Origin of the sequence: Dactylosporangium sp. NPDC000555 (assembly GCF_040300025.1) — a bacterium.
Classification (GTDB): Bacteria; Actinomycetota; Actinomycetes; order Mycobacteriales; family Micromonosporaceae; genus Dactylosporangium.
Window position 1 is genome coordinate 103,712 of sequence record NZ_JBEPDB010000010.1, and the last position, 44,728, is coordinate 148,439.

42 protein-coding genes (1 of these 42 only partly in view) are annotated in these 44,728 nt (G+C 68.6%); 34 read left to right on the forward strand and 8 right to left on the reverse strand.

Going from position 1 to position 44,728, the window contains the following annotated elements; translation table 11 throughout:
* Nucleotides 1-783 carry the 3' portion of an amidohydrolase family protein gene (locus ABT297_RS09430; protein ID WP_350546667.1) on the forward strand. Its footprint begins 60 nt before the window's first position, so only the last 783 of its 843 coding nucleotides appear in the window; its start codon lies beyond the left edge, outside the window; the stop codon is at nt 781-783.
* 61 nt (nt 784-844) lie between these two features.
* Here ABT297_RS09430 and ABT297_RS09435 read toward each other — a convergent pair whose 3' ends face one another.
* Together ABT297_RS09435 and ABT297_RS09440 are read right to left on the reverse strand one after the other, a co-directional pair.
* Complete coding sequence (locus ABT297_RS09435) at nt 845-1,651, reverse strand: LppX_LprAFG lipoprotein (protein ID WP_350546670.1); 807 nt, start codon at nt 1,649-1,651, stop codon at nt 845-847.
* 47 nt (nt 1,652-1,698) lie between these two features.
* Nucleotides 1,699-2,976, reverse strand: coding sequence for a cobalamin-dependent protein (locus ABT297_RS09440; protein WP_350546673.1), 1,278 nt, complete (start codon nt 2,974-2,976; stop codon nt 1,699-1,701).
* A 106-nt stretch (nt 2,977-3,082) separates the two neighbouring features.
* On the opposite strand from ABT297_RS09440, the gene ABT297_RS09445 reads away from it, so the two are divergent.
* The 8 genes from ABT297_RS09445 to ABT297_RS09480 all read left to right on the forward strand — a co-directional run bounded on the left by ABT297_RS09445 (nt 3,083) and on the right by ABT297_RS09480 (nt 11,056).
* Entirely contained in the window at nt 3,083-3,838 is a 756-nt protein-coding gene (locus tag ABT297_RS09445; RefSeq protein WP_350546675.1) for a helical backbone metal receptor, read from the forward strand.
* 165 nt (nt 3,839-4,003) lie between these two features.
* Nucleotides 4,004-4,861, forward strand: a complete 858-nt coding sequence (locus ABT297_RS09450) for an enoyl-CoA hydratase/isomerase family protein (protein WP_350546678.1) — start codon at nt 4,004-4,006, stop codon at nt 4,859-4,861.
* A 22-nt stretch (nt 4,862-4,883) separates the two neighbouring features.
* Nucleotides 4,884-5,669: an enoyl-CoA hydratase-related protein gene (locus ABT297_RS09455; protein WP_350546680.1), complete on the forward strand. Its 786-nt coding sequence runs from the start codon at nt 4,884-4,886 to the stop codon at nt 5,667-5,669.
* Nucleotides 5,670-5,700: 31 nt separating this feature from the next.
* Nucleotides 5,701-6,885, forward strand: coding sequence for an NAD(P)/FAD-dependent oxidoreductase (locus ABT297_RS09460; protein ID WP_350546682.1), 1,185 nt, complete (start codon nt 5,701-5,703; stop codon nt 6,883-6,885).
* A gap of 152 nt (nt 6,886-7,037) precedes the next feature.
* Nucleotides 7,038-8,258 (forward strand): cytochrome P450, encoded by a 1,221-nt coding sequence (locus ABT297_RS09465; protein WP_350546684.1) that lies wholly within the window; start codon nt 7,038-7,040, stop codon nt 8,256-8,258.
* Between the two features lie 34 nt (nt 8,259-8,292).
* The gene (locus tag ABT297_RS09470) at nt 8,293-9,117 is read left to right on the forward strand and encodes an SDR family NAD(P)-dependent oxidoreductase (RefSeq protein WP_350546685.1); all 825 of its coding nucleotides are present in this window, start codon (nt 8,293-8,295) and stop codon (nt 9,115-9,117) included.
* Nucleotides 9,118-9,123: 6 nt separating this feature from the next.
* Complete coding sequence (locus ABT297_RS09475) at nt 9,124-9,900, forward strand: 2-keto-4-pentenoate hydratase (RefSeq protein WP_350546686.1); 777 nt, start codon at nt 9,124-9,126, stop codon at nt 9,898-9,900.
* A gap of 13 nt (nt 9,901-9,913) precedes the next feature.
* Nucleotides 9,914-11,056 carry an alpha-hydroxy acid oxidase gene (locus ABT297_RS09480; RefSeq protein ID WP_350546687.1) on the forward strand — a complete coding sequence of 381 codons (1,143 nt, stop codon included), beginning with the start codon at nt 9,914-9,916 and terminating at the stop codon, nt 11,054-11,056.
* A 22-nt stretch (nt 11,057-11,078) separates the two neighbouring features.
* Here the strand turns inward: ABT297_RS09480 and ABT297_RS09485 are convergent, their stop codons facing one another.
* Nucleotides 11,079-11,774, reverse strand: a complete 696-nt coding sequence (locus ABT297_RS09485) for a GntR family transcriptional regulator (RefSeq protein ID WP_350546688.1) — start codon at nt 11,772-11,774, stop codon at nt 11,079-11,081.
* Nucleotides 11,775-11,858: 84 nt separating this feature from the next.
* A complete protein-coding gene (locus ABT297_RS09490) occupies nt 11,859-13,238 on the reverse strand; it encodes a CaiB/BaiF CoA transferase family protein (protein WP_350546691.1) in 1,380 nt (459 codons plus the stop codon).
* A 17-nt stretch (nt 13,239-13,255) separates the two neighbouring features.
* Between ABT297_RS09490 and ABT297_RS09495 the strand changes: the two genes are divergently transcribed.
* From ABT297_RS09495 to ABT297_RS09570, 16 genes are all read left to right on the forward strand, one after another.
* Nucleotides 13,256-14,389 carry a serine hydrolase domain-containing protein gene (locus ABT297_RS09495; RefSeq protein ID WP_350546693.1) on the forward strand — a complete coding sequence of 378 codons (1,134 nt, stop codon included), beginning with the start codon at nt 13,256-13,258 and terminating at the stop codon, nt 14,387-14,389.
* Nucleotides 14,389-14,712 carry a 2Fe-2S iron-sulfur cluster-binding protein gene (locus tag ABT297_RS09500; RefSeq protein WP_350546696.1) on the forward strand — a complete coding sequence of 108 codons (324 nt, stop codon included), beginning with the start codon at nt 14,389-14,391 and terminating at the stop codon, nt 14,710-14,712. The genes ABT297_RS09495 and ABT297_RS09500 overlap by 1 nt, the downstream gene beginning before the upstream one ends.
* A 15-nt stretch (nt 14,713-14,727) precedes the next feature.
* A complete protein-coding gene (locus tag ABT297_RS09505; RefSeq protein ID WP_350546699.1) occupies nt 14,728-18,186 on the forward strand; it encodes an indolepyruvate ferredoxin oxidoreductase family protein in 3,459 nt (1,152 codons plus the stop codon).
* A 31-nt stretch (nt 18,187-18,217) separates the two neighbouring features.
* Nucleotides 18,218-18,511, forward strand: a complete 294-nt coding sequence (locus ABT297_RS09510) for a Dabb family protein (RefSeq protein WP_350546701.1) — start codon at nt 18,218-18,220, stop codon at nt 18,509-18,511.
* Nucleotides 18,512-18,553: 42 nt separating this feature from the next.
* Nucleotides 18,554-18,880 carry a 2Fe-2S iron-sulfur cluster-binding protein gene (locus ABT297_RS09515; protein ID WP_350546704.1) on the forward strand — a complete coding sequence of 109 codons (327 nt, stop codon included), beginning with the start codon at nt 18,554-18,556 and terminating at the stop codon, nt 18,878-18,880.
* A gap of 526 nt (nt 18,881-19,406) precedes the next feature.
* Entirely contained in the window at nt 19,407-21,011 is a 1,605-nt protein-coding gene (locus ABT297_RS09520; protein WP_350546706.1) for a thiamine pyrophosphate-binding protein, read from the forward strand.
* A gap of 58 nt (nt 21,012-21,069) precedes the next feature.
* On the forward strand, nt 21,070-22,149 hold the full coding sequence (locus tag ABT297_RS09525) for an ABC transporter substrate-binding protein (protein WP_350546709.1): 1,080 nt from the start codon (nt 21,070-21,072) through the stop codon (nt 22,147-22,149).
* Between the two features lie 21 nt (nt 22,150-22,170).
* Nucleotides 22,171-22,989: an ABC transporter ATP-binding protein gene (locus tag ABT297_RS09530; protein WP_350546711.1), complete on the forward strand. Its 819-nt coding sequence runs from the start codon at nt 22,171-22,173 to the stop codon at nt 22,987-22,989.
* Entirely contained in the window at nt 22,973-23,809 is an 837-nt protein-coding gene (locus tag ABT297_RS09535; RefSeq protein ID WP_350546714.1) for an ABC transporter permease, read from the forward strand. Before ABT297_RS09530 ends, ABT297_RS09535 begins: the two co-directional genes overlap by 17 nt.
* A complete protein-coding gene (locus ABT297_RS09540; protein WP_350546716.1) occupies nt 23,794-24,570 on the forward strand; it encodes an ABC transporter permease in 777 nt (258 codons plus the stop codon). Before ABT297_RS09535 ends, ABT297_RS09540 begins: the two co-directional genes overlap by 16 nt.
* A 54-nt stretch (nt 24,571-24,624) precedes the next feature.
* Complete coding sequence (locus ABT297_RS09545; RefSeq protein ID WP_350546718.1) at nt 24,625-25,410, forward strand: HpcH/HpaI aldolase family protein; 786 nt, start codon at nt 24,625-24,627, stop codon at nt 25,408-25,410.
* A 1-nt stretch (nt 25,411) separates the two neighbouring features.
* Complete coding sequence (locus ABT297_RS09550; protein ID WP_350546720.1) at nt 25,412-26,245, forward strand: hypothetical protein; 834 nt, start codon at nt 25,412-25,414, stop codon at nt 26,243-26,245.
* Nucleotides 26,246-26,526: 281 nt separating this feature from the next.
* Nucleotides 26,527-27,339, forward strand: coding sequence for an SDR family NAD(P)-dependent oxidoreductase (locus ABT297_RS09555; RefSeq protein ID WP_350546722.1), 813 nt, complete (start codon nt 26,527-26,529; stop codon nt 27,337-27,339).
* A gap of 113 nt (nt 27,340-27,452) precedes the next feature.
* Nucleotides 27,453-28,259 (forward strand): hydroxypyruvate isomerase family protein, encoded by an 807-nt coding sequence (locus ABT297_RS09560; protein ID WP_350546724.1) that lies wholly within the window; start codon nt 27,453-27,455, stop codon nt 28,257-28,259.
* Nucleotides 28,256-29,149, forward strand: coding sequence for a 2-hydroxy-3-oxopropionate reductase (locus ABT297_RS09565; RefSeq protein WP_350546726.1), 894 nt, complete (start codon nt 28,256-28,258; stop codon nt 29,147-29,149). The genes ABT297_RS09560 and ABT297_RS09565 overlap by 4 nt, the downstream gene beginning before the upstream one ends.
* A 346-nt stretch (nt 29,150-29,495) precedes the next feature.
* On the forward strand, nt 29,496-29,666 hold the full coding sequence (locus ABT297_RS09570; RefSeq protein WP_350546728.1) for a hypothetical protein: 171 nt from the start codon (nt 29,496-29,498) through the stop codon (nt 29,664-29,666).
* Nucleotides 29,667-30,056: 390 nt separating this feature from the next.
* Here the strand turns inward: ABT297_RS09570 and ABT297_RS09575 are convergent, their stop codons facing one another.
* Both ABT297_RS09575 and ABT297_RS09580 read right to left on the reverse strand, forming a co-directional pair.
* Nucleotides 30,057-31,094 carry an ABC transporter substrate-binding protein gene (locus ABT297_RS09575; protein ID WP_350546729.1) on the reverse strand — a complete coding sequence of 346 codons (1,038 nt, stop codon included), beginning with the start codon at nt 31,092-31,094 and terminating at the stop codon, nt 30,057-30,059.
* A gap of 1,123 nt (nt 31,095-32,217) precedes the next feature.
* Complete coding sequence (locus ABT297_RS09580; RefSeq protein ID WP_350546731.1) at nt 32,218-32,958, reverse strand: GntR family transcriptional regulator; 741 nt, start codon at nt 32,956-32,958, stop codon at nt 32,218-32,220.
* A gap of 528 nt (nt 32,959-33,486) precedes the next feature.
* Here ABT297_RS09580 and ABT297_RS09585 point away from each other — a divergent pair.
* The 3 genes from ABT297_RS09585 (at nt 33,487) to folE (ending at nt 35,637) form a co-directional block, all read left to right on the forward strand.
* On the forward strand, nt 33,487-34,671 hold the full coding sequence (locus ABT297_RS09585; RefSeq protein ID WP_350546733.1) for an amidohydrolase family protein: 1,185 nt from the start codon (nt 33,487-33,489) through the stop codon (nt 34,669-34,671).
* Nucleotides 34,672-34,807: 136 nt separating this feature from the next.
* A complete protein-coding gene (locus ABT297_RS09590) occupies nt 34,808-35,011 on the forward strand; it encodes a hypothetical protein (protein WP_350546735.1) in 204 nt (67 codons plus the stop codon).
* Nucleotides 35,008-35,637: a GTP cyclohydrolase I FolE gene (gene folE / locus ABT297_RS09595; protein ID WP_502885542.1), complete on the forward strand. Its 630-nt coding sequence runs from the start codon at nt 35,008-35,010 to the stop codon at nt 35,635-35,637. The genes ABT297_RS09590 and folE overlap by 4 nt, the downstream gene beginning before the upstream one ends.
* 85 nt (nt 35,638-35,722) lie before the next feature.
* Here the strand turns inward: folE and ABT297_RS09600 are convergent, their stop codons facing one another.
* Nucleotides 35,723-36,562, reverse strand: coding sequence for a hypothetical protein (locus tag ABT297_RS09600; protein ID WP_350546737.1), 840 nt, complete (start codon nt 36,560-36,562; stop codon nt 35,723-35,725).
* A gap of 178 nt (nt 36,563-36,740) precedes the next feature.
* On the opposite strand from ABT297_RS09600, the gene ABT297_RS09605 reads away from it, so the two are divergent.
* The 5 genes from ABT297_RS09605 to ABT297_RS09625 are packed head-to-tail and all read left to right on the forward strand — an operon-like array spanning nt 36,741 to nt 41,996.
* A complete protein-coding gene (locus ABT297_RS09605) occupies nt 36,741-37,922 on the forward strand; it encodes a thiolase family protein (protein ID WP_350546739.1) in 1,182 nt (393 codons plus the stop codon).
* The gene (locus ABT297_RS09610) at nt 37,919-38,323 is read left to right on the forward strand and encodes a Zn-ribbon domain-containing OB-fold protein (RefSeq protein WP_350546741.1); all 405 of its coding nucleotides are present in this window, start codon (nt 37,919-37,921) and stop codon (nt 38,321-38,323) included. The genes ABT297_RS09605 and ABT297_RS09610 overlap by 4 nt, the downstream gene beginning before the upstream one ends.
* Nucleotides 38,313-39,476, forward strand: a complete 1,164-nt coding sequence (locus ABT297_RS09615) for an acyl-CoA dehydrogenase family protein (RefSeq protein ID WP_350546744.1) — start codon at nt 38,313-38,315, stop codon at nt 39,474-39,476. The genes ABT297_RS09610 and ABT297_RS09615 overlap by 11 nt, the downstream gene beginning before the upstream one ends.
* Before the next feature lie 22 nt (nt 39,477-39,498).
* Nucleotides 39,499-40,248 (forward strand): SDR family NAD(P)-dependent oxidoreductase, encoded by a 750-nt coding sequence (locus tag ABT297_RS09620; RefSeq protein ID WP_350546746.1) that lies wholly within the window; start codon nt 39,499-39,501, stop codon nt 40,246-40,248.
* A complete protein-coding gene (locus ABT297_RS09625) occupies nt 40,245-41,996 on the forward strand; it encodes a CoA-transferase (protein ID WP_350546748.1) in 1,752 nt (583 codons plus the stop codon). The genes ABT297_RS09620 and ABT297_RS09625 overlap by 4 nt, the downstream gene beginning before the upstream one ends.
* Before the next feature lie 213 nt (nt 41,997-42,209).
* On the opposite strand, the gene ABT297_RS09630 is transcribed toward ABT297_RS09625, so the two are convergent.
* Nucleotides 42,210-42,362: a hypothetical protein gene (locus ABT297_RS09630; protein ID WP_350546750.1), complete on the reverse strand. Its 153-nt coding sequence runs from the start codon at nt 42,360-42,362 to the stop codon at nt 42,210-42,212.
* 284 nt (nt 42,363-42,646) lie between these two features.
* Here ABT297_RS09630 and ABT297_RS09635 point away from each other — a divergent pair, with 284 nt between their 5' ends.
* The gene (locus ABT297_RS09635; RefSeq protein WP_350546752.1) at nt 42,647-44,401 is read left to right on the forward strand and encodes an ABC transporter ATP-binding protein; all 1,755 of its coding nucleotides are present in this window, start codon (nt 42,647-42,649) and stop codon (nt 44,399-44,401) included.
* Nucleotides 44,402-44,728 lie beyond the last annotated feature (327 nt).

The following is a 44,728-nucleotide window of genomic DNA, read 5'->3' on the forward strand; positions in this document are numbered from 1 at the left end:
ATGGCGGGCGACGCCATGGATCCCGTGCGCCGCGCGTTCGGTCCGGACGACCTCCTGCCCAGTCTGCGCGCCGCCGGCATCGACGCGACGATCCTCGTGCAGACCCTGTCCAGTCCCGCCGAGACCCGCGAGTTCCTGAAGCTGGCGGCGGATACGGACGCCGTGCGCGGGGTGGTGGGCTGGGTCGATCTGACCTCCCCGTCCGTCGGCGACGATCTCGACGAGCTGCTCGACGGACCGTCCGGCCGCCGGCTGGTCGGCGTACGCCATCAAGTCCACGACGAACCGGACCCGGACTGGCTGCGGCGCGACGACGTCCGGCGCGGCCTGTCCGCCGTGCAGCGCCGGGGTCTCACGTACGACCTGCTGATCCGGGCCCGGGAGATTCCGGCGGCGACCGACGCGGTCAGGCGCTTCCCGGAGCTGCGCTACGTGCTCGATCACATCGCGAAGCCGCGCATCGCGGCGGGCCGGGACGACCCCTGGATGCGGGGCATGCCGGCGCTCGCCGCCGAGCCGAACGTGTCGGTCAAGCTGTCGGGGATGGTCACCGAGGCCGACTGGGCGTCGTGGACGCCCGGCGACCTGCGCCCGTTCGTCGGCCGGGTCGTGGAATGGTTCACGCCGCGACGCCTCCTGTTCGGCTCGGACTGGCCCGTCTGCCTGCTCGCCGGCTCGTACGAGGACATGCTGGCGGGCCTCACCGCCGCCCTGCCCGCGATGAGCCCGAACGAGCTCGAGCAGGTTTTCGGCGGCAACGCGGAGCGCATCTACCGCATCTGAGGCGACGGGAAAGCCAGAGGCCCGCCACCGCGACGGGCGGTAGCGGGCCTCTGGCCGCGAATCAGGCGAACTGGGACAGCAGTGCCGCGGGTGCGGGCTGCACGTCCGCGGCGGCCGGCTTGCTGATCGAGACCGGCTTGCCGAAGTCGCTGAACGTCGTCGTCGCCGTCGTCGCCGGAACCTGGCCGGCGGCGGGCGTCGTCAACGTCAGCGAGGTGATGTAGCCCTCGGCGCCGACCGTCGCCTCGAACGGTACCGACTTCGCCGCGTCGCCCATCTGCTGGATCACATCGGCGCTGGACGCCGGGAGGTTGCGCTTGGTGATGTCGATCGTGCCCTTGAACGCGCCCGCGCCGGTCTGCTCGACCGTCACGATCGCGTCGGCGAACCCTTTGATGTTGGCCGGGTCGTCCGGGTTGCCGAGGCCCAGCTTGCCCAGCGACGCCTTGGAGCCGTCGATGTACATCCACTTCTTCGGGTCGACGCCCGGAACGGGCAGACCCAGCTTCAGGTACAGGTCGGTGCCGACGATGATGACCTCAGCGGTGATCTGCTGCCCCTGCGTGGTGATGGTCAACGAGCCGCTGTTGGTCTGCTTGGCGGGGTCGCTGGAGCCCGTCAGCTTGGTAACGGCCGCGGGACCCACTTCGGTGGTCGTCGAATATGCCACAGTGACGCCGGCGAGCTTGTTGAACGCCTTGGCCAGGTCCGCGCGCGCGTCGGCCTTCGGTGACGCAGCTGCGCTGGCCGATCCGCCGGCCGCCGGCGCGGCGTCGCCGCCGTTGTCGTTCTTGTCGCCGCAGGCCGTGGTGACGGTGAGCGCTCCGGACAACACCAAAGCGAGCAGGACACTCCTGCTGGACTTCATCAGTTTTCCTCCAGTTGGGCGGCACCGTGCCGCCTCGGCGAGGATAGCTATGCCATGCCAGCGGGAATCAGCCCGGTGGACATCTGTCCCTCCACTGTGGGCAGCATGCCGGGGAAGCGTGGCAGACCGTAGTCGACGAGCAGCCCCTTCAGGTGGTGGTAGAGGGCGGTCACGCCGTCATCGTCGAGCCTGGCCGCGCTCGTACCGAACACCGGCATCCGTTGCCACGGCGTGCCGAACTGCTCCCGGTTGCGGACCAGTTGCCGCGCCACGTCGCGGCGGGCCTCCTCGGCGCCGAGGCGCTCGAACTTGTTGATCGCGACCGCGTCGGCCAGGTCCAGCATGTCGATCTTCTCCAGCTGGCCGGCGGTGCCGTAGTCCGGCGTCATCACGTACAGCGACACCGCGGCGTAGGACGCGATCGACGTATCACCCTGGCCGATGCCTGGCGTCTCCACGATGACCAGGTCGTAGCCGGCGGCCTTGCAGGCGGCGATGATGTCCACCATGTGGGCCGGCGCGGTGCCGTCGCACCGGCGCGTCGCCAGCGAGCGGAAGAACACCACACCCGGCGCGGCACTGTTCATCCGGATCCGGTCGCCCAGCAGTGCCCCTCCACCGCGGCGCCGGCTCGGGTCGATGGCGATCACCGCCACCCGCAGCTTGTCCTCGCTGTCGCGGCGCAAATGGCGGACCAGCTCATCGGTGAGCGACGACTTGCCCGACCCGCCCGTGCCGGTGATGCCCAGCACCGGCACCGCCCGCGACCGCGCCGCGTCCCGGACCGCCGCCGCCAACCGGTCGTCGGCACCCGCCTGCAGAAGCGTGATCGCGCGGGCGAGCGCCATCTCGTCGCCGGCCCGCAACGTCTCCGCGTCCACCGGCGGCCGGCGCCGGGCCAGGTCCACGTGGCAGTCCCGGATCAGCTCGCTGATCATTCCGGGCGAGCCGAGCCGCCGGCCGTCCCGAGGGCTGAGGATGCGCACCCCACGTGCGGCCAGCAGCGCGATCTCGTCCGGCACGATCGTGCCGCCGCCACCGTAGACCCGCACATCGGCCGCGCCCCGCTCGGCGAGCCGGTCGATCAGTCGGCTGAAGTACTCGACATGGCCGCCCTGACCGGGGGAGACGGCCACCCCCTGCACGTCCTCCTGTACGGCGGCGGTGACCACCTCCTCGACGCCGCGGTCATGGCCCAGGTCCACGACCTCCGCGCCCTGAGCCTGCAGCAGGCGGCGCATGACGTCGATGCCGTCGTCGTGTCCATCGAAGAGACTGGCCGCGGTGACGAAGCGCACCGGATTGGCGGGCACATGGAGAGCCATGGCGGGAATGCTAGGATGCCCAACTATCTGAAGTCCATGTAATGTGACTCGTCCTATACCATGAGCGCCGCGTCCCGCGCCGGCCGCTGGGGGAGGAGAAAACACGGTGAGCCGCGACGACCTGGGCCATCCGGTGTACCTGCACCGCCCCGCCCGGCGGGTCGTCTCCCTCGTGCCCTCACTGACCGAGTCGGTCGCCGTCACCCGGCCGGACGCCCTCGTCGGCGCCACCGACTGGTGCACCCACCCGGCCGGCCTGAAGGTCGACCGGGTCCGCGGGACCAAGAACCCCAACCTCGTCGCCCTCACGGCGCTGCGGCCCGACCTGGTGCTGGCCAACCAGGAGGAGAACCGGCGCAAAGACGTCGACGCCCTGCGCGCCGCCGGCATCCCCGTCTGGGTCACCGTCATCCGCTCCCTCGCCGAAGCCTTCACCTCGCTGCGCCGCATGTTCACCGACGCGCTGCGATGGCCCGTGCCCGCCTGGCTCACCGAGGCCGAACGGGCGTGGCAACGCCCCGGCCCCGTCGCCGTACCGGCCGTCATACCGATCTGGCGCGACCCGTGGATGGTCGTCGGCTCGTGCACCTTCACCGGCGACCTCGCCGCGCGGCTCGGACTGCACAACGTGTACGGCGACAGTCCCCACCGCTACCCCCACGTCGAACTCGGCGACATCCACCGCCGCCACCCCGAGCTCGTCGTCCTGCCCGACGAGCCATACCGGTTCACGCCCGCCGACGGCCCGGAGGCCTTCCCCGGCAGCCGGGTCGCTCTCGTCGAAGGCCGCAGCCTCACCTGGTACGGGCCCTCGCTGCTCACCGCGCGCGAGCGGCTGACATCGCAGTTGGGACTGCGATGACGATGCGGGCCGAGTCCGCAAGCTGACCGCCGGCGCCGGTCGCATCCGGTCAAACGGGGCCGCGATCAGGGCGGACGTCATTGTCGGCACCCGCGGGGCCGGTTGACCGGTTGAACGTTAGGAGAGAATGGGATACGGTATCCGAACTTCCGAAGGGGGCTTGACGTGCAGCTCGCGAAACCGCACCCGATTCCCGGCACACAGGACGCCACCCGGCTGATCGACGAGATGACCAACGGTCAGCTGCGCTGGGACGCCGGGGACGACGGCGTCGTCCGCCTGACCCTGAACCGTCCCGACAAGCTCAACGCGATCAACCGGGACATGGTGCGCGGCCTCCGCGCCGCGGTTCGGCTCGCGGAGGAGCGCCCCGATGTCCGTGTCCTGATCGTGGCCGGCGAGGGCCGGGCGTTCAGCGCGGGCGGCGACCTTGCCGAGGTTAGCGCGCTCGTGCGGGACCGGGACGCCTTCGACGGCTTTCTCGACGAGTGGCACGACGCCTTCGACGCGATCGAGGCCTGCAGCAAGCCGGTCATCGGCCAGATCCACGGCGTGGCGTTGGCGGGAGGGTTCGAGCTGATGCAGGTGTGCGATGTCGTCATCGCCGCCCGTTCGGCCCGCCTGGGCGACCAGCACGCGCGGTTCGGGCTGTTTCCCGCCGGTGGAGGGACGCAGCGCCTGGCGCGGCTCATCGGCCTGCGGCGAGCCACCTGGATGCTGGTGACCGGCGAGGCGATCGACGCCGACACGGCGGAGCGCTTCGGGCTGGTGACCCGGGTCGTCGACGACGGCGAGCTGGCGGCGGTCGTGGACGAAACCGCGCGGGCGCTGAGCCGGCTGAGCCCACGCGCGACGGCGGCGATCAAGTCTGCCCTCCGCTTAGGTGAGGGGCTGGAGGTGCACCAGGCGCTGCGCGCGGAGCGACCGCTGGCCCTCGACCACATGGCTTCCGGCGACGCCCAGATCGGGTTCGAGGCGTTCCGCCACCGCCGGGAGCCCGACTTCGCCGCTGGCCCACGATGACGAAATTACCGAGGAGCCGATCATGCAACTGAGCGACATTCTGTACGAGGTCAAGGACAGCGTCGCCCGCATCACGATCAACCGCCCGGAGAAGCGCAACGCCTTCCGCGAGGAGACGCTCGACGAGCTCATCTGGGCCTTCGGCCAGGCCGAGGCGGACCGCACGGTGGGCGTGATCGTCCTGACGGGCGCCGGCGATCGAGCGTTCTGTTCCGGCGGGGACATCGCGTGGGAGGACGCGTCCGACCCGGTCGGGGCCGCGCGGATGAACCGCCGCACCAGCGTCCTCTCGATGATCATGCGAGGGTGCGGCAAGCCGGTGATCGCCCGCGTGCACGGCTACGCGGTCGGTGGCGGTAACGAGTTGCAGATGATCTGCGATCTCACCATCGCCACCAGCGACTCCAAGTTCGGCCAGTCGGGTCCGAAGATGGGCAGCGTCCCGGTCTGGTGGGGCACGCAGCTGCTTCCGCGCATCGTCGGCGAGCGCCGCGCCCGCGAGATCGTCATGCTGTGCGAGCCGATCACCGCACAGGAGGCGAAAGCCATCGGCCTGATCAACAAGGTCGTGGCGCCCGAAGAGCTGGACGCCGCCGTCGACGCGTGGTGCGAGCGCCTGCTGTCGCTGAGCCCCCAGGCCCTCCGCGTCGCGAAGCTCTCCCTCAACTTCGAATCCGATCAGCTGTGGGCGTCGGTACAACACGGCCAGCAAATGATCAACTTCATCCACGGGACCGAGGAGTTCCACGAGGGGACGTCGGCCTTCCTCGAGAAGCGCCCGGCGGACTTCGCCCGGTTCCGTCGCTAGGAGGCGCTGGTGCTGCACACGCGAGCAGATCATGAGTGATTCCCCGGTCGTCATCGTCGGAGCCGGGCACGCCGGGTTCACGCTGGCACTCATGCTCCGCGCGCGGGGATGGGAAGGCGGCGTCGTCCTCGTCAGCGACGAGGACGAGCTGCCCTACCAGCGACCGCCGCTCAGCAAGGAATACCTGCACGCCGGGCAGGACGAGGACGAGACGCGGTTCCGCCCGGCCTCGTTCTACGCTGAGCAACGTATCGAGCTCGTCCTCGGTGCCCGGGTCGTCGACATCGACCGTGCCGGCCGCAACGTCGTCTTCGCCGACGGCACGCGCCGATCGTTCGCTCACCTGGTGCTGGCGAGCGGAGCGCGGGCGCGCGAGCTGCGAGTGCGGGGCCACGACGCCGATGGTGTGGTGTCGCTGCGGACCCGGCATGAGGCGGTCGACCTGCGGGCGCGCCTGGACGCCGCCAGGAGCGTGGCGGTCGTCGGCGGCGGGTTCATCGGGCTCGAGGTCGCCGCCGCCTCGGCCGAACTCGGGTTGCGGGTGACCGTCCTCGAGGCGCAACCGCGGCTCATGGCGCGGTCGCTGTCGCACGTCATGGCCGATCACCTGCTCGCGCTGCAGCGCCGGGCCGGGGTTGACGTCCGGCTCGCGTCGGTCGTCGACGCGATAGCGACGGAGGGCGGGCGCGTCACCGGTGTGCTGACGCGGGAACCGGACACTGTGCCGGCCGACATCGTCGTCGTCGGTATCGGCGCGGTACCCAATGACGAGCTCGCCGCGTCGTGCGGACTGCCGGTCCGCGACGGCGTCCTGGTCGACGCCCAGCTGCTGACGGCGGATCCGGCGATCTCGGCGATCGGCGACTGCGCTCGCTTTCCCGGTCCCGAGCTCGACGGGGCCGGCTACCGACTGGAGTCCGTGCAGAATGCGACCGACCAGGCGCGGTACGTCGCAGATCGCCTGATCAACGGCTCGACGCAGCCGTACTGGGCGGTCCCGTGGTTCTGGACGGAGCAGTTCGGCCAGAAGCTGCAGATAGCCGGGCTCGCCACGGGCTACGACGAGCTGCGGACCGAGCGCGCCCGGGATGACAAGTTCTCGGTGTACTGCTCACGCGGCGGCACGCTGCTCGCCTGCGAATCGATCAACGCGCCGGGAGATCATCTCCGGGCGCGCAAGGCGCTGGCCGCCGCGTTCACCGGTAGCGGTGGCTGAAGCCCAGCTCCACGGACAACCCTGACGAACCTTGCCAAACAGGGTTCGCTGAGTAAGGTATCCCGTATACAGCGCGCCGCGCGTGGACCGATGGTGCCAACGGCGCGTTCGCGGATGATGCGACGTCGCGTCCCGTCGACAGGAGAGCTCTCATGGCCGAGGCCGAAAAGCAGGAACTGGTCGATGTCGCCGGTCAGTGCCCGTATGACTACTACCAAGCGGCGCGCCAGCGTGGTCCGGTGTCCTGGGAGCCCCGCACCGGCTACTGGGTGGCGTCGACCTACTCGTCGGTCAGCCAGATCCTCGCCGACGAGGACGCCTTCCCCCGCCTGACGCCCGCCGAGATCGTGTCCGAGCAGCGGTACGAGAGGATCATCGCCACGCCGACGTTCCTCCGTGGCCAGGAGCGGCTGCAGCACCACCGGTGGTGGCTGGAGATCTTCAACCCGAAAAACCTGAAGGCCATTCGGTCCGGCGTGATCGCCGAGGTCGTCGACGCGACGATCGACGAGTTCGCGTCGCGGGGCAGCGCCGAGCTCGTCCATGACTACACCGAGCCGGTGGCGGACCGGGCCATCGCCGGCGTCCTGGGGCTGCCCTGGCAGGACTCGGCCTGGATGGCCGAGCTCCGCACCAACTTCAACCACATCGAGCACTACAAGGGCTTCATCTACCTCACGCCCGAGGAGTCGAAGCCGTTCGCCGAGCAGGCCCTCGCGGCCACCCACCGGGTCGACGATCTGATCCGGCCGTTCATGGAGCAGCGGCGGGCACATCCCGACGACACGATCATGAGCCGGGTGCTGCACGACGACGCGATGGCCGGCTGGAGCGAGGACGAGCTGTACGGCCTCGTGCGCACGTTCTTCACGGGCGGCAGCGGTACGACCAGCATCGAGCTCGCCAACGCGATCTACCTGATGCTGACCACCGAGGGCATGACCGAACGCCTCACCGGTGCCGACCCGAAGGTCGTCGCGAACTTCGTGGAGGAGGCCCTGCGCCTCGTGCCGACCAACCATTTCCGGACCCGGGTCGTGCATCAGGACGTCGAGATGGACGGCGTTCGGCTGCAGAAGGGGCAGATCGTCGCCCCGCTCATCGCGTCGGGCAACCGGGACGAGTCGCACTACGACCACGCCGACGAGGTCGATCTCGAGCGCAAGAACCCGCGTCAGCACCTGGCGTTCAGCGTAGGCATCGGTGCCTGCGCGGGCTCCGGGCTGGCCCGCGTCGAACTGCAGGAGGGCGTCGCTCGCCTGGCGAACCGTCTCGGCGAGCTGCGCCTGGATCCCGCCGCCGAGGCGCCTTCTCTCGGCGGGTCCATGTTCCGCCTCTACTCACCCCTGCACGTGCTGTTCCAGGCCCGCTAACACCTGACATCAAACCTGTGAAGGGAATGCCGAAGTGGACCGTCTGAAGGACAAGGTCGCCATCGTCACCGGCGGTGCTTCCGGCCTCGGCGAGGAGACCTCGAAGCTGTTCGCCGAGGAGGGCGCCCGCGTCGTCGTGGCCGACGTCAGCGTCGAGCGCGGCGAGGCCGTCGCGGCCGCCATCCGGGACAAGGGATCCGAGGCGGTGTTCCAGCGGACCGACGTCGCGAGCAGCGAGGACGTGCGCGCGCTGGTGGCGCGCGCCGAGGAGACGTTCGGGCGCCTGGACATCATGGTCGCCAACGCCGGCATCGGCGGTGTGGCCTCCCGCAAGTCCCTCGAGGATCTCGAGGAGGACGAGCTGGAGGAGGTCCTGCAGATCAACCTCAAGGGGCTGTGGCGGTCCTTCAAGTACGCCGCGCCGGCGATTCGCCGGGCCGGTGGCGGTGCGATGACGTCGAGCGCGTCCGTCGCCGGGCTCACCATCCTGGGCGGATCGAACCTGGGCGGCTACACGGCCTCGAAGCACGGGGCGGTCGGCCTGACGAAGTTCTTCGCCGCGGAGCTGGCGGCCGACCGCATCCGCGTCAACTGCGTCTGCCCCGGCCGGATGCAGACCAACATCGACGAGAGCTTCGGCTACGACGATGCGCAGCTGCAGGTCGCTCGCGACCGCCGCGAGGTCGCGATGAAGACCTCCGGGATGCGCACCATGGCCCACCCCCGCGAGGTCGCGTACCTGCACCTGTTCCTGTGCTCGGACGAGGCCTCGTTCGTCAACGGCCAGGCCATCGAGGCCGACGGCGGCGTCAACCTCTTCATGAACCGAAGCGGTCTTGTGACCAAGAACAGCGAGTGACGGGCGATGTCCGTCGATCAGCTGGCGAGCGCGCTGGTCCTGGCGCACCGGGAGAAGCGGCCGGCTCCACGGGTGGACGAGGTGGCGCGGCTCGGGCTGGATGAGGCGTACCTCGTCCAGTCACGCGTCTTCGAGCGGTTGTGGGAGCGCGGCTCCCGGGCGGTCCCCTCGTACAAGGTCAGCCTGGTGACCCGCGAGATTCAGCAGCTCTACGGCACGGACGAGCCCGCGCTCGGTGCCGTGCCGCCGCAGCACGTCGTGGACAGCGGGTCGACCCTGGCGCTCGACGACCTGTTCTGCCCGATCCTCGAACCGGAGCTGGTCTTCGTGGCCACGCGCCCCCTTTCGGCCGCGGCGGGCGTCGAGGAGATCCTCGACGCCTGCCTGGTCGCGCCGGGCATCGAGGTGCCCGACTCGCGTTACGCCGGCTGGTATCCGCTCCCGGACGGGACGGTCACCGAGCTGGTGGCCGACGGGGCCTTCGCCGGGCGCATCGTCTGCGGCGAGCCGGTGCGGGTCACCGACGCGGCGTTTCTGGCCGGCGTCGAGGTGTCGGCGTCCTTCGACGGTGAGCTTTTCGCGCGGGGGACCGGCACCCAGGTGATGGGCAACCCGGTCAACGCGGTCGCCTGGCTGAGCAGGGCTCTCGCCGCGCAAGGCAGGATCGTCCAGGCCGGCTCGCACATCGCGTCCGGGACGTTCGCCGATCCGGTCGTGGTGCGGGCCGGCACATTCCGGGCGGATTACGAGGGTATCGGCTCGGTCGAGGTTTCTTTCGCGTGATCAGGAGGTCGGCATGGCCGGGCGTGTGACGATCGAGGACTACCGCCGCATCGCGAAGCGTCGCCTGCCTCGCTTCGTCTTCGACTACGTCGACGGCGCGGCCGGCGACGAGTTGACCATGCGCGACAACATCGACGCGTTTCAGAGGATCCGTCTGTACCCCAACCAGCAGGTCGATGTCAGCCACCGGTCGACGGCGACCACGGTGCTCGGGCGGCAGGTCGAGATGCCGGTGCTGCTCGCGCCGACCGGGCTCCAGCGACTGGTGCACCGGCGGGCGGATCTCGAGGTCGCCGCCGCGGCCGGGCGCGCCGGGGTCCCGTTCGTCGTCAGCGCCTCGACCGCGTTCACGATCGAGGAGATCGCCGAGAACGCCACCGGGGACCTGTGGATCCAGATCTACCCCTGGCGGGACCGGGCGGCCGTCGAGCACGTCGTGAAACGCGCGCTGGACGCCGGATACTCCACGTTGGTGGTCACGGTCGACGTACCCCTGCTGGGCCGGCGCGAGCGCGACGTGCGCAACGGCATGAGCATCCCGCCCCGGATCACGCCACGCAACATCTACGAGGGGGCCCGGCACCCTCGATGGGTCACGCATCTGCTCCGCGGGCCCGAGATCACCTTCACGAACTTCTCGAGTTTCGTGCCCGACTCACGTGGCATGGCGCTGATGTCCTGGGTGAACAACGAGCTGACGAATCCCGGGGCGCGGTGGGACGAGGTGCGCTGGTTGCGCAGTCTCTGGCCGGGTCCGATGGTGGTCAAGGGCATTCTCACCCGGCGCGACGCGCTGCTCGCGGTCGGCGAGGGCGCCGATGCCGTCGTGGTGTCCAACCACGGCGGCCGGCAGCTCGACGGAACGCCCGCGACCGTCGACGTGCTACCGCGAATCGTCGACACGGTGCCGGATCGAGTGGAGGTGCTGCTCGACGGCGGCGTCCGGCGGGGGACCGACGTGCTGAAGGCGCTGGCCCTGGGCGCACGTGGGGTCCTGATCGGCCGGCCCTACTGGTGGGGACTCGCGGCGGGCGGCTCGAACGGCGTGCGTGCGGTGCTGGACATCCTGCGTGCGGAGCTCGACATGGCCATGGCCCTGTCGGGCCGACCGACCATCGAGTCGATCGGCCCCGATCTCCTGGCCCCGCCCGACTGACGCGCACGCCGTCGGGCGGGTGTCACTGCAACTCGAGTCCCTGCGACGTCAGGTGCTCCACCAGTCCATGCCCGGATGCGACGATGTGGTCGGTCATCAGCGAACCGACCTTCTTGTGCTGGCGGCGCCGCATCGCCTCGATGATCGCCTCGTGTTCGGCGTTCGAGTGGCCCGCCCGCTCGGGCATCTCGATGAGGAAGTTGCGCGGCAGGTCCACGGAAAGGATCTTGAGTGCGGTCAGCAGCTTCCGCGACCGCGCGAGCCGGTTGATGCTGCGGTGGAACGTCCAGTTGAGCTCGGCCATCGACGCCCGCTCCCCGGCTCCCGCCGCGGCGACCATTTGGTCGTGCAGCGAGTTCAGGTTTTCCAGGTCCTCCGGCGTCGCGTGCTCCGAGGCGCGCGTCGCGGCCATGCCGGCGAGCGTGCCCTCGATGAGGTAGGAGTCGAGGAGGTCGGCGCGGCTCAGCGGCGCGACGATCGTGTGCTGGCCACGATCCGTGGTCAGCAGACCCTCGTGAGTGAGGGCCTGCAGGGCGTCGCGGATCGGCATCCGACTCGTTCCGAAGCGCTCGCAGAGAGGCTGTTGCGACAGGCGGGTGCCCGGCTTGATCGTGCCGAGCAGAATGTCACGGCGCAGCTGGTCGGCTATCTGGCTGCCGAGCAACGAGCGCTGAACTTTGCCGGTCGGCTGGGCCACCATCACGTCAGGCTGCGCCATGGTTCTCCTTGACTCGATTCGACAATTTACATCGTATACGGTAGCCGCTGATTATGTCAGAGTGAAAGAGCGGCATCAATTACATCATTCCGGACGCGGGCACCAGTTGACGTCCTGCGACGACAATCCGGGCGCTGGGCTGTGTCCACGGCCCGCCGAGCCGGGTAGGCGAATGGGACTGTTCGGTTGTCGCGAGAGTCCCACGGTGACGATGTCCTGACCGGCGGTCAGGTACGGATCGACGGCCGCCTCGGCCATGTCGTTGATCGGCGCATAGCAGACGTTCGCATCGCCGAGTAGCGCGTCCCAATGGTCCCTGTCCGCCGTGGCGAATACGGCCGAAAGCTGCTCGATCGCGGCGTCGGGCCGGCTTGCGCGCGACTGGATCAGATCGTCCCGGTCCAGCAACCGGCACAGCCGGCTCCAGAAGTGGTCCTCGAGCGCGCCAATGGCGATCCATCGGCCATCGCGACATTGGTACGTCGTGTAGCCGGCATCGCTGCCCAGGTTGAAGTCGCGCTCCAGGCGCGGCGGATCGGCGGCCAGCGCCTTGACCAGTTGCGGGCCGGTCAGCGCGACCGCGGAGCCCAGCAGGCTCACGTCCACGAACTGGCCTTCGCCGCTGCGTTCGCGGTGCAGCAGCGCGGCGACGATCCCCACCGCGGCGTGCAGGCCGGCGGCGAGGTCGGCGATCGGTGACCCTACGGGCACGGGCGCCCCAGCCGAGTCCCTGACCTGACCGAGGAAGCCGGCGCGGGCCAGGAAGTTGATGTCGTGCCCGGGTGTGCCGGGGTTGTGACCGTGCTGCCCGGCGACGGAGATCGAGCAGTACACGACGCGCGGGTTGACGGCGCGGCATGACTCGTAGTCGAAGCCGAGCCGAGCCGCGACGCCGACGGTGAATCCCTCCACGATGACGTCGCAGTCGCTGACGAGGGTGCGCAGCCGGTCGCGGTCTTCGTCGTCCTTCAGGTTCAGCTGGATGCTTCGCTTGTTGCGACCCACCCAGGCATGCAGCGCGCTGTCGTCCCCGACCCGTGGCTCGATGTGCCGGCCCGGCTCGCCTCCTGGCCGTTCGACGTGGATCACGTCCGCGCCGAGGTCGGCCAGCAACAGCGTGGCGTAGGGTCCGGGGAGGTAGGTGGTCAGGTCGAGGACCCGGACTCCTGCCAGCGGTGCACCGTCGGATGTCACGCCGATCTTCCAACCTTCTGACGTCGAGGGTGCTTCCGATTGCTCGTGTTCGTGCCCGGGGAAGCTGGACTGGGCTGTCGTATCCTGTATACACTTTAGCCGGACGTCGGTGCCCGGACAAGCAGAGGATGCGGCACACGGTCCACCACCGGCCGGATTCGGTTCGCCGACGGTCTTCGTCCGCTTCGCTGTGACCCCCTCGGACGAGAGTTCGACGACTCGGTGACCGCCCTCGATCCCGCCGATCGGGCAGCGGGCCGGCCATGCCAATGTGAAGGGAGTTCCACATGGGTGGACAGCGTGACCTCCAGGCCGCGCTGGAGACCGCGATCGAGCGCGGCGAGCACGGTGTGCAGATCGCGGCCTACATCGGCGAGGAACTCGTGCTGGATGGAAGCATCGGCACCGCCGACGACGCCGGCACGCCGGTCACCAGCGAGACGCTCTTCCCGATCTTCTCCGTGACCAAGGGGCTCGTCGCGACGGCGCTGCACATCCAGGCCGAGCGCGGCTACGTGGACTACGAAGCGCCGGTCGCGACGTACTGGCCGGAGTTCGCCGCCAACGGCAAGGACGCCATCCGCGTCCGTGACGTGCTCGTCCACCAGTCCGGGGTGCCGCAGATGCCGGAAGGCACGACGCCGCAACGGCTGCAGGACTGGAATTGGTGCGTCGACGGGCTCGCCGGGCTCACGCCGCTGTTTCCAGTGGGCACGAGCGCGTACGCCTCGATCAGCTACGGCTGGCAGGTCGGCGAGATCGTTCGCCGCACCGACCCCAAGGGTCGCGGCTTCGCCGAGTTCGCGCACGACGAGATCTTCCAGCCGTTGGGTATCGAGGACTACTACCTCGGCATGGGCGGGAGGAACCACGACCGCGTGGCCACCCTGTACTCCGCCGGCAACCTGAGGCCGCAGCCGAGCCAGTACCGCGAGCTGGCCATGCCCCCGAACATCACGCCCGGCCCGCTCTGGAACGACTCGACGTTCTACGACGCGGTCATCCCCGGCGCCGGCGGGATCGCCAACGCCAAGGCCGTCGCGCGCTTCTTCGCCCTGCTGGCCAACCGCGGCGAGTTCAACGGCCACCGGCTGCTCAGTGCCGACCGGGTCATGTCCTTCACCCAGCCCCGCCCGAACCCGTACGCCTGGGACGAGGTGCTCGGCCAGGTGCCCTGGGTCGGCACGGGAGGCTTCTGGCTCGGCGGCGACTCTCCGCCTGCCGAGCCGATCATCGGTACGAGCCCGCGGATCCTGTCGAGCAACGGCGCGGGCGGGACGATCGCGTGGGCCGATCCCGACACCGGGCTCGCGGTGGCCATCTGCCACAACCGCATGTTCCGGATCAACCCGTCCCTGCCCCCGGACGAGCACCCGTTCACGCAGCTGGGTGCCGTGGCGCGCTCTTTGAAGGAGTCGTAGTGCCCAAGGTGACCTACGTCCAGCCGGACGGCAGCGCGGAAAGCCATGACGTGCCCACCGGCAAGTCGCTCATGCTCGCGGCCATCTCCAACAACGTTGCCGGGATCCTCGGTGAGTGCGGCGGCCAGGCCATGTGCGCCACCTGCCACGTCTACGTCGACGAGGAGTTTCTGGACCGGCTCGCGCCCCCGTCGGAGGACGAGGACGAGATGCTCGAAGCGACGACGTCGGAGCGGCGGTCGAACAGCCGGTTGTCCTGCCAGCTCATCTGCGGTCCTGAGCTCGACGGGTTGATCGTGACACTACCCGAAGACCAGGCCTGAATCCCGGAGGAAAGCGTGGGTGCTCAGCAAAAGGCGGCGCTCTCGGAGCTCGACAGCACCGAGGGGCGAAGTTATCTGCGGGGATGGGACGTCCTCCTCCGCCTGCCCGCGATCCAGCGAAAGCTCGACCTTGCGGCAGGTCACAACACCGCCGGCTACGTGTCCGGCTATCCGGGTTCGCCGCTCGGTGGCCTGGACACGGAACTGCGCCGCGAGCGCGAACGGCTCGAGCAGTACCATGTCCGCTTCGAGCCCGGGCTCAACGAGGACCTGGCGGCGACCGCGATCTGGGGCACGCAGTACCTCAACGCCGGAAGCGTGAAGTCCGACTATGACGGCGTCTTCGGCCTCTGGTACGGCAAGGGGCCCGGGGTCGAGCGGTCCGCCGACGCCATGCGGACGGCGAGCTACATGGGCACCGCGGCACTGGGTGGCGTCGTGGCCCTCGCCGGCGACGACCACGACGCGCGAAGCACGCTGACCGCCCAGCAGAGCGAGCCGCTCTTCATGCACATGGGCATGCCGATCCTCAGCCCGGCGACGCTGCAGGAGTACCTGTCGTACGGCATTCTGGGCTGGGGCCTGTCGCGGCACAGCAAGCTGTGGGTCGGCATGATCTGCCTCAACGACATCGCCGACTCGGCCGGTACCGTCGACCTCGGCGCCATACCGGAGATCGTCGTCCCGGAAGCGCCCGCGCCCCCGCCGATCAAGATCGGGAAGCGCGCGCTGGAGACCGAGCACGACATCCGCGGCCTGCGGATACCCGCCGCGCGCGCGTTCGCCCGGGCCAACCGCCTCGACCGGGTCGCCATCCACTCGTCGGCGCCGAAGGTCGGCATCGTCGCGGCCGGCAAGGCGTACGTCGACGTGCTGGACGCGCTGCAGCGCCTGGGGATCTCCCGCGCCCAGGCCGCCGAGCTGGGCATCTGCGTGTACAAGGTCGGCATGGTCTGGCCGCTCGAGGACACCGGCGCGACGGCGTTCATGCGGGGCCTCGACGAGGTGATCGTGGTCGAGGCCAAGCACCCGATCATCGAGGACCAGTTGAACCGGATCGCCAACGGGTTCGCCCGTGCGGAACGCCCGGTGATCGTCGGCAAGCTCGACGAGCGCGGTGCGACCCTGGTGCCCGATACGGGCGCGCTCAACAGCGCGCTGGTCGCCGAGGTGCTCGCGCGGCGCTTCGCGCGCCACGACATCACCGTCGCGGCGCGGGCCACCACCGGCCCGCGCGTGCTGGGCCTGGTGAGCGGCTCGACCCTGACGCGCAAGCCCGGCTTCTGCGCCGGCTGCCCGCACAACACGTCGCTGCGGATGCCCGGCGGCAGTGTCGCCATCGGCGGTACCGGCTGCCACAGCATGGCGGCGATGTACGAGGTTCCCGAGCGGGAGACCGAGATCCTTCCGCACATGGGCGGCGAAGGTGCCATGTGGATAGGCATGTCGCCGTTCGCGCGTGACAGTCACGCATTCCAGAACGTCGGGGACGGCACGTATTCGCATTCGGGATCCCTGGCGATCCGGGCGGCGCACGCCGCCGGCGTGAACGTGACGTTCAAGGTGCTGCTCAACGGCTTCATCTCGATGACCGGGGGCCAGTCGATCCCGGGTGGGCTCTCGGCGGCCGACATCAGCGCCCAGGTGCTCGCCGAAGGCGCGACCAAGGTCGTGGTCGTGGCCGAGGAACCGAGGCGGATCAGGCGGACCCAGAAGCTGCCGCGCGGCGTCAGCCTCCGGCCGCGGCGCGACCTCATCCGCGTCCAGGAAGAGCTGGGCAAGGTCAAGGGCGTCACGGTGCTCATCTACGACCAGGAATGCGCGGCGGAGCTTCGCCGGCACCGCAAGCGGGGCACGGCCGTCGATCCGGACAAGCGCGCCTACATCGACCCGGAGGTCTGCGAGGGCTGCGGCGACTGCAACGTGCAGTCGAACTGCATCGCCGTCGAGCCGTTGGACACCGAGCTGGGTCGCAAGCGCAAGATCGACCAGTCCAACTGCAACAAGGACTTCAGCTGCGTCAACGGATACTGCCCGAGCTTCGTCACGCTGTACGGCGCGAAGCCACGAGCCCGCGTCTCGTCGGGCTCGGCGGCGCTCGCGGCGCTGCCGCAGCCACCCGAGGTCGACACGGCCATCTCGTCCGATGAGCCGTACAGCATCCTCGTCGGCGGGATCGGCGGTGGCGGCGTGCTCACGATCGGCGCGATCCTCGGCGTCGCGGCGGACCTCGAAGGCAAGTTCGTCTCCGTGCTCAACGAGTCCGGGATCGCGCAGAAGAACGGCGCGGTGCAGAGCCACGTGCGCATCGCCCCGGAACTCGACGCCGAGGTCTCGCCGCGGATGCCTCCGGGCTCCGCCGACCTGGTCATCGGCGGCGACATGCTGGTGGTGTCCGCACCAGGCGTCCTCGAGCTGTTCAACCCGGGACGCACGCGCGTGGTCGTGAACGAGGACATCAAGCCGACCGTCGGCTTCTCCGCCGATCCGGGCATGGACCTGGCGTCCGGATTCAGCGAGTCGCTGCTGCGCCGCGCGGCCGGCGACCGGGTGGACGTCGTGGAGGCGAACCGGCTCGCCACCGAGCTGTTCGGCGACGAGATCTTCTCGAACATGTTGCTGCTCGGCAGCGCCTTCCAGCACGGTCATGTACCGCTGTCGGCCGACGCGATCGAGCAGGCGATCGCTCGCAACGGCGTCGCGGTCGAGGCCAACCGGCAGGCGTTCCGGATCGGCCGGCTGGTCGTCTCGCACCGCAACGAGGTGTACGGCCTGCTGCGCGGGCTGTCCAGCGGCGGCGTCCAGGCGCGCAAGGAGGAGCCCGGCTTCGACGACGTCGTCGCCGACCGGGAGCGCCGGCTCGTCGCGTACCAGGACGAGGCGTACGCGCGACGCTACCGCCAGACGGTCGACCTGGTCCGCGCGGCGGAGTCGCGCCTCGGTGCGGGCCGGGAGGAACTGTCGATCGCGACGGCCACCTACCTGTACAAGCTGATGGCCTACAAGGACGAGTACGAGGTGGCGCGCCTGTACCGCGAGCCCGGGTTCCGCAAGCGCATCGAGGCCGAGTTCGAGGGCTCGTACCGGTTGAAGGTCAACCTGGCCCCGCAGATCCTCAACGCCCGTGAATCGTCGTCCGGCCGGGCTCGCAAGTGGGAGATTCCGCTCGGCCTCGCCATGGTCGGCTTCGCCGTGCTGGAGCGCGCCCGGAAACTGCGTGGGACGCCGCTGGACGTCTTCGGGATGACCAAGCATCGCCGTGCCGAGCGTGCTCGTATCGCTCAGTACGAGCAGACCCTCGGCGACCTCGTGAAGGTCCTGAGTCCCGACAACTACGACGTGGCGGTCCAGATCGCGTCGATTCCCGATCAGATCCGCGGGTTCGACACCATCAAGGACCAGTCGGCCCTCGCCGCGCAGGAGAAGGAGTCCGAGCTCCTCGGCAGCCTGCGTTCGAGCCAACCCGTCGCGTGACCGGCCCGAGTCCCCGATCACTGGAGGAAGCATGTTCAGGCACGTCGTGCTCATCAAGTTCAAGCCGGACGTGACCCCGGGCCAGATCGAGCAGTTGGCGAATCGGCTCGAGGCCGCTCGCCAAGCGATCCCTCAGGTGCGCGCCGTGGCCTGCGGCAGCGACCGCGGGCTGATCCAGGGGAGCAGCGACTTCGCCATCTGCGTCGACTTTGACTCGATGGATGACTATTCCGTGTACCTGCGGCACGACGACCACGTCGCGCTGGCGGGCATGCTCGGTCCGCTCGTCGACTCGCGCACCGTGGCCGACTACGAGTTCCACTGAGTCCATCGCCACCATGTCAGATCTGGATTGCCCATGGCGGTGGTGACGTTTGTACCTCCGGGCGGCGCGCCGATCACGGTCTCGGCGCCGACCGGCGCCAACCTCCTGCGCGTCGCGATGGCCTACGGCGTGAGCGGTCTCGTCGCCGAGTGCGGCGGGGACGCCGTCTGCGGAACGTGTCATGTCTTCGTCAGCGGGATCGAACCGCAGCAGCTCGGCGCGACGAGCGAGGCCGAGGACGAACTGCTCGACGACGCGGCGGAGCCGCGCCGGGCGAACAGCCGGCTCGCCTGCCAGCTTGCCGTGCCGGCCGCACCCGGTCCGCTCGTCGTGACGGTCGCCGCCGAACAGTGGCGAACCCTGCGGTGAAGCGAGAACGCTGAGATCTGCTTGCTTGCGCCGGTACGTGCGACGGGAGAGGCCCGTCGCACGTACCGGCGTGCTCCGTTCTATCCCGGAAGCCGGCTCATGTCGGTACGAAGACGGGCTTGCTACCGCACCGATTACGGGATACCGTATTCCGGGCGGCGGTGAGACGCCGATCACACCGTGTTTCTGGGTATCGACCCTACTCGGCGAGATGCCGCCTTCGTTCGGATGGAGGTGTCGCTGTTGCCGTGTGAGCCTCTCGCCCGCCACCCGAAACGAAGTGTCCGGCGTCCCGATTCGCCGGCCACATGCCCGATTGAACGGGTGGCGGCACTAGCCGGCGATCCTGCTTGAGTCGGGGCCATGCGGGGCGGACTCGGTGCCGCAATGTCTTGCTAACACGTTTGTAACCGTATACCGTATTCAAAATCGCCGACAGGAAGGGCCGGGCTGATGGGGCAGATCGAGCCGCCGTCACCTCAGGGCTCCGGGTGTTTCGGCGGGCGCCGAAACGAGGATGGTGCTGATGCTGGTTCATGAGGCGCTCGCGAGAGGGCTGGCCGCCCTCGGCGTTACGCACGTCTTCGGCGTCATGGGTGATGCCAACCTGTTCATTATTGACAGCTTCACGCGGACCGTGGGCGGCACCTACGTTCCCGCGGCCAGTGAGGGCAGTGCGGTACTGGCCGCGATGGGCTACGCCCAGGCGTCGGGCGGACTCGGGGTGGCCACCGTGACACACGGGCCGGGACTCACCAACACCATCACCGCGCTGGTGGAAGGGTCGCGGAGCCGGACTCCGATGCTCCTGCTGGCGGGCGACACCCCCGCGGACAGCGTCAACCACATCCAGAACATCGGCCAGCTCGAGCTCGCAGGCGCCGCGGAGGTCGGGTTCCAGCAGGTCCGGTCGGCGCAGAGCGCGGCCGCGGATCTCATCGAGGCGGCTCGGCGGGCCTGGGCCGAGCGTCTGCCGGTGGTGGTCAACATCCCCATCGACCTGCAGTGGCAGGACGCCGGCGACGATGCTGACCTGCGTGCCGCTGCGGACGGCGAGCCCGTCCCGGCAACCCCCGAGCTGATCGAGGACGGCGTCGCCGTCATCGCGTCGGCGAACCGGCCGCTCGTGCTGGCGGGCCGCGGCGCGTCCGACGCGAGAGCGAAGGCGGCCCTGGTCGAGCTCGCTCATCGCATCGGCGCCCCGTTGGCGACGACGCTGCGCGGCAAGGACCTCTTCGCTGGCGAGCCGTCTGCCATCGGCATCTTCGGCACCCTGTCGGATGAGCGGGCGCTCGAGGTCATCGGGCGCGCGGACTGCGTCATCGCTTTCGGCTGCGGGCTCAACATGTGGACGTCCGCCGAGGGGGCGCTGCTCAAGGGCAAGCGCGTCGTCCATGTGAACACCGACTGTGGCGCGTTGAACCGCTACAACGCGGTGACCGTTGCCATCCCCGGCGACGCCGCGAGCGTGGCGGGTGCCTTCGTCGCGTTGCTGGACGAGGGCGAGATCGAGGCTACTCGATTCTCCGAAGGCCTTGTCCGGCCGTCCGAGGAGCCGGCCGGCGACCTCGCCGGGGACACGGGCACGGAGGACGGGCTCGACCTGCGTGTGGCGCTCGACCTCGTCGACCGCGGCTTCCCGTCGGACCGCACCCTGGTCATCGACAACGGGCGCTTCATCCACCATGCGTTCACCAGGCTGCACGTGCCCGAGCCGAAAGCGTACGTGCACGCGGTCAACTTCGGTTCCCTCGGGCTCGCGATGGGCACCGCATTCGGCGCCTCGTACGCCAACCCGGATCGGCCCGTCCTCGTGGCGTGCGGCGACGGCGGCTTCGCGATGGGCGGGCTCTCCGATCTCACGTTCATGGCTCAACAGCACCGCAACATCACCGTGGTGATCTTCAACGACAGCGCCTACGGCGCGGAGTACGTCCAACTGGCCAACCGCGGGATGGATCCCAGTGCGACGACGTTCGTGTGGCGGGACTTCGGCCCGGTTGCGGAGGCGCTCGGCGCCATCGGGTTCACGGTTCGATCGGCTCAGGAACTGCGCGACGCCCTGGAGCGGGCGAGCAGTGCCGATGGATCGAAGCTCATCGACATCAGGATCAAGACCAAGTACGTCTAGGGAGTCCCCGGCCATCTCCGCGAGACGGCCGCTGCGACACCCTGTTTCAGGGAGCGACATGAGTCCTTTGACAGCGCGTTCCCGGCGGCTTATGGCCGCCGTGGCCGCAGTAGCAGTCTTCGCCACCACCGGCTGTGCGAGCGGCAACGACCGGCAAAGCACCGGCGGCTCGGCGAAGGCGCCCGCCAGTCTGGTCATCTCCAGCAGCGGCAACTATCTGACCAGCTTCGCGCCGCTGTGGGCGGCGGAACCCGACTTCAAGGACATCGAAGCCAAGTACAAGACCAAGGTCAGCTTCGAGCCGTTCAACAAGGGCTCCGACGCGCTCACCGCACTACTCGGCGGATCCGCGCAGATCTGCAACTGCGGCGCGACCACCGGCCTGACGGCGGCCATCGCCGGCAAGGAAGTCCGCTACATCGGCAACATCTTCAAGGGTACCGGCCAGGTCGTCGTGGCGGCCAAGAAGTACGAGGCCACCCATGGCAGCGACGTGGCCAAGTTCGCCAATGCCACGTTTGGTTACACGTCACCGGGCTCCGGCAGCCAGGTCGCCGGGCAGAAGGTCGCCGAGCACTTCGGGCTCAACTGGAGCGCCACGAAGCAGCTGGCGCTTGGATCGACCACCGCCTACTCGCCGGCGTTGGCCGCCGGTCGCGTCGACATCGTCGTGATGGACGTGCCCATCGCGATCAAGACCGTCGAAGACGGTGTCGGCTACATCGTCGCCGACCTGAGCGATCCCGCGAAGGCCGCCCCGCTGATCGGCAACATCATCGGCGCGGGCCTGGTGACGACGAAGAAGTTCATGGACGAGTACCCCGAGCTGACGCAGGACGTCATCAACGCGCTCGTCAGCGGCATCAACCGCGTGAAGAAGACGCCGGACCCGGCCGCCGCGTACGCGGCTCTGCCCGCCGCTTACAAGAAGGTCAACCCGGACGAGAAGGTCTTCGCCAAGCAGTGGCCGTACATCTACCCGTCGTTCGGCGCCACCGAGGGCACCGTCGATGACAAGGAGATCGCGGACACGTTCGCCCTGGGCGGGTTCAGTGCCCAGGACACGAGCGGTGCTCTGGCCAAGGCGTACTTCGACAACACCCTGGCGAAGCGCGCCGCGGAAACCGCGCACAAGTAGCGAACCGTACGGAGGCTAGAGATGACGACAACTGTTCAGGGATCGCGAGCGGGCACCGACGCGATCAAGCTCTCCGGGGTGAAGCGGTCCTACCCGACCGCTAAAGGCGAGTTCGTGGCGGTCCAGGACGTCAACCTGACCGTCGCAAGCGGCGAGTTCGTCTCGGTCGTGGGTCCGAGCGGGTGCGGCAAATCCACACTGCTCGGCCTGCTGGCCGGCCTGGCCAAGCCCGCGGCCGGAACGGTCGAGACGCTGGGCCACCCGGTGCGCGGCGTGAACACCGAGGTTGGCTTCATCTTTCAGCGCGACGCCCTGCTGCCGTGGCGCACGGCCGAGCAGAACGTCGCCCTGCCACTGCGCTACCACGGCATGTCCAAGCGGGACGCGTTGCGTGAGGCACGGGCGTGGCTGTCGCGGGTGAAGCTCGACGGCTTCGGCGAGCGGTACCCGCACCAGCTCTCCGGTGGCATGCGCAAACGGGTGGCCATCGCCGCGTCGCTGGCGTACCAACCGAAGATCATTCTGATGGACGAGCCGTTCAGCGCCCTTGACGTGCAGACCCGCACGATCATGGAGGACGACCTTCTCGTCCTGTGGCAGGAGTACCGGCCATCGGTCGTCTTCATCACCCACGACCTCGAGGAGGCGGTGGGCCTGTCCGACCGCGTCCTCGTCATGAGCGCGTCACCGGGCACCATCGTCGGCGAGTTCGCGATCGACCTGCCGAGGCCGCGCAACCTCCTGGAGCTGCGCTACGACGAACGGTTCACCGAGTTGTCGCACGAGATCTGGGAGCGTCTGCGGACGGAGGTGCTGCGGACCAATGCAGACAACCATTAAGCCCGTAGGCCGGCGCCTCGGCGGTACGCGCCAGCTGCGCGCCGGAGGCCAGGGCGGGCGTGCGGGCCGGAAGATGGCGGCGGTCTGGCTCGTACGCCTGGCCATCCTGGGCGCCGTGCTCGGCGGTTGGCAGTTCATCACCACAGACCCGACCTGGCGCCTGCTGATCGGCCGGCCGACCGAGGTGATCAGCCTGGTCCGTGCGTGGCTCGTCGACTCGGCGTTCTGGCTGGACGTCAGCATCACGCTGGCGGAGTCGGCGACGGGATACGCCCTCGGCGTGGCGGCGGCGATCGGCCTGATCGCCATCATCATCCCCTTCCCCGTGGTGGGCCGGTTTCTGTCGCCGTTCATCGCGATCGTGAACTCGCTGCCGAAGATCGCGTTGGCCCCGGTATTCATCGTCTGGTTCGGCATCAGCTTCCAGTCGAAGATCTACTTCATCGCCGTCGCGATGTTCTTCGTCGTCTTCTACGGCGTCTACTCGGGCCTGAAGAACATCGACCGGACGCTGGTCGACAACCTTCTGGTGATGGGCTCCTCCGGACTCGAGCGGGTCCGGGACGTCTACGTGCCGGCGACCGCCGGCTGGCTCATCTCGAGCCTGCGTATCTCCGTGGCCTGGGCATTGACCGCGGCCGTCATCTCCGAGTACATCGCGTCGAACCAGGGCCTCGGGCACCGGATCGCCCTCGGCCAGCAGTCGCTTGACCCCAACGCCGTCGTCGCGGGGATCTTCATGGTGGCCCTGGTCTCCCTGACCGCGGACCGTCTGCTGACGTTGATCGATAAGAGGTTCCGGCAATGGCGACTCTCGTGAAGCTTCGCATGCCGCTGCTGCAGGTGGCCGCGGTGCTCGCCCTCCTCGGGCTGTGGCAGTGGGGAACCGCCGGCGGTGTGCTGGACACATTCATCGTCGGCACCCCGGGGGAGACGTTCGGGCAGCTGAAGAACTGGATCGTCGACGGCACACTGCTGCGATCCTCGCTGTCCACGCTGCAGGTGCTCCTGCTGGGGTGGGGGATCGGCACGGTGCTCGGCGTGGCCATCGGCGCGATGATCGGCCTCAACGAGTTCTTCCGGCTCGTGACCGACCCGTTCATCACGTTCTTCAACGGGATGCCCCGCCTGGTCCTCTATCCGTTCCTCGCGGTCTGGCTCGGCTTCGGCATTCAGGCCAAGATCCTGCTCGTCGTGCTCGTCATCGTCGTCGTCGTGGCAACGATCGTCGCCACCGGCTTCCGCGACGTGGACAACAATCTGATCGACAACTCGAAGCTCATGGGTGCGCGCCGGTTCGACATCGCGCGCGATGTCTACGCGCCCTCGTTGGCGAGCTGGCTGATCGGCTCGTCACGCGTCACGTTGGGCTACGCGTTCCAGGCGGCGATCACCGCGGAGTTCATCGGCTCCAGCAAGGGTCTCGGATTCCTCGTGGTGTTCGGCGAATCCCGGCTCAACGTGAACGAGATCTGGGCCGCCCTGGCCGCGGTCATCGCGATCGCGTGGGCGCTCGACGGGCTGGTCGGGTTGTGGGAGCGACGGGCGCTGCGATGGTCTCGCCTGTCTGGTGCACGGTGATCGGGACGGACAACGGGGACAGGTCGTCTCACAGGACAAGGCAGGGTGGGATCAGTGCGTGACAATCGTTTGCTCGGCTCGCTGCGCGCGGGCGAGGTTTCCATCGGAAGCCTGATGACCATCCCGGACCTCTTCGTGGCCGAGGCGATGGGTACGGCAGGCGTCGACTTCCTCGTGGTGGACACCGAACACTCGCCGATGACGACCGGGCAGTTGCACGGCGTGCTCACGGCGTTGTACCCCACCGAGTCGACGGTGCTGGTCCGCGTGCCGGCCCACGGCGACGTCTATATCAAGCAGGCACTCGACCTGGGCGCCGAGGGCGTGATCGTGCCCTCGGTCAGCAGCGCCGCGGAATGCCGCGCGGCGGTGGCCTCCGCGCGTTATGCGCCCGTGGGGAGCCGGGGCTTCGGCCCCCGGCGGGCGAGCCGGCTGCACGGCGACCGAGCCGACTACCTCGCGCGCGCCAACGGGCAGATCGCGGTGCTGGCCATGATCGAGACCGGCGAGGCCGTCGAGGCCATCGAGGAGATTCTGGCGACGGGCGGGCTCGACGGCATCATGGTGGGCCCCTTCGACCTGGCCGTCTCGCTCGGCCACCTCGGCGACCCGGAGCACCCGGAGGTCGAGGAGGCGGTCCAGAAGGTCCTCGTCGCCTGCCAGGACAGCGGCGTGCCGTTCGGCATCTTCAGCAACTCGCCCGCGGCGACGCAGAAATGGGTCTCGCGCGGCGCGCTGCTCGCCACGATCGGATCCGACCTGCAGTATCTCGACGCGGGAATCGCTCGGACAAGGGCCGAAATCGCCGCGGTGAAGAGCGCCTCACGTAAGGAGTCGTAGCATGTTCATCCTCGAGACCGAAACAATCGAGTGGGTACCGGTCGTCAAGAACCATCGCACCGGTAAGATCACGCGCAAGTTCATCCACGAGGGAGAGTCGTCACCCGGCGTCGGGTACACGTCCGACCTGGTCCGCTACGAAGGCGGGCACGGCGTCTTCACCGCTCCGCGACACCGCCACAACTTCGACCAGTTCCGCTTCACGATCTCGGGCGACCCCGACTACGGACAGGGGCAGGTGTCGTCCGAGGGCGGCGTGGCGTTCTTCCCCGCGGGCGCCCACTACGGGCCCGAGCGCTTCGAGGAAGTCGAGATCCTGCTCGTCCAGTGGAGCGAGAACTGGGTGACGCGGGCGAAGTCGGACGCCGCCTTCACGGAACTGGAGAAGTCCGGCACGTTCAAGGACGGCTTCTACGTGACGGTGGACGCCGACGGTAACGAGGTACGCCGCGACGCCACGAACACGGTCTGGGAGACGGCCAACGGCAAGCCGCTCGTCTATCCGGTGCCGCGCTATCCCCAGCCCGTCCTCATGAACCCGGAAGGCTTCGCGTGGCGCGAGGAGGACGGTGTACGCCGCAAGGACCTCGGCCACCTGACGGAGAACGATTTCAACGTCCAGAAGTACCAGTGGGACGCCGACGGCCGCGTCTCTCTCCCGGCGGACCGCACGCAGATGGTGTGGCTCATGTCGGGCGAGGTTGAGGTGGAGGACCGGAAGCTCGGCGCTCGTACCATCGTCATCTCCGACCTCGGCGAGAGTCACGCTCTGGTCGGCGTGAACCCGGGTGAGGCGATGGTGTTCGACTTCGGCGCGCCGCTTCCCGGCCGGTAGCCGGCGGCACTGCAACAAGCGGAGGTATGCGGCGACCCCGCGCGGGGTCGCCGCACGTCTTCAGTGATATGTCAGGGCTCCGGCAACGCCGGCCACGCGTTTGACCGAAATTGGTATCCCGTATTCAGTTTGTCATGGCAAGCCGCCAGGCCGTGACCACCTCGAAGTTCCCGGGCCGAGCGATGGCCTCGGATCATCGTGCGGGGCGCGTCAAGGCCTCCAGCGGGCAGAAGCAGTCGGCGACGAGCCGTCGTCGGCCTGTTGTGATCGGAGGATGTCACATGGGTTCGACCGAGGAACGCAACTACCGGGACACGGTATTCGACCAGTTCAGACTGGACGGCATGACGGCTCTGGTGACCGGAGCCGGTCCAGGACTCGGCTTCAGCATCGCGCGCGCCTTCGCCGCTGCGGGAGCGTCCGTCGCGTTGTGTGCACGCAGCCAGGAGAATGTCGACGCGGCCGTGAAACTCATCGAGGACGATGGGGGCACCGCGATTGGCGTTGTGGCGGACATGAGCCGGCCGGAGGACATCGACCGGCTCGTCGAGGCCGCTCGGACTCGGCTCGGCCCCGTGCAGATCCTCTTCCACAACGCGGCCTCGCACGCGGGGCAGAGTCTCGAGGGACTCCAGACCGATCCCTTGTCGCTCACCGTGGCGGACTGGCAGTCCCAGTTCGAGGTGAACCTCCTCGCGGCCTACCTGCTCGCACAGCGCGTGGTGCCGGACATGAGGGCGAGCGGGTACGGGTCGATCATCAACACCACCGCGGTGGCGGCGTTCAGGCCCAAACCGAACATCGGGTCGATCGCGTACGCCGCGACCAAGGCCGGACTGACGATGATGACCCGTCAGCTGGCGAAGGAGTGCGGCCCGGTGGTCCGCGCCAACATGATCTGTCCCGGCAGCCTCTCGCCCACCGGTGAGATGCGGGACATCTGGGCTCCCAGCATGAAGGGCATTCCGCTGGGCCGTGTGGGCCGCTCCTCGGAGGCGGTTGGTGCCGCCCTGCTCCTGGCGTCACCCGCCAGCAGCTACACCACCGGCACGACGATCTTCGTCGACGGCGGGCGAGTGAGCGGCGTGTCCTGAGCCCCGACGGGCTTCGCCCCTCGGACCAGGAACAACCTGGCTGCGCACGATGTGATGACCACCCGAGTGGCCGCATCGTGCGCAGCCCGACATGGGCGTTAGGGAGAATAGGCGTGAGGCCCCGGTACACGGTCAACTGCTCGCTGCTGTTCACCGACCTCCCGTTGCTGGCACGGCCGGCAGCCGCGAAGGCGGCGGGGTTCGACGCCGTCGAGTTCTGGTGGCCGTTCACCCATGCCGTACCGGGCGACCGCGAGCTGGACGCCTTCGCGGCGGCGGTCATCGATGCCGGCGTGACCCTGACCGGACTGAACTTCTTCGCCGGCGACATGGCCGGCGGCGACCGCGGGCTGCTGTCGTGGACAGGACGCGCAGCCGAGTTCCGTGACAACATCGACGTCGCCGTGGGGCTGGGCGCACGCCTGGGCGTCGAGGGGTTCAACGCGTTGTACGGCAACCGGATCAACGGCGTGGCCGCGGGTGAGCAGGATGCGCTGGCCGTCGAGAACCTCGTCCTCGCCTCGGCCGCGGCGGCGCGGGCGGGTGCGCGGGTACTGCTGGAGCCGATCAGCGGGGCCGAACGCTATCCACTGCGCACCCTCGCCGACGCCCACGATGTGCTGCTGCGCGCCGCCACGGCCGGCGCCACGCGAGTCGCGCTGCTGGCGGACCTGTACCACCTCGCGGTCAACGGCGACGACGTCGACAAGTCCATCGCCACCCACCTCGACCGCATCGGTCACGTCCAGATCGCCGACGCTCCCGGCCGCGGCGAACCCGGCACCGGTGCCCTGCCGCTCACCACATGGCTCGACGATCTGTACCGCGCGGGCTTCGCGGGTCGTGTGGGCCTGGAGTACATCCCGGCCACGGACGACCCGTTCGGCTGGCTGCCGTCCGCAGACAGGAGCACCACGTGACCACCGTCGGGTTCATCGGCCTCGGCATCATGGGCGGCCCGATGGCCGCCAACCTCGTCAGCGCCGGATTCGACGTGGTCGGCCACAACCGCAGCCGCGCCGCCGTGGATGCCTTGGCCGACAAGGGCGGGCGGGCCGCCGGCACGGTGGCGGACGTCGTCCGCGATGCCGACGTCGTCATCACCATGCTGCCGGACTCGCCCGACATCGAGGACGTCGTCCTCGGCCCCGGCGGAGTGCTGGCCCACGCCAAGGCCGGCCTCCTGTTCATCGACATGAGTACCGTGCGTCCCGGCGTGTCCCGGGCGATCTCGGTCGCGGCCGCGGAGGCCGGCGTCCGTGCCCTCGACGCACCGGTGAGCGGCGGCGAGCCTGCGGCGATCGAGGGCAGTCTGTCGATCATGGTCGGCGGAGACGCGGCCGATTTCGACGCGGCCCGTCCGGTGCTCGAGGTCCTCGGAGACACGATCGTGCACGTCGGCCCGGCGGGAGCCGGGCAGACCGTCAAAGCCGCCAACCAGCTCATCGTCGCGGGGAACATCCAGCTGCTCGCCGAGGCGATCGTCTTCCTCGACGCCCACGGCGTCGATGCCGCGGCCGCGATCGAGGTCCTCGGCGGCGGGCTGGCCGGCAGCACCGTGCTGAGCCGCAAGGCGGCCGGGATGATGCGCCGCCAGTACACGCCGGGGTTCCGCCTCGCCCTGCACCACAAGGACCTCGGGATCGTGACCGCCGCCGCACGCGACGCCGGCGTCATCACCCCGCTCGGCGCCGTCGTCGCCCAGCTCGTGGCCGCGATGGTGGCCCGCGGGGACGGCGGCCTCGACCATTCCGGCCTGCTCAAGCTGACCGAGGAGCTCGCCGGCTTCCCGCGCGCCCCGAGAACCTGACACCGCGGCCCTTGCGTCACACCATCGGCTGCGACGGCATTCCCCGGCCGGAGCCGGCAGTTCCTGCGGTGTATCGGCTACCGGGTCGCCGATCTGCCGCAAGTTTCCCGCTCCGGCCGGCACCGCCTGCGATCCGGTGCCGTACTCCACGCGGCTTACGCGGGTCGCCGACCCGTCCGGCTGTGTCTGTCCCCGTGTCGGCAGTAACTCCGCGGCTACGTCACAATCTTCGCATGCGGACTGTCTTTGTGGGGCCGTTTATGTCCACTATGGACAGTACGGGCTGTTCGACGCGGACCATGACGACGGACCGGAATGGGAGTCGCTCAAGGCGGGCGGCGTCGGCGTGATCGGGGTCGAGGCGGGAAGCGCGCTGCTGCTGACAAAACGGCATACCGGCGACGTGCGACTGACCGTGGTCTACGCCGAGGCCGCGCCGGCGCCGGACGAGTCCTACGACGACATCGTGGAGATCGACTTCATCGCCGAGGCGCGGTCGCTGTATCTGGCGACGTAGGCGCACGAGGAGGAGCTCGAGCTCCCCGACCTGCCCGCCGGGCCGGGCAACTACCGGCTGCGCTACCACGGCCGTCAGATCGGGGACCCGGAACCGGAGCCGGCCGACATGGACCAGATCGTCGACGAGTATCTCCTGCAGATCTGGCCCGCCACGCCCAGCCCGTCCCGCGTGGTCGTGTCCACCTCGGGCTGGCTGGACCACTGGCTGAACGTTCAATGACCGCGACGTTCCGTATCGTCCACTGCTGCGACATCGGACCGGCCGGGCGAGTTTGCTCGCCCGGCCGGCTAAGACTGAGATTTTCATGGGCGGGATCCCAAGCGGGGTGTCACTCAACCGACGAGCGGTGCCTGGGTCGCCGAGGGTATTGCAGAGGCGCTGGAGCAGCTAGTTGGCTGGGCGCTTGATGCCCAGGTTCTTGTATGCCGCGTCGACGTAGGTCGGGTCGAAGTAGCCTTTGGGCACAGTGTTGGCATCCAGACCACTGAGAATGGCGGTGCCCTTGATCTGCGACTCGGAGAAACTGCCGTCCGAGGTGAAAGATGGCCTCAGGTACGGCCACTGTTCGGTAAAGCTCTGCTGATTGTTGACGTCTTTGAACTCCTTTGGCATGAGGGCGTAAACGGCAGCCGCGTCGTCGCCCGCGCCCTGGACCAGCGACAGTCCCTTGACGAGCCCTGTCACGAGGTCCTGCGTCAGGTCCGGATACTTCTTGGCGAAGTCGCCGGGGACGATGACGCCGACGCCCAAGCTGTCGCCGACGAGCTTACCGCCGGTCTGCGGATCGCTCAGGTTTGACACCATATAGGCGGCCCCCTGGTTGATTGCTGCCACGGCGATGGCGATGTCCACGACGGCGAAGTCGACTCGGCCCTGCCCCAGGGACGGGGCGAACGCGCTGCCGGAGCCGAGTGCGACCGGGTTCACGTCGTCCCACGAAAGCCCGGAGGCCTCGAGTACCTTCTTGCCGACCGACTGTGTGAGTCCGGGCCCGTAGTAGCCTAACGACTTGCCCTTGAAGGCCTTGATGTCGGTTCCGAGTGTCTTCTCATGCTTTTTTGCGCCAATAAGCATCAGGCCGGAACCCACATAAACGGCGCCGATGTACTTGACGTCCTTGCCGGCCGTGGCCGCTGTCAGCCCGTTCGATGAGCTGATGGCGCAGAGCTGAAGACTCCCTCCGAGCATACCGACAAGAGCATCCGCGCCCTTGCTGAACTCCTCGTACCGAATGGTGGTGTTGTACTTCTTTTCGAGCTTCGAGTATTCTTCGTGGGCCGCCCACAGGCTCGTGTAGTTCGGCAGGTATTTGCCGCCGACGCCGATGAGAACCTTGCTTGGGGCTGGGACATCGGCTTTAGCCTGTGCTGGTTCCTTCTTACTTGCGCATCCACTGATGAGCAATACAGCGACGAGAGCTGCCATAGTCGCTGTTGCATTCCGCGCACTTTTGAATCGACTGAATCGACGCATGTCCAGCCTCATTCTGATAGTAACCCGAACACCTGCGACCAGATGTGGTGAATGACTGTATACCGTAGCCCGTATTCAGGTCAAGGGAAGTTAAAGCCGAGTTAACGGGCCTGGCCACGGTGTCCTTGCTGGTGGCGGCTGCGGTCCGGGGCGTGTTCGGTGCGGACGCGTTCGCGTAGTCGCGCGCATCCTGCGGGGCGGTCCGGCACTGGCGCAGCCCGGCGGGGAGTGCCCGGTCGGTGCGGTCGGCGCCGCTGGTCATGCACCGGATCCGCAGCGGTCAGGCGGCGCGGGTGGCTTCGGGAAAGTGGCGGTCTTGCCCACGGTGAACGGGATGGTCACCTGGTTGGGGCGGGTCGGCCGCCCGCGGTCGAAATCCCCGCTGCAGCGGCCGCTGCTGTTCCGGACTCGCCACGCCTTGCGGAAGATCGCCAGGGTTGCACCGCGCTCGCGGACCAGCCGGGAGGGCAGGCGGGCCGGTCGATGTGCGACTCGGCCAGGGTGGCGCCCGCGGCGGGGCCGGGTCGGCGGCAATGTCGTCGGCGATCGCCGCGACGAGGCCGGTGTCCGGCTCGCGTAGCACGTGCCGCTTGTCCCCGTCGAACATGCCTCGAGCGTGACCCGCGGCCGCGGCGCAGATCCGGGTCGTCGACGCTGATCCGCCGCGCCTCGGCCACCCCACGACGCGGCGTGGGCGTGTCGGCATCGGCGTCGAGTCGTGGTCGCGGACCTGGTAGGTCACCGCGACGCGGCGTGGGTGTGCCGGCATCGGCGTCGAGTCGTGGTCGCGGACCTGGTAGGTCACCGCGACGCGGCGTGGGAGTGCCCGCATTGGCGTCGAGTCGTGGTCGCGGACCTGGTAGGTCACCGCCACCGCGACGGCGGCCGCCGGGATCGGTTTGGGCTGGCGCGGCTACGAGTCCGGCCACCGCGTCCAACGCCACCGGCACCATGGGCCGGGGCGATCGACAAGGACCACTTCGGCGTCGACCACGGCCGGGGCCGGCGCTCTACGCAGCGCTGCTACGCGTCTCGTGATCGTCCTGGCCGCCGGCGCGGTCACCGCCGCCGCCATCTACCGGGGACTGGTTGCCGCGGCCGTCGTGGACACGGTCACGCCCGTGCCGCTCCAACTGAACTCAAGGTCGGCGTGCCACTTGTAGAGGTCTCCTCGATACCAGGTGTGCGAGACCTCTACCGGGCCCCGATCGCTGTGTACGACACGTTCCGCGAACAGCACGGGAGCGCCGAAGTCGATGTCGAGATGTAGGGCGACCTCCGGGTCGGCCAACTCCGCGGACATCGACTGACTCGCTCCCAGAATCCGGAGTCCGCGGTCGTTCAGCAATGTTGCATGGCCTCCGGCCCGCAACTCTGAGGCTTTGATGTATTCGCTGACGACCGGTGCCAGATATTCGGCGGTGAACGCGAAGGGTGTGTTATCAATCAGGCGCAGGTGGCGAAGCGTGGTTCCCGGGATGCCGCTGATGCCCAGGATCGACTGGATGTCGACCGGGAAAGCCCGCTCCTCGATCTCTTGGTTGGCAACCGACATGCTGCGTGTGCCCAGGATGAGGTCGGCGAGTGACCCGACGATCTGATGCGGCGGCCGGATTTCAAGATCTTCGCGGACGAAAGTCCCTTTTCCCTGGCGGCGAATGACGATTCCGCGCTCGACAAGTTCTCCGACGGCCTGACGTACGGTGGCCTTGCTGACGTTGAACTCCGCGGCAAACTGGTCCTCGGTGTTCAACGTGGAGCCAGGTGGGTACTCGCCTTTTTGAATGCGCTGGAAAATGAGGCCGTATACCCGCATGTAGAGCGGTGTGGGAAGAGGTTTATGCGGCATTCATCGGCCCTTCTGGCGAGATAGTTGGCAACCCAACGGCTCGTTGTTCGGCTCATGCTAACGCTTGAGGCGACCGTCAAGCATACCCGGGTGTCGCCTTGTTCGATTTCCAGCTTCAGGCGACCCATCCGGCGTGATGGCGCACCTCGACCTACACCATCGTTTGACCTCGGCCGAAGTTCCTTTGTGGTTCGGACACCCAAGGTGTGGCCCGTCGTGTCCTCATCCGGCGGAGGCGCCGTGGCCTCAGGTTGACAGCCGGTCGTGCTGCCGTGGGCCGCGGGCGAGCGGCACCGACCCACCCGGGTGCGGCCGCCCCGGGGCAACACGCCGTTGTCGCACGGGAAGGCGGCGACCGGCCATGACGCGCCGCCCGCAGGGCCGTCGGCTTGGGCTCCGCATGTCAACCGGTCTTACGGTTGACAGTAAGACCTAACGAACTTAGGCTGCGTCTCGATGGCGGTGGAATCGCCACTCAGAGAGGGGAAGCAGCCCATGACCGCAGTTGCAGAGCCTGTCCAGTCGACGCACGCGCTCGACCGCATCCGGCTGATCGACGTCGATTCGCATGTGGGCGAGCCGGCTGACATCTGGACGAAGCGACTCCCCGCGAAATGGCAGCATCTCGCGCCGAAGATTGTGGAAGACAAGACCGGCAAGCTGATCTGGGCAACCGGTGACAACATTATTTGTTCGGTCCACGACGAGCTCTACGCAAGGGATTTCGACCAGGAAACGCAAGACGCGGCCTCCCAGGCGGAGGCTCGGCTCCGTTGGATGGACCGGCAGGGCGTTTACGCTCAGGTCATTTTCCCGAATATTCTTGGGTTCGACGTCGCTGAGTTCATGAAGATGGACCCTGAGTTGTCGCTGCTCTCCGTGCAGGCGTTCAACGACTTCATGACCGATTTTTGCAGCGTTGACAAGCAACGGTTGATCCCCCTCACGAACGTGCCGTGGTGGGACCTGAAGGCGAGCGTCAAGGAGCTTGAGCGCTGTTACGACCTCGGTCATCGCGGCCTGAACCTTGGCTGGCAGTACGAGCAGATCGGCCTTCCGCGACTGCGGGACTCGCACTGGGAGCCGCTGCTGAAGACGGCCGAGGAGATGGGGATCCCGGTCAACTTCCACATCGGCTTCAACTCGGTCAAGCTCGAGGACACCGGCTTCAACAGCTTGCCCGATCTCGATGCTCTCGCATTCTCGGCCATGAACTTCGCCGGCAACATGCGCTGCATCGTAGAACTGATCATGGGTAGGATCTGCGACCGTTACCCGACGCTCAAGTTCATCTCGGTCGAGAGTGGCGTGGGATTCGTTCCATATCTCATGGACATGCTCGACTGGCAGTTCCTCAACCGCAACACGTTCGACAAGTTCCCGGACATGCTGCTTCCGTCCGAGTACTTCAAGCGGCAGATCTTCGCGACCTTCTGGTTCGAGAAGAACATCGGTCGGATCGCTGATCTGTACCCCGACAACTTCATGTTCTCGTCCGACTTCCCGCACCCGACGAGCCTCACGCCTGGCGACCACCTTCCCTATGTGAAGGGGCCGCGCGACACGATCAAGAGCAATTTGGCGGATGTGCCGGAGCCCATCCTCACGAAGATGCTCCAGGACACCGCAGCGCAGATGTTCGGTATCGACCTTCCCCCTGCCGCACCGAGTAGGAGCTAGAGTGCCGCGATTTGCGCGCGCCCGGACGGCTCGCGCAAATCGCAACTCACATCGCGAAAAGGGAGATGGCGTGACTGGGCATGCGGCCCGGTCTGTGAGGTATCAAGAGACCCCGCCGTGGGAGGGAGGCAACCACATGGACCACGATCTGGGAGAAATGATCGCCGGGCTGCCGCCGGATTGGGCAGGCCTTTTGACCGACTGGGACAGGTCCATGCGTTCGCGCAACTACCCCGAGACGACCCGGAACAAGTATCTGGTCGCCGCGGCTCACGTCGCGCGGTACCTGGCCAGGCCGGCCAACGGCCCGGACACCCAAGCTCTCCGGGTCCGGCCGTGACGACGCGGGAGTCGGTGGCTGACGACCCAGCATGTGGCGGCGCCCGGCTGCGGGTCCTGCGCGATACCCCGGAGCCGGACTTGGCCAAGGCGACCGAGGCCGCACGCGACTTGCTCATCGCGCTCGGCCTCGACCTGGCGGATGACGTGCTGGCCGAGACGCCGGGTCGGATGGCCAAGGGCTACGCCGAGCTGCTGACCCCGCGCGAGTTCGACCTCACCACGTTCCCCAACGACGAGGGCTACGACGAGTTCGTGCTCGCTCGCCGGATCCCGTTCCGGTCGGTCTGTGAGCATCACTTGCTGCCGTTCGTCGGCGTCGCACACGTCGGCTATATGCCCGGCGACCGCATTCTCGGGCTGTCCAAGCTGGCAAGGGTGGTGGAGTTGTTCGCCTGCCGTCCCCAGGTGCAGGAGCGTTTGACGATGCAGATCGCGACCTGGCTCGATGAGCGCTTGCAGCCGAAGGGTGTCGGGGTGGTGCTGGAGGCGGAACACCTGTGCATGACGCTGCGCGGGGTGCAGGCGGCCGGTGCGAATACGGTGACCTCGGCGCTGCTGGGCGTGGCACGCACCGACGCCCGGACCCGGCAGGAGTTCTTCTCGTTGGTCACCACTGGACTCTGACGGTTGTCAGGATTTTCGGCAGGGACAGGCAGCGACGTGCACCGACCCCGACGCACGGGGTCGGTGCACGTCGCTTTCTGCCGGGTCAGGCGATCGGGAAACCGAAGCAGACCGCCTCGGCTCCGGCACCGCCGACGACGTTCGTGATCTCGTCGTAGGCCGACCAGATGGCGGTCTCCGGCCCGTAGGAGGCGTCGCCGATCCGGACCGAGCCCGCGCTGATCCACAACAACTGGGTCCGCTCGGCCGAGAGCACGAGCGTGGCGTCGTCGTCGTCCCACCGGTGCTTCGAGGCGTACACGTCGTTCTCGGTGTAGCGGCCGAGAACCTTGGTGGACAGGCCGTTGCCGTCCGGACGCCAGGCGAACGCGTCCGGGTTCATGACGAGGGGCTGCGGGTAGCGGGGGGTCGGGAACGCCAGTGCCTCCACGCCGAACCGCTTGCGCTTCACCGCCTCGATCACCGCGTTGGCGGCGTCCGCGCGTTGCTCGGTGCCCGTGTCGTCGACGGAGATGTACGAGCCCTCCTCGAACCGGCCCGTCTGGCTGAGCTGATCGCGCATCTCGTCGTACTGCTGCCGTGTCACCCACGAGTGGCTCCACTGCACCTGGAGGATGGATCCGCCCTCGATGCGTTCAGGTCCGTAATGCGCGCCTGCGGGGAAGTACGCCACCTGGCCCGCCGGGGCCAGCACATCGCGGCCGTAGTCGGGGCATCCTTCGAGGGTCAGCCGGAACTGGTCGTAGTCGTGACGGTGCCGGGGAGCGATGAACGCCCCGTCACCTTCGGAGAACTTCACGAGGTCAGCCGTGAAGCCGACGCCGGGTGCCAGTTCCCCTTCGCGGAGGAACTTGCGGTACACCTCGCCGGAACGGTGGTTGGCGACCGGCTCCCATGGGACGTCGCCGCTGACGAAGGCCTCCATGCACGTGCTCCTGCTCTGGCGCGGATGGGCAATTTTGTATACCGTATCCTTGCACTCTGAGGCGCGCAACCCTCGCCCGAGGTGCTGAACAGCGGCGAGCTCGGGCGGTCCGGCCGCCGGGAGCATTGACTCACACTTGTGTATTGGATACCGTATCCACTGAGCGGAGGGAGGGAGTATGCGAAGGTCATTCCTCGCGGGAGTCGGCATGACCCCGTTCGGCAAGTTTCCGGACCAGACCCTGGGGTCGTTGGCGCGGAAGGCATGCTTCGAGGCGCTGAAGGACGCGCAGGCCGCCCCGCAGGCGGTGGAGATGATCGCCTGCGGCTGCGCCCGCAGCGGCAGCCTTCAAGCGCGCGAGAGCGGCGTCGGTCAGCTTGCCGGATGGGAGGTGGGCATCCAAGGGGTGCCCGTCTACAACGAGAAGGCGTTCTGCGCCTCGGGGGCCATGGCCTTCAACGTCGCGAACCTGGCGGTGACCGCCGGCGAGCACGACATCGCGCTCGTCATCGGCGTCGAGCGGATGTCGACGCGTTCCGGGAAGGGCCGGCCGCTGACGTCCGACGGCATGGTGCTGGAAGGCGAGCAGGGCTTCACCCCGCCGGCGTACTACGCGATGGCCGCTCGCCGGCACATGGAAGTCTACGGAACGACCCGGGAGCAGCTCGCCGCCGTCGCGGTGAAGAACCGCCGGGCGGCGTCGCTCAACCCCAAGGCGCAGTACCGGGACCCCATCACGATCGATGACGTGATCAACTCACGACCGGTCGCCGGTCCGTTGCATCTGCTGGATTGCTGCCCGACCGGCGACGGGGCGGCCGCGGCCGTCATCGTCAGCGAACGGGGCGCCGAGCTTCTGGGCATCGACCCGCAGGTGGAGATCCTGGCCTCCATCGTGGGCAGCGGGTACTACGCGAACCAGCGTCGCGACATGACAACGTTCGAGCTCGACCGGCACACCGCGAAGCGGGCCTACGAGCGGGCGCAGGTCGGCCCGGAGGACATCCACGTCGCAGAGGTCCACGACTCGTTCTCCATCGCGGAGATCATCCACTACGAGGACCTCGGCCTGTGCGAGGCCGGCGAGGGCGGCAAGCTCGTCGAGAGCGGGGACACCTCGCTGGGCGGGCGCCTCCCGGTCAACCCGAGCGGCGGGCTCCTCAACCGCGGTCATCCGCTGGGAGCGACGGGCGTTGCCCAGATCGTCGAGCTGGCCGACCAACTCCGCGGGCGCGCGGGGCAGCGGCAGGTGCCCGGAGCCCGGCGCGCACTCGCCCACATCTCGGGTGGCTTCCAGGAAGGCGACTTCGCGACCTCCGGGGTCACCATCCTGGCACGGATTGGAGCGACCGAGTCGTGATCGTTGGTGAGTTCAGTCTTGGCGCGCCGATCCTGACGGTGAACGAGAGCGGGCGCCACGTCCTGGTCGGCAGTCGTTGCCCGGTCTGCGGTGACGTGCGGCTGCCGTCGCGGACGCTGTGCGGAGCGGACCTGAGCGAGTGCGTGCCGCATGAGCTCAGCGGCGAGGGTACGGTCTACGAGGCGGTGCGGATCTCGCTCGCGCCCGCGGGGTTCGAGGCGCCGTTCTGGATCGGTTACGTCGACCTCGCGGAGGGCCCCCGATACCTCGCGCAGATCGAGGCGGACGAGGACGCTCCGCCCAGCCACGGCGATCGGGTGACGATGACCGTCGGGCGGCTCGGGACGTCCGACGAGCCGATGCTGGGCCCGATCTTCAGGAAGGTCAGAGATGCTGGCTGAGGACCTCGACGAGAGCCTCCGGGATCTCGCGGGCATGGCCAGGGCGGTCGCCCGCAACAAGATCGGCCCGCTGGTCGCCGCCGTCGAGCGGTCGGGCACGTTCAGCCCGCAGATCCGCGACATCCTGGCGTCCGCGGGCTTCTTCGGCATGGTCGTCCCCGAGGCGTACGGCGGCGTGGACAGCGACATCCGGCATCACGGCATCGTGCTGGAGGAGCTCGGCCGGGTGTACCCCAGCGCCTGCACCTACCTCACGGCGCACTGGCTGGCGACGAAGCTCATCGCCCTGAACGCGACCGGACCCGCTGCGGCGCCATGGGCCGGTTCGGTGCTCACCAAGGCGGCCAGCGGCGAATGGCTGGGCGCCATCGCCGCCACCGAGCCGGAGGCGGGGTCCGATCTCGGTGGTGTGACGACGACAGCGGTGCTGGACGGCGACGTCTGGGTGCTCAACGGCACGAAACGGTTCATCACCAACGGCGGGTTCGCCGACTTCTACACCGTCCTCGCCCGCACCGGCGGGCCCGGATCGCGAGGCCTCTCCCTGTTCCTGGTCGAGGCGTCGACGCCGGGCGTGGTCGCCGCGCGGTGGGAGGAAAAGATGGGCCTGCACGGCTCGGCCACCGCGGAGATGCACTTCGACGACGTCAGGATCCCGCGCGACCACGTCATCGGCGAGGTCGACCGGGGGTTCACGTACCTCATGCGGGGCTTCGACGAAGGTCGCCTCGGAGTCGCGGCGATGAGCCTCGGGATCTCGCAGGGCGCCCTCGACGCGGCCACCCGCTACGCGGCCGAACGCCGGCAGTTCGGCAAGGAGATCGCCAGCTTCCAGGGCGTGCAGTTCCTCATCGCCGACATGTCCATCGGCGTGCACGCCACACGCTCGCTGCTCTACGACGCCATGGCGGCGCTCGTGGCCGGCCGCGACGACGCCTCGAGGCTCGCCGCGGTCGCCAAGACCTTCGCCACTGACGTCGCCATGCAGGTGACGAGCAACGCCGTCCAGGTGCTGGGCGGGTCCGGATACGTCCGGGACTTCCCGGTCGAGATGCTCATGCGCGATGCCAAGATCGGGCAGATCTACGAGGGCACCAACCAGATTCTGCGCATGGTGATCGCCCGTTCGTACTTCGGCGATCTGGCCCGTTGAATGCCAACAAGGAGACAAGACCATGAAATCTGACGGCAAGGTGGCGATCGTCGTCGGCGGCGGCAGCGGCATCGGCCGGGCGACGGCCGAACTCTTCGTCGAGAACGGTGCGCGGGTCGCGATCGCCGACGTCAATGAGCAGGGCGCGAAAGAGACCGCGGAGTTGTTGCGGAGCCAGGGCGCCGAGGTGTCGGCGTACACCTGCGACATCACGCAGCAGAGCCAGACCGACGAGCTGATCCAGTCGGTGCTCAGCCAGTACGGTGCGCTCGACATCGTGACCAGCACCGTCGGGTGGTCCGACACGACGTTCTTCGCGCAGGAGACCGAGGAGTACTGGCGCCGGATCATCGACATCAACCTTGTCGGCTCCATCTTCCTGTGCCGGTCGGCGCTCGGCCCGTTCAGCGAGCAGAAGTCCGGATCGATCGTGCTGACCAGCTCGGACGCCGGCAAGGTCGGCACCATGGGGGAGACCGTCTACGCCGCGGCCAAGGCCGGTGTCATCGGCTTCGTCAAGTCGCTCGCGCGGGAGATCGCTCGCGACGGCATCCGGATCAACGCCATCTCACCCGGGCCGACCGACACGCCCCTGCTGCGCGCCCAGTCGGATCAGCACGTGATCGAGAAGATGATCCGTGCCGTCCCGCTCAAGCGCATGGGCACGGCGGCCGAGCAGGCGGGGGCCATCGTCTTCCTCGCCTCGGACGCGGCGAGCTACATCACCGGGCAGACCCTGAGCGTCAGCGGCGGGCTGACGATGACGTCGTGACGCCGCCGGACTTCGCGCTTCCCGTCGAGGAGGGCGCGAGCAAGGTACAGGATCTCGCGACGGCAGTGCGCGCGTTCGTCGAGCCCGGCATGACGTTGCATGTCGGCTACTCCGACGCACGGCCCAACGCGGCGCTGCTGGAGATCGCGCGGGCCTTCGCCGGACGTGACCCCGGCTTCACCCTGGTCACCGCCGGGCTGGTCAACATCCAGCACGCGCTCGTCGAGCTCGGCCTGGTCCGGAAGGTCGTCGCGTCGTTCGCGGGCGAGAACTATCCCGTCGCCCGCCCCAACCCGGCTCTCGTCCGGGCGATCCGCGACGGCCGCGTGGAGATCGAACACTGGTCGCTGTGGAGCCTGATCGCCCGCCTGGCGGCCGGAGCGCTCGGCGTGCCGTACTTCCCCGTGCGGTCGATGGCCGGCAGCACCATGGGCGTTGAGGCGGCGGCGCGCGGGGAGCTCGTCGAGACGAGCGTCGGCGACGAACCGCTCGTCCTGGTGAAGGCGCTGCGGCCGGACGTCGTCGTCCTGCACGGTGCGGCGGCGGACGCGCACGGCAACGTGGTGCTGGCGGCGCCCTACGGGGAGAGCCAGTGGGGCGCGTTGGCCGCGACGCGCGGGGTCATCGCGTGCGTCGAGCGGATCGTCACGACCGAGCAGCTTCGGCGGATGAACAAGCTGACGCGAATCCCGGCGCACGTGGTCCGTGCCGTGTGCGTCACGCCGCACGGCGCCCATCCGTACGGCTTCAACAACCCGGGTGTCGACGGCATCGACAGCTATGTCGAGGACGCGCGGTTCATGGCGGACACCCTGCGGGCGAGCCGGGATCCCGCCGACTTCAAGCGATGGATCGACGAATGGGTCCTCGGCGTCGGTGACCACGACGGCTACCTCGCCAAGCTCGGCTCCGATCGCCTGAGCGCCCTGACCCGCCGGCACACCAGCGACGAGTGGCACACGCCGCTCGATGGCGCAGGAGCGGCCCCCGCGCCGGCCAACGCCACGGAGACCCAGGTCGTGGTGGCGGCCCGGCGGCTGCGTACCGCCGTCATGCATCGGGGACACGACGCCGTCCTGGCCGGAGTCGGCCTGGCGAACCTGGCCTCCTGGATCGGCGCTCGCGACCTGCGCGGCCGGGGCGTCGACGTCGAACTCATGGCCGAGATCGGACTGTTCGGCTACTCGCCCCGCCCCGGCGAGCCCTTCATCTTCGCCGGGCAGAACGTCCCGACCAACAAGCTCCTGACGGACGTGATGGGCGTGCTCGGAACGTTCGTGTCGGGTCCCGGCACGAGGACGATCGGCATGATCGGCGCGGGGCAGGTCGACCGGACCGGCGCGATCAACTCGACGATTGCCGACAACGGCGATTTCATCGTCGGCTCCGGGGGCGCCAACGACGTGCTCTCGGCCGCCGACGAGGTGATCGTCTGTGTCGGTCACGGCACCGCGCGACTCGTCGACAAGGTGCGATACGTGACGTCACCCGGAACGAACGTCTCCACGATCGTCACCGACCTGTGCGTCTTCGAGCGGGCCGCGGACGGCGAGTTCGTCCTGACCACGCTGCTGCCCACGGGTGGCGGGAGTCCTCTCGAAGCCGTCGAGGTCATTCGGGAACGTACGGGATGGTCGTTCCCCATCGCCGACGACCTTGCGATCGAACCGCCTCCCACCGCGGCCGAGCTGGCCGACCTGCGGGCGTTCGACCCGAATCGACTGTTCCTGCGCGACCGTAGCGCCTGACGTCCGTCCCGGCCGGCCTCTTCAAGGGCCCGTTCGGGGTACGCCGAAGCCCCGGGCATCCTCGTCGTGAGGATGCCCGGGGCTTCGGCGTGCCGGCGGCTTCGCGGGTGGTCAGGCGGCGGCGGTGTTCAGCGGCTCGCGGTCGCGGCTGTCAAGGCCGCCATGGCGGGCACCACTTCGACGCGCGCCCACCGCCCGGTGCTTCCGGCGGGCTCAGAGCGCCCCGGCGTCGCGCGCGGTGTAGAGCGTCGGGTAGATGGGCCGGAAGCCGAGCTCCCGCCGGATCGCCGAGGTGTCGCAGATGCCGTCCCACGGGTCCTCCAGCGCCCGCGTAGCGGCATCCTCGGCGGGGCCTCGTTGTTGCATCGGAGCAGTTCCCACGCGGTGATGGGCGCGTCATCGCCGATGTCGTACACCTTGCCGTCGATGCCGTCGGTCAGCGCGATATGAGTTGACGGCGCTGCCCACCCCGAATCGGGTGGTATGGCATCGTCATATCCGGCTGCTTCGTTCCGCAGGGGAGAGGAACTGAAGATATGGCGGGGGAAGGGGATCCGGATGCCTCCGGCATTCGATCCAGATCAATCACTCGCAATGTCGGGGAAGCGTTCCGGCTGAGCTGGAGGGCGGCGCCGCGGCTCTGCGTGGCGATGATCGTCGGCCCACTTCTTCAGTCGTTGCTCATCGGCGCTCAGCTGCCGCTGATCCAGCGACTGGTCGAGCTCGTCGCGAACGACGACGGCGGACGCGTGGGCACGGCACGCGCGGCAGCGCCCGTCGTCGGCCTCATGGTGGCCGGACTGATTGTCCTGCTCATCATCGGCAACGCGCAGGCGCTGGTCCGTGACCTGCTCACCGAGCAGGTCCGCCAGGCGAGCGCGCGGCGAATGCACCGGGCCATCGGCGGGCTCGAGCTGATCGACTACGAATACCCGCAGACCCACGATCGGGTGATGCGCGCGTCGAGCACGGACTTCCGTCCGGCTCAGGCCGTGCGGAGCCTTACCGCCATCGTCGACTCGGCCGTCAGGATCATCGTGGTGACGGTCGCGGTCGTCGTGATCCAGCCGCTGCTCGTGCCGGCGCTGCTGGCTCTGGCGATTCCGGTGCTCATCGTGTCACGGCTCATGGCCGGCGACCGCTACGACTTCTTTTCCCAGATGACACCGCTGGAACGGCGCCGTTTGTACTACTCGCGCATGCTCACCGCGCGGGAGCCGGCGGCGGAGACCCGGGCGTTCGGCCTCGTCGAGGAGTTCGGCCGGCGGTACGACGACCTGTCCGTCCAGCGCCTGGCGGAGCTGCGCAAGACGCTGGGCCGGCAGTGGCGCCGGATGCTCGGCGGGCAGCTGGCGTTCGCGCTGCTCGTCGTCGGCGGTGTCGCGGTCCTCGGCTGGTTCTACCTCAGCGGTCGCGCCAACCTCGGCTCCGCCATCGCCGCCGCCGTCGGGCTCGCCCAGGTCGTGCACATGATCGGTGCGCTCTCCTGGCCGGTGAGCGAGATGACGGAGGCCGGCCTGTTCCTCAACGACCAGCACGTGTTCCTGGAGCAGGTGCGGCGCCGGCGGCCGGCGCGGGACGATGCCGAGCAGCGCGGCGTTGCGGCGCTACGGTCGCTCACCGTCAAGGACGTCTCGTTCACGTATCCGTCCGGGACCGCTCCCGCGCTCGATCGCGTCAGCTTCACCGTCGAGGAGGGACAGATCATCGCGCTGGTCGGCCCGAACGGGTCCGGGAAGACGACCCTCGCCAAGATCATTGGGATGCTGTACCGCCCGGACGCCGGCACCGTGCTGTGGAATGGTGAGAGCGCCGAGCGGTTCGCCGCCGCCGCGCTGCGCGGCCGGATCGCCTCCGTCTTCCAGGACTTCCAGACGTACGCGGAGACCATCCGGGACAACGTCGCCATGGGCGCCATCGACCGGCCCGTCGACCAGGAGCGCGTCGCCTGGGCGCTGCGGGCGGCCGGGTTCGACGACGGCGAGTTGGCGCTGGAGCGCATCATCGGCCCGGAGTACGAGGGCGGCACCGACCTGTCCGGCGGGCAGGCGCAACGGCTCGCCGTCGCCCGGGCCCTCTACCGCGGCGCCGATCTGCTCATCCTCGACGAGCCCACCTCCGCCCTCGACGCGCGGGCCGAGCACACCCTGCTCAGCGAGTTGCGGGCGCACCGGTGCACCACGGTGCTCGTCTCACACCGGCTCGCCAACGTCGCCGCCGCGGACCGCATCCTCGTGTTCGGCGCGGGCCGCGTGATCGAAGAGGGCAGTCACGAGGAGCTGATGGCGCTCGGCGGGGTGCACCGGGAGCTGTACCAGCTCCAGGCGGACCTCTACGCGCACGGACGGGGAGACATCTCGATCTCGTACGGAACGACCCAGGAACGTGATCGGGAGACGCGCTGACCGTCACCGGGAGCTTGGCGTTTTCGTCCGTATGAGCGTGCACTATTTGACATTATAGGCTGCCGTTCGGGGCGGTGGTTTGGGTCGGGTTCCGGGATAATTGTAGGTATGGGGCAGCTGGGATTGTTTTCAAGGGCGGAGTTGGCTGCCATGCGTGACCACACCGGGTCACGTCGCTATTCTCCGGCGAAGGAGCAGTTCCGCCGGGAGCACGCACGGCATCGAGACTGGGGGCTGGCCAGACGGCACGCCGAGAAGCTCCGCCGCGCGCGCGGTGACACCCGGCCGGCGGTCAGCGACCAGCGGGACGGCTCGGTGCGCGAGCCG

Coding starts and splice junctions, on each gene's coding strand:
- ABT297_RS09535 (WP_350546714.1), top strand. CDS start 22,973: ATGCAGACAACCATTAAGCCCGTAGGCCGGCGCCTCGGCGGTACGCGC.
- ABT297_RS09475 (WP_350546686.1), top strand. CDS start 9,124: ATGTCCGTCGATCAGCTGGCGAGCGCGCTGGTCCTGGCGCACCGGGAG.
- ABT297_RS09510 (WP_350546701.1), top strand. CDS start 18,218: ATGTTCAGGCACGTCGTGCTCATCAAGTTCAAGCCGGACGTGACCCCG.
- ABT297_RS09525 (WP_350546709.1), top strand. CDS start 21,070: ATGAGTCCTTTGACAGCGCGTTCCCGGCGGCTTATGGCCGCCGTGGCC.
- ABT297_RS09585 (WP_350546733.1), top strand. CDS start 33,487: ATGACCGCAGTTGCAGAGCCTGTCCAGTCGACGCACGCGCTCGACCGC.
- ABT297_RS09455 (WP_350546680.1), top strand. CDS start 4,884: ATGCAACTGAGCGACATTCTGTACGAGGTCAAGGACAGCGTCGCCCGC.
- ABT297_RS09630 (WP_350546750.1), bottom strand. CDS start 42,362: ATGCAACAACGAGGCCCCGCCGAGGATGCCGCTACGCGGGCGCTGGAG.
- ABT297_RS09520 (WP_350546706.1), top strand. CDS start 19,407: ATGCTGGTTCATGAGGCGCTCGCGAGAGGGCTGGCCGCCCTCGGCGTT.
- ABT297_RS09465 (WP_350546684.1), top strand. CDS start 7,038: ATGGCCGAGGCCGAAAAGCAGGAACTGGTCGATGTCGCCGGTCAGTGC.
- ABT297_RS09530 (WP_350546711.1), top strand. CDS start 22,171: ATGACGACAACTGTTCAGGGATCGCGAGCGGGCACCGACGCGATCAAG.
- ABT297_RS09575 (WP_350546729.1), bottom strand. CDS start 31,094: ATGGCAGCTCTCGTCGCTGTATTGCTCATCAGTGGATGCGCAAGTAAG.
- ABT297_RS09460 (WP_350546682.1), top strand. CDS start 5,701: ATGAGTGATTCCCCGGTCGTCATCGTCGGAGCCGGGCACGCCGGGTTC.
- ABT297_RS09580 (WP_350546731.1), bottom strand. CDS start 32,958: ATGCGGGTATACGGCCTCATTTTCCAGCGCATTCAAAAAGGCGAGTAC.
- ABT297_RS09480 (WP_350546687.1), top strand. CDS start 9,914: ATGGCCGGGCGTGTGACGATCGAGGACTACCGCCGCATCGCGAAGCGT.
- ABT297_RS09540 (WP_350546716.1), top strand. CDS start 23,794: ATGGCGACTCTCGTGAAGCTTCGCATGCCGCTGCTGCAGGTGGCCGCG.
- ABT297_RS09555 (WP_350546722.1), top strand. CDS start 26,527: ATGGGTTCGACCGAGGAACGCAACTACCGGGACACGGTATTCGACCAG.
- ABT297_RS09485 (WP_350546688.1), bottom strand. CDS start 11,774: ATGGCGCAGCCTGACGTGATGGTGGCCCAGCCGACCGGCAAAGTTCAG.
- ABT297_RS09435 (WP_350546670.1), bottom strand. CDS start 1,651: ATGAAGTCCAGCAGGAGTGTCCTGCTCGCTTTGGTGTTGTCCGGAGCG.
- ABT297_RS09590 (WP_350546735.1), top strand. CDS start 34,808: ATGGACCACGATCTGGGAGAAATGATCGCCGGGCTGCCGCCGGATTGG.
- ABT297_RS09550 (WP_350546720.1), top strand. CDS start 25,412: ATGTTCATCCTCGAGACCGAAACAATCGAGTGGGTACCGGTCGTCAAG.
- ABT297_RS09600 (WP_350546737.1), bottom strand. CDS start 36,562: ATGGAGGCCTTCGTCAGCGGCGACGTCCCATGGGAGCCGGTCGCCAAC.
- ABT297_RS09620 (WP_350546746.1), top strand. CDS start 39,499: ATGAAATCTGACGGCAAGGTGGCGATCGTCGTCGGCGGCGGCAGCGGC.
- ABT297_RS09635 (WP_350546752.1), top strand. CDS start 42,647: ATGATCGTCGGCCCACTTCTTCAGTCGTTGCTCATCGGCGCTCAGCTG.
- ABT297_RS09605 (WP_350546739.1), top strand. CDS start 36,741: ATGCGAAGGTCATTCCTCGCGGGAGTCGGCATGACCCCGTTCGGCAAG.
- ABT297_RS09615 (WP_350546744.1), top strand. CDS start 38,313: ATGCTGGCTGAGGACCTCGACGAGAGCCTCCGGGATCTCGCGGGCATG.
- ABT297_RS09495 (WP_350546693.1), top strand. CDS start 13,256: ATGGGTGGACAGCGTGACCTCCAGGCCGCGCTGGAGACCGCGATCGAG.
- ABT297_RS09440 (WP_350546673.1), bottom strand. CDS start 2,976: ATGGCTCTCCATGTGCCCGCCAATCCGGTGCGCTTCGTCACCGCGGCC.